This is a genomic window from Streptomyces sp. NPDC046465 (assembly GCF_040646035.1).
Taxonomy (GTDB): domain Bacteria; phylum Actinomycetota; class Actinomycetes; order Streptomycetales; family Streptomycetaceae; genus Streptomyces.
Map to the genome: position 1 here is coordinate 1 of NZ_JBEYZK010000032.1, position 56,100 is coordinate 56,100.

Annotated in this window: 49 protein-coding genes and 1 pseudogene (1 of these 50 only partly in view); 15 read left to right on the forward strand and 35 right to left on the reverse strand. The window is 70.7% G+C overall.

Annotation, left to right across the window (positions count from 1 at the left end):
* Positions 1-84 precede the first annotated feature (84 nt).
* Positions 85-1,269, forward strand: a complete 1,185-nt coding sequence (locus tag ABZ953_RS34945; protein ID WP_361732879.1) for an AMP-binding protein — start codon at positions 85-87, stop codon at positions 1,267-1,269.
* Between the two features lie 126 nt (positions 1,270-1,395).
* Here ABZ953_RS34945 and ABZ953_RS34950 read toward each other — a convergent pair whose 3' ends face one another.
* Genes ABZ953_RS34950 through ABZ953_RS34965 form a run of 4 tightly spaced genes read right to left on the reverse strand, consistent with a single transcriptional unit; the run spans position 1,396 to position 3,341 of the window.
* The gene (locus tag ABZ953_RS34950) at positions 1,396-1,941 is read right to left on the reverse strand and encodes an EF-hand domain-containing protein (RefSeq protein WP_361732759.1); all 546 of its coding nucleotides are present in this window, start codon (positions 1,939-1,941) and stop codon (positions 1,396-1,398) included.
* 36 nt (positions 1,942-1,977) lie between these two features.
* On the reverse strand, positions 1,978-2,247 hold the full coding sequence (locus ABZ953_RS34955) for a DUF397 domain-containing protein (protein WP_361732761.1): 270 nt from the start codon (positions 2,245-2,247) through the stop codon (positions 1,978-1,980).
* A complete protein-coding gene (locus tag ABZ953_RS34960; protein ID WP_361732763.1) occupies positions 2,244-2,480 on the reverse strand; it encodes a DUF397 domain-containing protein in 237 nt (78 codons plus the stop codon). Before ABZ953_RS34960 ends, ABZ953_RS34955 begins: the two co-directional genes overlap by 4 nt.
* 9 nt (positions 2,481-2,489) lie before the next feature.
* Positions 2,490-3,341: a helix-turn-helix transcriptional regulator gene (locus ABZ953_RS34965; protein ID WP_361732765.1), complete on the reverse strand. Its 852-nt coding sequence runs from the start codon at positions 3,339-3,341 to the stop codon at positions 2,490-2,492.
* 246 nt (positions 3,342-3,587) lie between these two features.
* Here ABZ953_RS34965 and ABZ953_RS34970 point away from each other — a divergent pair, with 246 nt between their 5' ends.
* Entirely contained in the window at positions 3,588-3,986 is a 399-nt protein-coding gene (locus ABZ953_RS34970) for an ATP-binding protein (protein ID WP_361732766.1), read from the forward strand.
* Between the two features lie 36 nt (positions 3,987-4,022).
* On the forward strand, positions 4,023-4,298 hold the full coding sequence (locus tag ABZ953_RS34975) for a hypothetical protein (protein WP_361732768.1): 276 nt from the start codon (positions 4,023-4,025) through the stop codon (positions 4,296-4,298).
* A 69-nt stretch (positions 4,299-4,367) separates the two neighbouring features.
* Here ABZ953_RS34975 and metG read toward each other — a convergent pair whose 3' ends face one another.
* The 5 genes from metG to ABZ953_RS35000 all read right to left on the reverse strand — a co-directional run bounded on the left by metG (position 4,368) and on the right by ABZ953_RS35000 (position 12,782).
* Positions 4,368-5,996 carry a methionine--tRNA ligase gene (gene metG, locus ABZ953_RS34980; protein ID WP_361732770.1) on the reverse strand — a complete coding sequence of 543 codons (1,629 nt, stop codon included), beginning with the start codon at positions 5,994-5,996 and terminating at the stop codon, positions 4,368-4,370.
* A 77-nt stretch (positions 5,997-6,073) separates the two neighbouring features.
* Positions 6,074-6,574: a DUF4913 domain-containing protein gene (locus tag ABZ953_RS34985; protein ID WP_361732772.1), complete on the reverse strand. Its 501-nt coding sequence runs from the start codon at positions 6,572-6,574 to the stop codon at positions 6,074-6,076.
* A complete protein-coding gene (locus tag ABZ953_RS34990; protein WP_361732774.1) occupies positions 6,571-10,968 on the reverse strand; it encodes a tetratricopeptide repeat protein in 4,398 nt (1,465 codons plus the stop codon). Before ABZ953_RS34990 ends, ABZ953_RS34985 begins: the two co-directional genes overlap by 4 nt.
* A gap of 6 nt (positions 10,969-10,974) precedes the next feature.
* Complete coding sequence (locus ABZ953_RS34995) at positions 10,975-11,286, reverse strand: trypco2 family protein (RefSeq protein WP_361732776.1); 312 nt, start codon at positions 11,284-11,286, stop codon at positions 10,975-10,977.
* 134 nt (positions 11,287-11,420) lie between these two features.
* Positions 11,421-12,782: a VWA domain-containing protein gene (locus ABZ953_RS35000; RefSeq protein ID WP_361732778.1), complete on the reverse strand. Its 1,362-nt coding sequence runs from the start codon at positions 12,780-12,782 to the stop codon at positions 11,421-11,423.
* A 292-nt stretch (positions 12,783-13,074) separates the two neighbouring features.
* On the opposite strand from ABZ953_RS35000, the gene ABZ953_RS35005 reads away from it, so the two are divergent.
* A complete protein-coding gene (locus ABZ953_RS35005) occupies positions 13,075-15,192 on the forward strand; it encodes a PhoX family protein (RefSeq protein WP_361732780.1) in 2,118 nt (705 codons plus the stop codon).
* A 95-nt stretch (positions 15,193-15,287) separates the two neighbouring features.
* Here the strand turns inward: ABZ953_RS35005 and ABZ953_RS35010 are convergent, their stop codons facing one another.
* Positions 15,288-16,283, reverse strand: a complete 996-nt coding sequence (locus ABZ953_RS35010; RefSeq protein ID WP_361732782.1) for a hypothetical protein — start codon at positions 16,281-16,283, stop codon at positions 15,288-15,290.
* Between the two features lie 194 nt (positions 16,284-16,477).
* Positions 16,478-17,452, reverse strand: coding sequence for a LysR family transcriptional regulator (locus ABZ953_RS35015; RefSeq protein WP_361732784.1), 975 nt, complete (start codon positions 17,450-17,452; stop codon positions 16,478-16,480).
* Positions 17,453-17,672: 220 nt separating this feature from the next.
* Between ABZ953_RS35015 and snpA the strand changes: the two genes are divergently transcribed.
* Positions 17,673-18,344, forward strand: coding sequence for a snapalysin (gene snpA, locus ABZ953_RS35020; protein ID WP_361732786.1), 672 nt, complete (start codon positions 17,673-17,675; stop codon positions 18,342-18,344).
* A 308-nt stretch (positions 18,345-18,652) separates the two neighbouring features.
* Here snpA and ABZ953_RS35025 read toward each other — a convergent pair whose 3' ends face one another.
* The 3 genes from ABZ953_RS35025 to ABZ953_RS35035 all read right to left on the reverse strand — a co-directional run bounded on the left by ABZ953_RS35025 (position 18,653) and on the right by ABZ953_RS35035 (position 22,828).
* On the reverse strand, positions 18,653-20,668 hold the full coding sequence (locus ABZ953_RS35025; RefSeq protein WP_361732788.1) for an FUSC family protein: 2,016 nt from the start codon (positions 20,666-20,668) through the stop codon (positions 18,653-18,655).
* Positions 20,669-20,712: 44 nt separating this feature from the next.
* Positions 20,713-21,702 carry an endonuclease/exonuclease/phosphatase family protein gene (locus ABZ953_RS35030; RefSeq protein ID WP_361732881.1) on the reverse strand — a complete coding sequence of 330 codons (990 nt, stop codon included), beginning with the start codon at positions 21,700-21,702 and terminating at the stop codon, positions 20,713-20,715.
* Between the two features lie 178 nt (positions 21,703-21,880).
* The gene (locus ABZ953_RS35035) at positions 21,881-22,828 is read right to left on the reverse strand and encodes a hypothetical protein (RefSeq protein WP_361732790.1); all 948 of its coding nucleotides are present in this window, start codon (positions 22,826-22,828) and stop codon (positions 21,881-21,883) included.
* A gap of 143 nt (positions 22,829-22,971) precedes the next feature.
* On the opposite strand from ABZ953_RS35035, the gene ABZ953_RS35040 reads away from it, so the two are divergent.
* A complete protein-coding gene (locus tag ABZ953_RS35040; protein WP_361732792.1) occupies positions 22,972-23,460 on the forward strand; it encodes an SH3 domain-containing protein in 489 nt (162 codons plus the stop codon).
* 44 nt (positions 23,461-23,504) lie between these two features.
* Complete coding sequence (locus ABZ953_RS35045) at positions 23,505-23,897, forward strand: hypothetical protein (RefSeq protein WP_361732793.1); 393 nt, start codon at positions 23,505-23,507, stop codon at positions 23,895-23,897.
* 40 nt (positions 23,898-23,937) lie between these two features.
* On the opposite strand, the gene ABZ953_RS35050 is transcribed toward ABZ953_RS35045, so the two are convergent.
* Positions 23,938-25,275, reverse strand: coding sequence for an SGNH/GDSL hydrolase family protein (locus tag ABZ953_RS35050; RefSeq protein ID WP_361732795.1), 1,338 nt, complete (start codon positions 25,273-25,275; stop codon positions 23,938-23,940).
* Positions 25,276-25,427: 152 nt separating this feature from the next.
* Here ABZ953_RS35050 and ABZ953_RS35055 point away from each other — a divergent pair, with 152 nt between their 5' ends.
* Positions 25,428-26,339: a LysR family transcriptional regulator gene (locus tag ABZ953_RS35055; RefSeq protein WP_361732797.1), complete on the forward strand. Its 912-nt coding sequence runs from the start codon at positions 25,428-25,430 to the stop codon at positions 26,337-26,339.
* 329 nt (positions 26,340-26,668) lie between these two features.
* Here ABZ953_RS35055 and ABZ953_RS35060 read toward each other — a convergent pair whose 3' ends face one another.
* Positions 26,669-27,025 carry a hypothetical protein gene (locus ABZ953_RS35060; protein ID WP_361732883.1) on the reverse strand — a complete coding sequence of 119 codons (357 nt, stop codon included), beginning with the start codon at positions 27,023-27,025 and terminating at the stop codon, positions 26,669-26,671.
* A gap of 226 nt (positions 27,026-27,251) precedes the next feature.
* Here ABZ953_RS35060 and ABZ953_RS35065 point away from each other — a divergent pair, with 226 nt between their 5' ends.
* Together ABZ953_RS35065 and ABZ953_RS35070 are read left to right on the forward strand one after the other, a co-directional pair.
* Positions 27,252-28,100 carry a helix-turn-helix transcriptional regulator gene (locus ABZ953_RS35065; RefSeq protein WP_361732799.1) on the forward strand — a complete coding sequence of 283 codons (849 nt, stop codon included), beginning with the start codon at positions 27,252-27,254 and terminating at the stop codon, positions 28,098-28,100.
* Positions 28,060-28,281: a DUF397 domain-containing protein gene (locus ABZ953_RS35070; RefSeq protein WP_361732801.1), complete on the forward strand. Its 222-nt coding sequence runs from the start codon at positions 28,060-28,062 to the stop codon at positions 28,279-28,281. The genes ABZ953_RS35065 and ABZ953_RS35070 overlap by 41 nt, the downstream gene beginning before the upstream one ends.
* Here ABZ953_RS35070 and ABZ953_RS35075 read toward each other — a convergent pair.
* From ABZ953_RS35075 to ABZ953_RS35100, 6 genes are all read right to left on the reverse strand, one after another.
* Positions 28,250-29,209 (reverse strand): SGNH/GDSL hydrolase family protein, encoded by a 960-nt coding sequence (locus tag ABZ953_RS35075; protein ID WP_361732885.1) that lies wholly within the window; start codon positions 29,207-29,209, stop codon positions 28,250-28,252. The genes ABZ953_RS35070 and ABZ953_RS35075 overlap by 32 nt on opposite strands.
* A 112-nt stretch (positions 29,210-29,321) precedes the next feature.
* On the reverse strand, positions 29,322-30,509 hold the full coding sequence (locus ABZ953_RS35080) for an abortive phage infection protein (RefSeq protein WP_361732887.1): 1,188 nt from the start codon (positions 30,507-30,509) through the stop codon (positions 29,322-29,324).
* Between the two features lie 214 nt (positions 30,510-30,723).
* Positions 30,724-31,320, reverse strand: a complete 597-nt coding sequence (locus ABZ953_RS35085) for a hypothetical protein (protein WP_361732803.1) — start codon at positions 31,318-31,320, stop codon at positions 30,724-30,726.
* Between the two features lie 48 nt (positions 31,321-31,368).
* Positions 31,369-32,205: an ANTAR domain-containing protein gene (locus ABZ953_RS35090; protein ID WP_361732805.1), complete on the reverse strand. Its 837-nt coding sequence runs from the start codon at positions 32,203-32,205 to the stop codon at positions 31,369-31,371.
* Between the two features lie 148 nt (positions 32,206-32,353).
* On the reverse strand, positions 32,354-32,719 hold the full coding sequence (locus ABZ953_RS35095; RefSeq protein WP_361732807.1) for a PH domain-containing protein: 366 nt from the start codon (positions 32,717-32,719) through the stop codon (positions 32,354-32,356).
* Between the two features lie 149 nt (positions 32,720-32,868).
* On the reverse strand, positions 32,869-36,429 hold the full coding sequence (locus ABZ953_RS35100; protein ID WP_361732809.1) for a BTAD domain-containing putative transcriptional regulator: 3,561 nt from the start codon (positions 36,427-36,429) through the stop codon (positions 32,869-32,871).
* A 128-nt stretch (positions 36,430-36,557) separates the two neighbouring features.
* Here ABZ953_RS35100 and ABZ953_RS35105 point away from each other — a divergent pair, with 128 nt between their 5' ends.
* The 3 genes from ABZ953_RS35105 to ABZ953_RS35115 all read left to right on the forward strand — a co-directional run bounded on the left by ABZ953_RS35105 (position 36,558) and on the right by ABZ953_RS35115 (position 38,622).
* Positions 36,558-37,001, forward strand: a complete 444-nt coding sequence (locus tag ABZ953_RS35105) for an SDR family NAD(P)-dependent oxidoreductase (RefSeq protein ID WP_361732811.1) — start codon at positions 36,558-36,560, stop codon at positions 36,999-37,001.
* Between the two features lie 97 nt (positions 37,002-37,098).
* The gene (locus tag ABZ953_RS35110) at positions 37,099-38,334 is read left to right on the forward strand and encodes an MFS transporter (RefSeq protein ID WP_361732813.1); all 1,236 of its coding nucleotides are present in this window, start codon (positions 37,099-37,101) and stop codon (positions 38,332-38,334) included.
* 63 nt (positions 38,335-38,397) lie between these two features.
* Entirely contained in the window at positions 38,398-38,622 is a 225-nt protein-coding gene (locus tag ABZ953_RS35115) for a hypothetical protein (protein WP_361732815.1), read from the forward strand.
* A 20-nt stretch (positions 38,623-38,642) separates the two neighbouring features.
* On the opposite strand, the gene ABZ953_RS35120 is transcribed toward ABZ953_RS35115, so the two are convergent.
* Positions 38,643-38,819 carry a hypothetical protein gene (locus tag ABZ953_RS35120; RefSeq protein ID WP_361732817.1) on the reverse strand — a complete coding sequence of 59 codons (177 nt, stop codon included), beginning with the start codon at positions 38,817-38,819 and terminating at the stop codon, positions 38,643-38,645.
* Between the two features lie 19 nt (positions 38,820-38,838).
* On the opposite strand from ABZ953_RS35120, the gene ABZ953_RS35125 reads away from it, so the two are divergent.
* The gene (locus ABZ953_RS35125) at positions 38,839-39,078 is read left to right on the forward strand and encodes a hypothetical protein (protein ID WP_361732819.1); all 240 of its coding nucleotides are present in this window, start codon (positions 38,839-38,841) and stop codon (positions 39,076-39,078) included.
* 3 nt (positions 39,079-39,081) lie between these two features.
* Here the strand turns inward: ABZ953_RS35125 and ABZ953_RS35130 are convergent, their stop codons facing one another.
* The 11 genes and pseudogenes from ABZ953_RS35130 to ABZ953_RS35180 form a co-directional block, all read right to left on the reverse strand.
* Complete coding sequence (locus tag ABZ953_RS35130) at positions 39,082-40,827, reverse strand: bifunctional metallophosphatase/5'-nucleotidase (RefSeq protein WP_361732821.1); 1,746 nt, start codon at positions 40,825-40,827, stop codon at positions 39,082-39,084.
* Between the two features lie 345 nt (positions 40,828-41,172).
* A complete protein-coding gene (locus ABZ953_RS35135) occupies positions 41,173-42,582 on the reverse strand; it encodes an alkaline phosphatase (RefSeq protein WP_361732823.1) in 1,410 nt (469 codons plus the stop codon).
* Between the two features lie 102 nt (positions 42,583-42,684).
* Positions 42,685-43,968, reverse strand: a complete 1,284-nt coding sequence (locus ABZ953_RS35140) for a PE-PGRS family protein (protein WP_361732825.1) — start codon at positions 43,966-43,968, stop codon at positions 42,685-42,687.
* Between the two features lie 35 nt (positions 43,969-44,003).
* Positions 44,004-46,244 (reverse strand): AAA family ATPase, encoded by a 2,241-nt coding sequence (locus tag ABZ953_RS35145; RefSeq protein WP_361732827.1) that lies wholly within the window; start codon positions 46,242-46,244, stop codon positions 44,004-44,006.
* 267 nt (positions 46,245-46,511) lie between these two features.
* Positions 46,512-47,552 (reverse strand): helix-turn-helix domain-containing protein, encoded by a 1,041-nt coding sequence (locus ABZ953_RS35150; protein WP_361732829.1) that lies wholly within the window; start codon positions 47,550-47,552, stop codon positions 46,512-46,514.
* Positions 47,553-47,997: 445 nt separating this feature from the next.
* Positions 47,998-48,549 (reverse strand): hypothetical protein, encoded by a 552-nt coding sequence (locus tag ABZ953_RS35155; protein ID WP_361732831.1) that lies wholly within the window; start codon positions 48,547-48,549, stop codon positions 47,998-48,000.
* A gap of 577 nt (positions 48,550-49,126) precedes the next feature.
* Complete coding sequence (locus ABZ953_RS35160; protein ID WP_361732833.1) at positions 49,127-49,507, reverse strand: VOC family protein; 381 nt, start codon at positions 49,505-49,507, stop codon at positions 49,127-49,129.
* A 252-nt stretch (positions 49,508-49,759) separates the two neighbouring features.
* Positions 49,760-50,077 (reverse strand): annotated as a pseudogene (locus tag ABZ953_RS35165) (MerR family transcriptional regulator); the annotation flags it as partial.
* 772 nt (positions 50,078-50,849) lie between these two features.
* Positions 50,850-51,149 (reverse strand): CBS domain-containing protein, encoded by a 300-nt coding sequence (locus tag ABZ953_RS35170; RefSeq protein ID WP_361732889.1) that lies wholly within the window; start codon positions 51,147-51,149, stop codon positions 50,850-50,852.
* 106 nt (positions 51,150-51,255) lie between these two features.
* Positions 51,256-52,746, reverse strand: coding sequence for a DEAD/DEAH box helicase (locus ABZ953_RS35175; RefSeq protein WP_361732835.1), 1,491 nt, complete (start codon positions 52,744-52,746; stop codon positions 51,256-51,258).
* Positions 52,747-53,179: 433 nt separating this feature from the next.
* Positions 53,180-53,383 (reverse strand): cold-shock protein, encoded by a 204-nt coding sequence (locus ABZ953_RS35180; RefSeq protein ID WP_003985808.1) that lies wholly within the window; start codon positions 53,381-53,383, stop codon positions 53,180-53,182.
* A gap of 456 nt (positions 53,384-53,839) precedes the next feature.
* Between ABZ953_RS35180 and ABZ953_RS35185 the strand changes: the two genes are divergently transcribed.
* A complete protein-coding gene (locus ABZ953_RS35185) occupies positions 53,840-54,808 on the forward strand; it encodes an alpha/beta fold hydrolase (RefSeq protein ID WP_361732837.1) in 969 nt (322 codons plus the stop codon).
* A 695-nt stretch (positions 54,809-55,503) separates the two neighbouring features.
* On the opposite strand, the gene ABZ953_RS35190 is transcribed toward ABZ953_RS35185, so the two are convergent.
* Positions 55,504-56,100: the 3' portion of a nucleotidyl transferase AbiEii/AbiGii toxin family protein gene (locus ABZ953_RS35190; RefSeq protein ID WP_361732839.1), read on the reverse strand. It continues 75 nt past the right edge of the window; 597 of the gene's 672 nt are visible here — the last part of the coding sequence; its start codon lies beyond the right edge, outside the window; the stop codon is at positions 55,504-55,506.

The window sequence follows — 56,100 nt, forward strand, 5'->3', positions numbered from 1 at the left end:
ACGCCCAGACCAGGTCGGGGTGGCTGGTGGCCGCCGCGATCCCCCTCCCCCTCCCCCTCCCCCTCCCCCTCCCCTTCAGGGCGACTGCCGCGGGTCTCACCGGAGGATCTCGCGGTGGTCCAGTTCACCTCGGGCAGCACCTCCGCCCCCAAGGGAGTGATGCTCTCGCACTCCACCGTCCTGGCCGGGCTGCGGGCCATCGCCACCTCCGCGGAGATGGGCCCTGACGACGTGATGGTGACCTGGGTGCCCCACTTCCACGACATGGGCCTGTTCGGCCCGTTGGCCGTCCTCTTCGCGGGCGGCAGCGTGCACGTGATTTCGCCGCTGGATTTCGTACGGCGGCCCGGCAAGGTCCTGCGGCTGCTCGCCGAGACCGGCGCCACCATGCTGACCGGGCCGGACTTCTCGTACCAGCGGCTCGCGGCCGCGGCCACGCCTGAGCTGACGGCGGAGCTGGACCTGTCGCGGTGGCGGCTCGCCTTCAACGGCGCCGAGCCGGTCCAGGCCGCCACCGTCGACTCCTTCACCACGCGGATGGCGGCTGCGGGCGTCGCCCCGTCGACGATGTACCCGGTGTACGGCATGGCTGAGGCCACCTTGGCCATCACCTTCCCCACCCCGGGCATCGCGCCGCGCCTCGTCCACCTGGACCGCCGGCGCCTGTCCGACGACGGGCTCGCCGTCGAAGTTCCTTCGGACCACCCGCTGGCGAAACCACTGGTCAGCGTCGGCCGACCGGTGCTCGGAATGCGGCTGCGGCTGGTGGACCCCGCCGGTGTGACATGCGGGCCGGGTCAGTTGGGCGAGATCCAGATCTCCGGCCCTGCGGTCACCACCGGCTACTACGGAGCCCCCGCCGCCACCGCCGAAGCTTTCGACGGGCCCTGGCTGCGCACCGGCGACCTCGGGCTCCAACTCGACGGTGACCTGTTCGTCACCGGCCGCCGCAAGGAAATGATCATTGTGAACGGGCAGAACCACTTCCCCGAGGACGCCGAGAGCCTCACCCGTGAACTGCCCGGCGTGCACCGGGGGCGGTGCGTCGCCTACGCGGACACCGCCGGTGAGCGCCTCACCGTCGCGGTGGAGATCGCCCCCGGCAGCGACTCCGACAGAGTGGCCGGGCAGGTACACCGGACGATCTGCGAACACCTGGGCACGGCGTCGGTGCACGTCCACCCCCTGCGCCCCGGCTGGCTGCCCCGTACCACCAGTGGCAAGTGGCAGCGCGGCCTGGTCCGCGAACTCCTGGCGGACAGGCCGTGAAGCACTGAGAGCCTGTGTCATAACCCCGGCCAGGCGGCGACCACCCGGCCGGGGTTATGACACAGGCTCTGAGGCCTGGGTGTGCTGCCTCCTTGAGCGGATGGCAGCACAGCCGGGCCCGGTGGGTCAGATCTTGCCGAACAGGTGGTTGCCCCCGGCGTTCGCGTCCTCGCTCAGGAAGAACTCCTCGATGGCCTTGGCCAGTTCGGCCTCGGTGACGTAGCCATCACCGTCGAGGTCGATGCGCGCCATGGCGGCCTCGTGGTCCGAGTCGCCCATGCCCAGGCCGTTGTGCGCCTTGGCCAGCTCCGCGCCGTCCAGTTTGCCGTCGCCGTTGGTGTCGCACAGGTCGATGATCGCCTTGGCCACCGGCTGGATGTGCTGCCGGTACCCGTCGCCGGTCGCGGCATCGGACCGCAGCCCGGTCACGTACTCCTCGCGGCTGACCGAACCGTCGCCATCGGTGTCGAGGGCCTGCCGCATGCCCTCCCACAGCGCCTGGTAAGCGTCCTTGAGCGCACGGTACTTGGGTGCTTCCGGAGCCTGGGCGAACTCCTGTCCCATGCGGGAGACGATCAGATCAAAGTCCTCCTGGCTGATCTTGCCGTCGCCGTTGGTGTCGATCAGGTCGAAGTGCCGGGTGATCTTGCGGGTCAAGAGGTCAGTGGCCATGAAGCGTTCTCCTTGCTGCGGGGAAGAAGCGAGTCATCACGCAGAGTACATGGATGAACGCGGAGCGGAGTTCGCTGTGGCCGCGCCGTCGGCGCCGGTCGGTGGGGTCCATCCCTCGCCGACGGCCTTGAGGGTGTGTATGAGGTTCGACAGGGTGGCAGATGTGGTGGTGAGTTCGGTGGTGGGTGCGTCGCTTTCGCGGAGATGTATGGCGCTGCCGCTGGTGGCCAGTTCCACGCAAGTGTTGCCGTCGCCTCCACCGGAGAAGGACGACTTCTGCCAGCGGGCGGCCTGGGTCATGCTCATGCCTCACGTTCGCGCAGCCGCGTGGGCCTGGTCCGTGGGGCTCCCCTCTCGCTTACGGCCTTGAGGGTGCGGAGGAGACCGATCAGTGCGGTGGGGGATGTCCGCACTTCCTCGGTGGGGGTGTCGCTCTCGCGGAGGTGGATGTGCGTTCCGGTGCTGGCCAGTTCCACGCAGTCGTTACCCACACCGCCGCCGGAGAAGGACGACTTCTGCCAGTTGGCGAGGGTGGTCATGACGTCACCTCATAGTTCCTTGGACATCCGGTGAATGAAGTCACGCGACTCTGTGGGGTCGAGTGACACTGCCTCCACTTTACGGAAGAGCGTTCGAAAGTGGTCCAGTTGGGCCGGGGCATCGATGAAGCCGGTTCCGTGCGGGGCGTCACGTACGACAGTGTCCAGTCGCGGTACCGGCCCGCCGACGTACACCATCGTGCTGCCGGCACCTGCGAAGCTGTCCAAGCTGAATGGGATGACCCGTACGGTCACGTGTTCTGCCTCGGACAGCTCGAGTACGCGGGCGAGTTGCTTTACCGATGCGGTTCGGTCGCCGACCCTGATGCGCAGCGCAGCCTCGTGGATCACGGCTTCGTACGCGATGGGGTTCGGCCTCTCGATGACTACTCGGCGCCTCATGCGATGGCTCACCATCAGCTGAAGTTCCGTTTCGGGGAGCTCTGGCGTCATGTAGGAGAACAGTTCGCGGGCGTAGGGCTCTGTCTGAAGGAGTCCCGGAATGTGGATCACCGCTGCGTCGCGCCGGAACGTCGCGTGGTGATCGAGTTCGGATAGATCCAGGAAGGGCGAAGGCAGTACGCCTCGGTACTCCTCCCACCACCCGCGTGTGCGATCGGTGGACATCGCCACCAACGCGTTGATCAGCCCATCGTCCCGGCAGGCGCAATGTGCCGCCAACCTGCGCAGTCGGTCCTCGCTGATGCCGGAGCTGCCTGCCTCGATCTGGCTCATGTGGGCCGAGCTGGAGCCGATCAGTCCCGCGACTTCCTTGGCCGACATGCCTGCGGCTTCGCGCAGTCGGCGCAGTTCCGTGCCCAGGCGTACCTGGCGGGCGGTGGGCTCGTGCCGCATCGTCATTCGGCCTGATCTCCTCAACAACTTTGATGCCAGGTGTGGTTGAGCCACCCCTTTCGGGTGTCAGATTACGCGACCGTCTTGCAGGGGTAGTAATTTCTACCCTACTGTCAGTGACGCGTCGCACACGCTGCGAGAATCGGGGCCCCGGAAGCGCATCACCCCGTCACGCCATGACGAGGGTGCCACTGCCACCGCCCAGACCCCGCCGCGCCCGGTAACTCCCCTTCCGCCTAAAGGAGTTCTCGCATGCCTGCAAGTGAACCCTGGGAGTACACCCTGTACATCCCCCACGACCTCCGCGCCGTCACGATCTGCCGCCGCGCCCTCCGCCTCATCCTCACGCTGCACTGTCTTCCGCAACTCGGCGACATGGCCGAGCTGTTGGCCACGGAGCTGGTCTCCAACGCCGTACGTCACACCAAGGGCCCCGCCGCCCTCCGCGTCCGGTACGCCGACGGGGTCCTCCGGGTCGGGGCGTGGGACGCCGACCCCACGCCACCGGCCCCGCCCCCATGCCCCGCCGACGAGAGCGCCGAGCAGGGCCGGGGCCTCGATCTCGTGCGGGCCTGCGCGGACGGGTGGGGGTGGCATCCCGAGACCACCGACGCCGGTAAGTACGTCTGGTGCGAACTCGGCGCCGCGTAGCTCGTTGATCAGCTGAAGGAGATCTGGGAGGAACTGATGACGGCGACCAAGTACTTCTTCGACCACCCGTTCGCGGAGAAGGAGCGGGAAGAGGGCCGGGTCGAGGGGCGAGAAGAGGGGCGAGAAGAGGGGCGGGCCGAGGAACGGGCCGAAGCGGTCCTGAACATTCTGTCCTGGCGGGGCATCGACGTGCCTCCTGCCGTCCGTGCGCGGGTCACCGCGTGCACCGACCTGGAGCAGCTCAAGGTCTGGTCGGAGCGGGCGGTCCACGCCGCAGGGGCGGACGATCTGTTCGACGGTGGCGGAGCCTGACGTACCGGGCCGGTCCCGGTGCCCGACCCCCTGAAAACAGGGGGCGGGACCGGGACCGCTGCGCGAGCGCTACGCCGCCGGCTTCTCCTCCAGGCGGGGGAAGAGCACCGCGCCCTTCGTCACCGTCGTGCCGACGGGGAGCGTGCCCCAGGTGGCCGCGGTGTGGAGCCGCTGGTCGGCGAGCGCGCCCAGGGACGCTTCCGCGCCGAGGGATTCCCAGAGCTTCTGAGAGGTCTCCGGCATGATCGGGTTCAGGAGGACCGCTACGGCGCGCAGCGACTCCGCGGCGGTGTAGAGGATCGTCGCGAGGCGGGCCTTGCCCGACTCCGAGTCGTCCTTCGCCACCTTCCACGGCTCCTGCTCCGTGATGTAGCCGTTGACCTGCTTCACGAAGTCGAAGATCGCCAGGATGCCGCCCTGGAAGTCCAGCTCCTCGCCGATCTTCCGGTCGGCCTCCGTGACGGCCTTGGCGAGGCCGTCCTTGACCGCCTGCTCGGCGTCGCCGGACGCCGTGGCCGCGGGCAGTTCGCCGCCGAAGTACTTGCCGACCATCGCGGCCAGGCGCGAGGCGAGGTTGCCGTAGTCGTTGGCGAGCTCGGAGGTGTAGCGCGCGGAGAAGTCCTCCCAGGAGAACGAGCCGTCGCTGCCGAACGCGATCGCCCGCAGGAAGTACCAGCGGTACGCGTCCACGCCGAAGTGGGAGGTCAGGTCCTGCGGCTTGATGCCCGTCAGGTTCGACTTCGACATCTTCTCGCCGCCGACCATCAGCCAGCCGTTCGCGGCCACGCGACCCGGCACCGGCAGGCCCTGCGCGAGCAGCATCGCGGGCCAGATCACCGCGTGGAAGCGGAGGATGTCCTTGCCGACGAGGTGCACGTTCGCGGGGAAGGTCGAGTCGAACTTCTCCTGGTTCGCGCCGTAGCCGACGGCCGTCGCGTAGTTCAGGAGCGCGTCGACCCACACGTAGATGACGTGCTTGTCGTCCCAGGGGACGGGGACGCCCCAGTCGAAGGTGGACCGCGAGATCGACAGGTCCTGCAGGCCCTGCTTGACGAAGTTCACGACCTCGTTGCGGGCCGACTCCGGCTGGATGAAGCCCGGGTTCGCCTCGTACAGGGCGAGGAGCTTGTCGCCGTACTCGCTCAGCTTGAAGAAGTAGTTCTCCTCCTGGAGGAGTTCCACCGGCTTCTTGTGGATCGGGCAGAGCTTCTGTCCGGAGAACTCGCCCTCGCCGTCGATCAGGTCGCCGGGGAGCTTGTACTCCTCGCAGCCCACGCAGTACGGGCCCTCGTATCCGCCCTTGTAGATCTCGCCCTTCTCGTAGAGATCCTGGACGAACTCCTGCACGCGGTCCGTGTGACGCTTCTCCGTGGTGCGGATGAAGTCGTCGTTCGCGATGTTCAGGTGCTCCCAGAGGGGCTTCCAGGCCTCGGTGACGAGCTTGTCGCACCACTCCTGGGGGGTGACGTCGTTCGCCTCGGCCGTGCGCATGATCTTCTGACCGTGCTCGTCCGTGCCGGTGAGGTACCACACCTTCTCGCCGCGCTGACGGTGCCAGCGCGTGAGCACGTCCCCTGCAACGGTCGTGTAGGCGTGGCCCAGGTGAGGAGCGTCGTTTACGTAGTAGATGGGGGTCGAGACGTAGAACGCCTTCGCGTTCTCGTCCGCTCCCTGCTTCTCGGATCCAGTGGCCGCCATGGTCGAAATCCTAACGGCCTGATGGAGATCGACTCACATCGGTTTACGGGGGTGCGGGGAGCGGTCCCGGGGGCGTCTCACGAGGTGGGCAGGTTCAGCGGGGTGTCGGGGAAGGGGTCGTCGTCGCGGAGCACGAAGGCCGGGTGGTCGAACGTGCCGGGAGGCGCCGGGTACACCGGGAGGGGGTGGGTGTTCTGGTGGCCGAGGTCCGATCCGCAGGCGTGGAAGGGGCCGTAGGGGCTGAGGAGGACGGCCAGGTGGGGGTCGGCGTGGTGCAGCCACCAGTTGGTCATGCCGAGCGCCGAGTCGCGGCTGAGGTACTCGAAGGCCCGCCAGAGGGCGGTGAGACGGGCGATGGCCTCGGCATGGGCCCACCAGGACGGGCACCAGACGTGGCTTCCGTCGTCGGTGCGGCGCTGGACGAGGTGGACGACGTACTCGGTCACGAAGGCCTCGACGGAGGGGAAGACGAGCGTGGCCCGTCTCTCGTCGTCCTTGATGGTCTGCTCGTCCGTGAGGTCCTGCTCGTCCGTGAGGTCCTGCTCGTCCGTCGCGGTTCGGTGGCCTTCCGAGGTCATACGGTGTCTCCCGTCGTCGATGGATGGTTCCGCGAGGCATGGTCCCGCCGCGGTGGTGGTGCCAGGCGGTTGCGTACGTCCGCCGCCTCCGCGCTGCGGCCCAGCGCGTCGAGCACGTCCGCGAGGCAGCGCGCGGAATCCCGCAGCTCCCACGCGTGGCCGTCGGGGTCGGCGGTCCACTTCCCGCGCACGACGGCCAGGGCCTCCCGGGCCGGGGCGAGCGCCGCGCGGGCGGCCCGCATGCTCCCGGTGCGGCGGGCGCACTCCAGGAGGGTCTCCGCCTGGCGCAGCAGCGTGGCGGTGATGTTGTCCGCAGGCTCCGCGGCGACCGCCTCACGGCGCGCCACCGCGACCCCCTCGGCCGCCAGCCGTTCGGCGTCCGCGTAACGGCCCGTATGGGAGTACGCGCGGGCGAGCTGCACGATCTCCGGTCCGAGCGGCGGCGCCGCGGCCGGGGTCGTCTCCTGCTCGTGGCGGACGAGGGGGACGACCCGCTCGGCGGTGCGCGCGGCCCCGGCGTACTCGTGGAGCTGGAACTGGGCCCCGCGCAGCCGCACCAGGTAGGCGCGCAGGCTCGCTACGGGAGCCTTTGGCCCGGCCTCCCGCGCGAGCGTCTCCTCCAGTGCGACCGCCTCTTCGAGGAGGGCCATGCCCCGGCGCCGGTACGTGGTGTCCTGGTAGGCCTCGCCCAGGTCCGCGAGGCAGGAGGCGAGGGCGGAGCGCCTGCCGGGTTCCTGGGCCGCGCGGCGGCGCAGCATGGGCAGGGCCGCGCGCAGGAGGACGCGCCGCGGCTCCGTGTGGCCTGCCTGCCGGTAGCAGCGGGCGAGGCCGTCGACGGAGACCCACAGGTCGTCGTCGTACGTCTCGGGGTCGGGCGAACCGGCCGCGGCCGTGCGGTACAGCGTCATGCTCTCCCGCAGCGCCGCCGTCGCGGCCGTCAGCGCGTCCTGCGCGTTCTGCGCGTTCTGCGCGTTCTGCGCGTTCTGCGCGGTGTCCGCGGTGTCCGCGGTGTCCGCGGTGTCCGCGGTGTCCGCGGTGGGGAAGGTGAGGGAGTGGAGTTCGTGGCACCGGCCGAGCAGCTCCAGGTCCCCGGCGAGCTCGGCATACGTCTCAGGCCCGGGTTCCGCTTCGAGCACCGTCCGCTGGGTCGCCACGGCCTCCTGGAGCGCCACGAGGGCTTCGGGAAGCGCGTCGTCGTTCATCAGCAGGCGGCCCAGCGAGTACGACGACGCCCTGACCGCCCGTGCGTGGCGGATCTCGGGCGAGCGGGAAAGGAGGCCCTTGCGGATGGCGGCGGCCTCCCGCAGGTGGCCGAGCGCCGCGGCCCGGTCGCCCTCGTCGTCCTCCATGAGCCCCAGATTGTGCAGGGCCTGGGCCAGCAGGCGCGCGTACATCTCGGGGTGGTCCGCCGCGCACGGGCGGTAGATCTCCACCGAACGGCGGCACAGGGCGACCGCCTCGGCCGTGCGGTCCGTGCTGTCGTAGTTGAGGGCCTGGGAGTGGAGGGCGGCGGCGTAGGCGGGCGCGTGGGCGTCGGGGTTGACGGCCATCTGCTCGCCGAGGAGGCGCAGGGATTCGTCGGTGATGCGGATGGCGTCGGGGAACCGTTTGGCGTGCCAGTGGTTGATGCTCTGGCTGTCCAGGATGTGGGCGAGCAGTCCCAGGTGGCGGCCCGGCTCGGAGGCTTCGAGGAGGCGGCCGATCGCGGCGGCCTCCTCGTCGAGACGGGCGGACTCCGCACGGTCGCCCGCGTACCACTGGATGTAGGAGGCGGTGCGCAGGCAGCGCACCAGCTGGAGGCGGTGCTGTTCCGGATCCTCGTGGTGGAGGCGGCGCTGGATGAGCAGGGCCCGGTCGATGCGGTGACGAGCCACGGTCATCTCCACCTGGGAGAGGGCCCGCGCGGACCGCTCGTAGCTCGCCGCGAGATCGGACTCGTACGTCTCCGCGTCCTGGCGCGCCAGGCTCCTGCGCAGGTTCAGTGCGGTCTCGGAGGCCTGCACGGCGCCCGCCCAGTGCGACGTGACCCGCAGATGGTGGGCGAGGTTGTGGAGATCACCGGCGCGCTCGGCATCGGTGGGCCCCCGCGCTCCGTGCGGGCCGTCCGCCGCTACGGGGCGTGCGTGCCGCTCCACGAGAGCCTCGGCCACCCGCAGGGCGAGCCGGGTCAGGACGTGCGAGTCGCTGGGCAGCGCCTCCGAGCAGGCGCGGAGCGCCGCGAGACCCACCGGTGCCGTGGCGATGTGGTCGAGGACGTCGTCCAGCAGGGCGAGGACGGCGCGGGCCGCGCCGGGGCGGGACTCGTTGGTGTGGGCGACGACCGCGCGGGTCAGCACGGTGAAGGCGTTGGTCCACTGCTCGTCGGAGGCGCCGTCGAGCAGCGCGGGCAGCAGTCCCGGGTCCTCGACGACCTCCGCGGACGCCTGGAACTCCGCCACCCGGTCGGGGTGCAGCGTGCCCCAGTGGCGGTCCCGTGCCGCCGGATAGAGCGTGCCGAGCCAGCGGTCGAGCTTGTCGACGGGGACCGGGCCCGGGTGGGGCAGCCGGGCGAGCGTCGCGCGGCCCTCCGCGCGGTCGACGGCCCCGCACAGGGTGGCGGCGGCGACCGCGCGGCGCAGCAGCCGGGCGTCGTCCACGTCGTGGTCGGCGTCGAAGCCGAGGGCGGCGGCGGTGCTCGACCAGTAGGACGCCTCGTGGTCGAGGAGGGCGGGCTCCACGGAGCTGCGGCTCGTGGTGCGCACGGGGTCGCCCGCCGCGTGGCCGAGCAGCGCTTCGAGGGCCCGCATCTGTAAGGAGAGCGGGGTCTCGCGGCCGTCGTTGAGGGGCGGGGTGGGGATGCGCGCGGCCAGTTCGGACCAGTTCACGTCACCGTGGCGGTGCGCGCCGGACGGCACCTGGCCAAGGACCTGCGCCAGGTCGGTCAGGGCGAAACGGAACGCCTTGGCGGCCGGGCCCGGCGCCGTGTAGAGGGGGCGAAGGACGAACTCCGGCGTGCTGTCCCGCATGCCGTACGCCAGAGCGGAACGGCCGAGCGCGGTGTCCACCCACGCGCCGACGGACCGGGCGAGCAGCAGGACGCGGAACCGGTCGCGGGCGCTGTCGGCGAGGCCGATCAGATGGCGGACGAGGTCGGGCCGGGTCTCGGCGTAGTCGACGATGATCAGCGTCGGGTGTACGACGCCGTGCAGCGGCCGCAGGACGTCGGCCGTGTCGGCCGCGGTGACGCCCCCGCCGCCCCGCACCGTCTCGTGCCGCAGCCGGCCCGCCACCCAGCCCTCGCCCCGCAGCCCGGCGGCCAGTTCGCGCGCGATACGGGACTTCCCCTGGCCGCCAGGGCCCACCAGCGTGGCCACCTGGTGCACGGAGTCGTCCGCCACGCACCAGCGCCGCAGCTCCCCCAACTCCTCCTCGCGCCCCCTGAACGCGACCGCCTCCACATCCGCGCGCAGCACCGTCAGCGGTGACTTCAGGTCGCGCTGGGCGGCTACGGGGGCGAGCAGGCCCGCGAGTTCCGCGGCCTCCGGTTCGGGTGGCAGGCCCGCGTTGTGTTCGCGGACGACGGCCCGGAACGTGGGGTCGGCGAGCAGGTCCTCGGTCCGGGTCACCGCGAGCCGTACGCCGGTCGCGGCGCCCCGGTCCGCGCGGACGACGCCCAGGAGCAGTTCGCCGGGGGAGAGTTCGCCGGGGGTGCGGGTGGGCTCCGCGGTGAAGACCGCGGCGCCCGACAGACCGGCCCAGGGCGAGTCCGCGTCGCGGGCGGCGCCGAACGGGCCGGTGGCGCCGGTCAGTTCGTACCGCCGGGCCGGGAAGCCGCTGAGCGGGTTGATGCGGGCGGAGAGCTGTTCGAGACGGGCGCCACCCCGTGCGTCGCCCCATGCGCCACCCCGTGCGCCGCCCCATGCGTCGCGCTGCACGCGGGCGAAGCCGTGGCAGCAGACGGGCTGGCCCATGGTGTCGGTGACCAGGCGGCCCCAGCGCTGCGGGCGGCGCCCTGCCCGGCCGAGGAAGGAAGCGGGTGGCTGCCAGGCCGGGTCGGTGATCTCCAGGAGGGCGGCGTCGGGGCCGCCGTCGAGCGGGCCGTTGGTGGGGGCGGTGGCGTGGGCGGTGGTGTGGGCGGTGGTCCAGCGCAGCGTTGTGGCGTACGGGGTCGGGGAGGCGTGCGGGGCACCGGCTGTGGCTACGTAGGGGGTGGCCGCACCGGTCGCACCGGCTGTGCCCTCTGGGACGAGGTGGGCGGCTGTGAGGACGAGGCGGGGGGCTATGAGGTAGCCGGTGCCTGAGGGGCCGGGGCGGGCGGGGGCGCCGGGGCTGAGGGGGCTGCGGGGGCTGCGGGGGCTGCCGAGGGTGGGCGTGGGCTCTCGCGGGACGATCCGTACGACGCGGTCGACGTCCACTCCCGGCTACTCCTCCCAGTCGCCGATGGCGACGTCCCCGGCGTTACGGCCGCGCGGTTTCAGGGTGAGGCTGACGCGCTGGGTGGTCCTGCGGGCACGCTCCCCGCGGCCTTCCGCCTGGACGACGGCGAAACGCAGGCCGCCGCCTGCGGAGCGGGTGCGGTGGAGCTCCAGCTCGAAGTCGACGGTGATCTCGCCGACGTCGAAGCGGATGTCCGCGGTGCGGGCGCGGCGCTGGGACTCGGCGACCTGGGTGCGGAGCAGGTCAAGGGCGGCGGCGAGGTCGAGCCAGTCCTCGGTATCCGATTCGTCCGTCATGGCGTTCCGTTCCCCCTGGTCGGCCTGTGTTGGAAGGTGTCAACACCATAGGTAGGGGGCGGTGGTTGGTGCTATGGGGATGCGGAAGCGGGCCGTGGAAATGTTCCACGGCCCGCTGTGCTCGGTCTCTGGGGTTACGGGCGCCAGTTCGCCAGGAGGCCCTCGTAGAGCTCCTTGTCCGTGAGCTCGCGGGGGGCCGGGCCCGCGTGGAAGAAGGCCGCGTTGTCCGCCTTCAGCTTGCGGAGGTAGTCGAAGGCCTTGTTCTCGTGCTCGCCGAACGCGATGAACTGGAAGAAGAGCGGGTGCGCGGCGGCTTCCGTCAGGGCCTGGGTCGCCGGGCCCTTCGCGTCGGGGGCGCCGTCCGTCTGGAAGATCACGAGGGCGGGCTCGCCCACGTGGTCCGACTTCTCGTAGTGCGCCACGACCTCTTCGATCGCGCGGTGGTAACTGGTGCGGCCCAGGCGGCCCGCCGCCGCGTGCAGCTCGTCGATGCGGCCCTCGTACTCGGGGAGCGTGAGCGTGCCGGTGCCGTCGATGTCCGTCGAGAAGAAGACGACGTGGACGGTGGCCTCGGGGTCCGTGTGCGCGGCGAGTGCGAGGACCTGCTCGCCGAGGCTCTGGGCGGAGCCGTCCTTGTAGTACGGGCGCATGGAGCCGGAGCGGTCGAGGACGAGGTAGACGGGGGCTCGGGTGCCGGTGAGGTCGTTCTTCTTCAAGGCGGTGGCGGCGGCCTTGTAGGCGTTTGCCAGCCCCGGGGCTTTGGACCGTACGCGGGTGCCGGGGACGGCGGGCCTCGCGGGGGCGGGGGCGGGGGCGGTGGGGGTGGTGGGGGTCTCCGTCTCCGCGACGTCAGCCTTCGGCTCGGGCTCGGCCTCCGGGCTGGGCTCAGCCTCCGGCTCGGGCTCGGGCTCGGCCTCCGGGGTCAGCTGAGCCTTCGGCTCGGGCTCGACCTCCGGGGTCAGCTCAGCCTTCGGCTCGGACTCAGGGACGCCGTCTTCATCGCTGCCCGGCACCGGGGGCTGTGCCCACCCGTCCCGCCCTGCGGGACGTTTGCCCACAGCGGTAGCGGCTTCGGCCTCGGCGTCGGCGGGAGCGGGAGCAGTCTGCTCGGCCTTCGGCTCGGCAGTGTCAGCGCTGGCGTCAGCCTTCGGCTCGGGCTCGGCCTCTAGGGTCTGCTCGGCCTTCGGCTCGGGCTCGGTCTCTGGGGTTTGCTCAGCCTTCGGCTCTGCGGATTGCGGCGGCACCGTGACGTTGTCGAAGGCCGCTGCCACCAAGTCGTCCACCGCTGAGGGCGACGGCTCCTGGCTGGGGGAGGGGACCGAGGCCTTGCGGGGCGGGTCCGGGATCGGCTCGGAGGAGGGGGACGGCAGTGTCACCGTCTCCGGCGGCGTCGCCTTCTGCTCCGGCGCAGTCGCACGCTCAGGCTCCCGAGCCTCCGGAACGCTCTCCTTGCGTGATCGTCCGAACGCGTTCCGCAGGCGGTTCAGAATGCCCATGTGCGCAACCCTTCGCGTGAGTTGATTCCCGATAATCCCTGGCCAGGGCGGACACGTAAGGTTAGCCGCCGCCGTACGTGATCTTGGGCAGGGTCGCCCTCCGTCACCCGCCCGCACCACCTGCCGGTCCCGGCCCACGTCCCGGCCCCGCGCCGCGGCCCCGCAACTCCCTCCCCGGCGCCACGGATTCACCGCCCGTTCACCCGCAGGCCGCCGCCCTGCCGGAACCCGCGCCTAGCCTCACGGCGGAATCAAGCCATGTCCACGAGCACGCCACAACGACGGAGGACCCGTGCGCACACTGCTGCCGATCATCACCTCGCATCAGGGGAGCGGCGGCCGTTCCGCCCTGACCTGCCGCTTCCGCTGTGGGGACGCGTGCTTCGGCGAGGTGCCCAACACCAGCGACAACGCGTACGTCGGCGACGTCATAGCCGGTGCCCTCAGCCGCCGTTCGATGCTGCGCGCCGCCGCAGTCGTCACGGTCGCCACCGCCGCGGGCGGTGCCGTCATGGCAGGTCCGGGCGCCCCGGAGGCTGTCGCCGCCGCACCCACGGACCGTACGGGTGGCCGCCCGGATGGCCGTCCGGGTGGCCGTCCGAGCAAGGGAGCGCGCGGGCTGAGGTTCGCGCCCGTCGCGCCCAACACCGCCGACGCCGTCACGGTCCCCGCCGGGTACGAGCAGAACGTCGTCATCCGCTGGGGCGAGCCCATCCTGCGCGGCGCGCCCGCCTTCGACGCGGCGAAGCAGAGCGCCGAGGCGCAGGCCGGGCAGTTCGGCTACAACAACGACTTCCTGAGCCTGCTGCCGCTCCGCCGTGAGCACGGCCGCCAGGTCCTCGTCGCCAACCACGAGTACACGGACGAGATCCTGATGTTCAAGGGGTACGACCCCGAGAACCCGACCCGCGAGCAGGTCGAGATCGCCTGGGCGGCCCACGGCCTCTCCGTCGTCGTGGTCGAGGGCGAGAGGCGGAGCGGCAAGCTCCGCGCCGTCTCCCGGCACCAGCTCAACCGGCGCCTCACCGCCACCAGCCGCCTCCGCCTCTCCGGGCCGGTGGCGGGCAGCCCCCTCGTCCGTACGAAGGCGGACCCGCGCGGCACCACCGTTCTCGGCACCCTCAACAACTGCTCGGGCGGCACCACCCCGTGGGGCACCACGCTGCACGGCGAGGAGAACTTCAACCAGTACTTCGGCAACGCGGAGAAGGTGACGGACCCGACGACCGCCGCCCGCCTCAAGCGCTACGGCGTGACCGGCGCCGCCTCCGAGCGCAAGTGGGAGCGGTTCGACCGGCGCTTCGACCTCGCCCAGGAGCCCAACGAGGCCAACCGGTTCGGCTGGGTCGTCGAACTCGACCCGTACGACCCGGAGTCCACCCCGCGCAAGCGCACCGCGCTCGGCCGCTTCAAGCACGAGGCGGCACAGCCGCGCCTCACGCACGACGGCCGTCCGGTGGTCTACATGGGCGACGACGAGAAGTTCGACTACTTCTACAAGTTCGTCAGCAGCAAGCGGGTCGCCAAGGGGACGTCGAGGGCCGCGCACGAGCACAACCTGAGCCTGCTCGACGAGGGGACCCTGTACGTCGCCAGGCTGAGCGGTGACTCCCCGGCCGACGAGATCGACGGCAAGGGAACGCTGCCGGAGGACGGCGAGTTCGACGGGAGCGGGCAGTGGATCCCGCTCGCCACCGCCGGGCCCGGCGGGAAAGCCGTCTCGCACGTCGAGGGCATGACGGCCGAAGAGGTGTACGTCTTCACGCGCCTCGCCGGTGACAAGGTCGGGGCGACCAAGATGGACCGGCCCGAGGACATCGAGCCGTCGCCGCACACCGGCAAGGTGTATGTCGCGCTGACGAACAACTCCGACCGAGGCAAGGCGGGCAAGGCCGGTGCCGACGAGGCGAACCCGCGCAACCTCAACAAGCACGGGCAGATCCTGGAGCTGACCGAGCGCCGCAACCGGGCCGAGGCGACCACCTTCGCCTGGTCGCTGTTCCTGGTCGCCGGTGACCCGAACGACCCCTCGACGTACTTCGCGGGCTTCCCCAAGGAGCGGGTCTCGCCGATCTCCTGCCCGGACAACGTCGCCTTCGATCCGCACGGGAACCTGTGGATATCCACCGACGGCAACCAACTCGGCTCGCACGACGGCCTGTTCGGCGTCGCCACGCGCGGAGACCGGCGCGGTGAGCTCAAGCAGTTCCTGACCATGCCGACGGGGGCGGAGACCTGCGGGCCGCTCGTACAGGACCGGCGGGTGCTCGTCTCCGTGCAGCACCCGGGCGAGGTCGACGGGGCGTCCGTGGAGAAGCCCGCGAGCGCCTGGCCGGACGGGCCCGGCAAGATCGTCCGGCCGTCGGTCGTCTCGGTGTGGCGCGAGGACGGCCGCGACATAGGCGTCTGAGCAGCGTACGTACGTGAGTAGGTACGTCCGTATATGAAGGGGCGCTCCGCTGTCCGCGGGGCGCCCCTTCACGTACTGCCGTCAGCCGTCAGCCGTCAGCCGTTCTGCTTGCGGCGGTACAGCGCGAAGCCAAGACCGGCCGCGCCGACGGCTGCCATGCCGCCGCCCGCGGCGATCAGCGGGGCGTCGTCGGAAGCGGGCTTGACGCCGTCGGCGCCGGCCTTGACGCCACCCCTCGGGACGGTCCGGTCCGAGCCGCGGTGCGTGTCGTGCGCGGGCTGGGGCTTCGGCTTCGGCTTCGGCTGCGGCTTCGGCTTCGGCGGGGTGGGCTTGGTTTGCATGGTGACGGCGCCGCTGGGCGTGAGGGTGAAGGTGTTGCCGTCGATCTTCGTGGTGGCGGACTTCTCGTATGCGGTGAGGGAGCCCTTGGCTTTGCCGTTCAGTGAGATGGCGGCCTTGGCGGTGCGGGCAGAGGCGTTGACGTCGACCTTGGCGGACCAGCCGTGGCCGAGGTTGGTGGTGCCCTTGGACTCCCAGCCACCGGGGACGGGCTTGTCCTTGTCCTTGTCCCTGTCCTTCTCCACGATCTTGGCAGTGACTGTGCCGTCGGGGGAGAGGGTGAAGGTGCTGCCGTCGATGCTGGTGGTGGCGGACTTCTCGTATGCGGTGAGGGAGCCCTTGGCCGCGCCGTCCTTGGTGATCGTCGCCTTGGCGGTACGGGCGGAGGCGTTGACGTCGACCTTGGCGGACCAGCCGTGGCCGAGGTTGGTGGTGCCCTTGGACTCCCAGCCACCGGGGACGGGCTTGTCCTTGTCCGCGTCGTTGTCCGCGTCCTTGTCTGTGTCCTTGGCCTTGGCCTTGTCCGTGGACTTGTCCTGACCGGTGTCGTCCTTCTTCCCGGTCTCGTCCGTGGACTTGTCCTGGCCCTGGTCCTGGTCCTGGTCCTTGCCCGGCTGGTCGTCCTGCGCGACCTGGCCCTGCGGCGTCGACGGCGCGTCCGCGGCGAACGCGGCCGTGGTCGGGACGGCCAGCGCGGCGATGGCTCCGGTGGCGATGGCGGCGGTACGGAAGGTACGGCGAGTGGCGCGCATGATGTGGCTTCTCTCGTGGCTACAGAGCTACAGATCGAGCTGTCCGTTTTTGTGCCCCTTTGCGGTGGCGACAGACATGAAGTTACGGGTGCGATGTGTGTGTCATCCGTCGGAAAGGTAACAAGTGGCCTCATGGCGGGACCCAGTACCGTAAAACAAGTAAAAGCGCAGGTCAGACGGGGTGCGGCCGAAGGTCACCGGCTGGCCGGGACCAACGTCCCGCCCGCGCTTCCCCGGGTGTCGCCCGCCCGCAGCAGCCACTCCGTGTAAGCGGTCGCCTGGCGCGCGGCCTCCCAGTACGCGGCCTCCAGCTCGCCGTAGACCGCGTCGAGCTCCTCCTCCGTGCGGGCCACCAGGATGAGGCGCACGCCGAGGGGGTCGCCGTGCAGGGGGCGTACGGCCATGTCGGTCCTGCCGCGCGAGGTCGGCTGGCAGAGCGCCACGACCTCGCCGGTGGCGACGAGGGACGCCGCGGTCAGGTAATCGCCGTGCAGGACGCGGGGGTTGAGACCGGCCGAGGTCAGGACGCGGCGCAGGCCGTCCCACTCGCCGTCGACCGTGGGGTCCACCATCCAGCGGTCGTCCGCCAGGTCGGAGAGGCGTACGACGGGCCGGTGCGCCGCGGGATGGTCCGCGGCGAGGGAGACGAACTGCGGCTCCCGGTCGAGCAGGACCCGTCTTCGCAGGGCCTCGGGCACGCGCAGCGGGCAACCCTCCACCTCGTGCACGAAGGCGATGTCGAGCTGGCCGGTCTCCACCATGCGAAGCAGCGCGTTCGCGGACACGTCCATCTGGAGCGACATCTCGGTCCCGGGCAGGCGCGACCGCAGCCTGCGCAGCCAGCCCGGTATGGCGCGGCTCGCGGTGGAGCCGATGCGCAACTGCGGTCCCTCGGCGGCGCGGGCGGCGGCCGCCTTGGTCTCCGCGACCAGCGCCCGCATCTCCGTGACGAGGGGGCGGGCGCGGCTGAGCACGACCCGGCCGAGCTGGGTGGGGCGGCAGCCGGTGCGCTCACGGGAGAAGAGCTGGCCGCCGAGCGCGTGCTCGATGCGGCGCAGCTGGGTCGTCAACGACGGCTGGCTCATGCCGAGCTGGCGCGCCGCCTTGTGCAGACTGCCGGTGTCGGCGATGGCGCACAGCGCGCGGAGGTGTCTGACCTCGAGCTCCATGGCCGTGAGCGTAGAGGCGGTACGGCCGTCGCACCAGACGCTCAAACCCCATGAGAACCGGCCGTTCTGGGCAGGCCGGGACCGGGTGATAGCCCCGTGCTATCGCGAGTTGCCATCATTCCCACGCGCCCCACGCTCCCCGACACTCACCGGTACCGAACCGTTCACCTTTCATCGATCGCCCCCACGCGGTCGTGGAACGAGTAGGAGCCCCCCACACATGAACAAGCGTTACCTGTCTGTCGCCGCCGTCCTCGGCCTCGCCGTCACCGGCCTCGGCGCGACCTCCGCCTCCGCGTCGACCGCCACGCACGACATGGCGTCGACCACGGCTGCCACGTCCTCGTACTCCCAGTACCAGGGCTCGGCCGCGGAGGCCAAGAACAACAAGGCGTTCTTCGAGGCCGTCGTGAAGGCGGTCGCCGAGAAGCGTGCGGCACACCCCGGCGCGAAGTCCGTGACCGTCGTCTACGACGCGTCCGGAGCCCCCACCTTCGCCCAGCAGATAGCCAGCTCCGCGTCCATCTGGAACGGCGCGGTCTCCAACGTCAAGCTCCAGGCGGGGACGTCGGGTGCGAGCTTCGAGTACCGCGAGGGCAATGACGCGCGCGGCTCGTACGCCAGCTCTGACGGGCACGGCAATGGTTATGTCTTCCTGGACTACGCGCAGAACAAGGAGTACGACTCGACTCGGGTCACGACGCATGAGACCGGGCATGTGCTCGGGCTTCCCGACACGTATGACGGGCCGTGCAGCCAGCTGATGTCCGGTGGCGGTCCCGGCCCCTCCTGCACCAACTCCCAGCCGGATTCGGCTGAGCGGGCGCAGGTCGAGCAGCTGTGGGCCAATGGGCTCGCCAAGGCGCTGCACAAGGTGGACGCGGGGCGCTAGCGCTGGCGCTAGCGCGTGCTGTGACGGGATTTACGGGTGCGGGGGCCTGCGGGCCGGCTGTGGCTGGTCGCGCAGTTCCCCGCGCCCCCTTTTTGCGCAGTTCCCCGCGCCCCTGAAGGATTGCGCAGTTCCCCGCGCCCCTAAAGATTGCGCGGTTCCTCGCACCCCTGAAGGATTGCGCCGTTCCCCGCGCCCCTGAAAGATTGCGCCGTTCCTCGCGCCCCTGAAAGATTGCGCAGTTCCCCGCGCCCCTGGAGGGCTGCGCCGTTCCTCGCGGCCCTGGAGGGCTGCGGTGTTTCCCGTGGTTTTTAGGGGGGCTCCGTGGGCGTGGATGTCAGGGATCTTGCCGCGTTGATTTCCTGGCGTAGGGGTTCCAGGACGCTGGTCTTGTTGTCGGTCCTGAAGTTTGTGTGGCCCTTTTCCAGGTGGACTGACGTGCGCAGGCGGGTCGCCAAGGCGTGGAGTTCGTACGCGACTTCGGCCACCTCCTCCCCCGCGGGAGCATCCGCGCCGTGCCGGATGCGGACTCTGGCCGCGGTCGTGGCGTCCAGGATGCGTTCCACGGCTACGACCAGGGGCCACCAGGCCGCCGCGCGCGTGCCGGTGGGCGGGGGCTCGGTCAGGGCGCGTTGGAACTCGGAGCGGATGACGGACAGGTCGCGGTAGAGGCCGCGGCGCATGCGGGCGCGGGCGGCGGGATCGCCGTCGGTGCCGAACGCGCACTCCACGTACCGCGCCGTGTCCGCGACCGCGTCGGCGAGGCGGTCGCCGATCCGCGTGCCCCAGCTCTCCGGCCAGAGCAGATAGCCCGCGACGAGCGCGATGCCGCAGCCGATGAGGCTGTCGACGAGACGCGGCACGACGAGGCCGAGGCCCTGGTGGTTGAGGATGTCGGAGAGCAGCAGGATGACGGGGGTGATGGCTGCGGTCTGGTAGCCGTAGCCGCGGGTGGTGAGGGCCGGGATGAGCGGGGCGAGCAGCATCATCACGGGGACGTCCCACCAGCCGTGCGGGACTTCGGCGAGGACCGCGGCGGCCACGACAAGACCCGCCGCGGTGCCGAGCGCGCGCAGGACCGCGCGGGAGAAGACCGAGCCGAAGTCGGGCTTGAGGACGAAGGTGACGGTGAGCGCCACCCAGTACGACCTGGGGACGTCGATGAGCGAGACCAGGGCCTGGGCGATGCCGATGCAGAGGGCGAGGCGCAGGCCGTAGCGCCAGGAGGTGCTGGAGAGGACGACGTTGCGGGCGGCGCGCCGGGCGCGGACGCGGAGGGCGGCGGGGCGGCCGAGGCGGTCCTCGGTCTCGATGACGCCGAGCGGGTCGGGGTCCGCCAGGGTCTCCGCGGCGTGCAGTACGGCGTGGTCGAGGGCGCGGGTGGCGTGGTCCTGGGGTTCGGGGATACGGGCGGCGGCGCGCACGGGCCCCCCGGCCGCGCCGCCGCCGGTATCCCCGAACCCCAGCTCGACCGCCTCGGCCAGCGCGCGGATCGCGTCCGGCACCTCAGCCGGTAGCCGTACGCAGGCGTGCCGGGCGGCCTGGTCGGCGGCGGGGGCCGCTTCGATGACCGGGGTGAGGGCGTTCAACTGGGCGACAAGGCGCACCAGTTCGGGGTTGCGGCCGTGGTCGCGGGTGCGCCGGGCGAGGACGAGGTCGTAGCTCTGGTTCAGGGCGGCCGTCACGGCGGTACGCGCCTCGCCGTACGCGTCCGTGCCCGCCGCGTCGAGCAGCGCGGCCACCGAGCGGTAGGAGGCGGCGACCGCGGCGCGCTCGGGGACGCCGGAGCGCAGCGGCCAGGCGAGCAGGGCGAGGGTGAGGACGAGGAGTCCGCCGCCGGTCATGAGGAGCGGGGCGAGCCACCACTGCCCCGGCATGGGCAGCCCCGCGCCGACCACGGAGTTGAGCAGGAGCAGGAGGCCCGACACGGAGGCGACGGCGCCGATCGTCGACATCATCCCGGAGACGAGCGCGACGAAGGTGACCGCGCCGACCGCGACCCAGCCGTGCCCGAAGACGAGCGAGCCGAGGGTGACGCCGAGGGCGCCGAAGAGCTGGGGCACGGCGATGTTGAAGATCCGCATCCGGTAGGCGTCGGCGGTGTCGCCGATGACTCCGGAGAGGGCGCCCATGGAGGCGAGCGCTCCGTAGGAGGGCTGTCCGGCGAGGATGCCGAGGGCGAGGGGGAGCGCCATCGCCACGGAGGCACGGGCCACGGCCGCCCAGGGGATGGGCGCGGACTGCGGTTTGAGGGACCTGACCAGCCAGTCGGGTGGGGTGAGCGGGCTCAGTGAGACCTGACGGGGCGGGCGGGGCTCTCGGGGCATGCGTCCATTATCGGCGCTTTACGTGACGTGCCCTGGCCGGAGGATCAACGCTCTGTTTCGGCTTCGGCTTCGGCTTCGGTTTCGGCTTCGGTTTCGGCTTTGTGGAGGATCAGAGTGACGGCGAGGGCCCGGTGGTCGGTGTTGCCGATGTCCAGGAAGCGGGCGTCACGGGCCGCGAAGTCCGGCGTGGCGAGGACATGGTCGATCTGCGCACCGAGCGGCGCGGGCGCGGCGGCGGGCCAGCTCGGGGCGCGCGGGGTCCCGGCGATCCTGGCGGCGTCGCGCAGCCCCGTGTCCAGGATCGAACGGAAGGCGGCGTGGTCCTGGGTGGCGTTGAAGTCCCCGGCGACGATGGTGGGCTCCCCGTCCCCGGCGGCGGCGTAGTCCCGCAGGTCCCGCATCTCGGAGCGCCACAGGCCGACCCCGCGGGGCACCGGCGGCATGGGGTGCGCCAGCTGGACGCGGACCGAGTGACCCCGTACGTCGGCGACGGCGCCCGGCATGCCGAGCGTGCCCTCGACGCCGGGCGCGCTCTTCAGCGGCACCTTGGCGAGGATGACCGAGCCCTCGGCACCGGTCGCCTCGACGGCCTCGCGGTAGGGGTAGTCGGCGTGCGGCAGCTCCTTGCGCAGGAGGGCGGAGCAGCCGAGGTCGCACTCCTCGACGAACAGGAGGTCGGGCCGCTCCTTGCGGACGGCCTTGAGCAGCCCCTCCGTACCCCCGCCGAATTCGACGTTCGACGTCAGGACGCGCAGCTCGGCCACGGCGGGCCCGTCCGGTGCGTCGGTGTTCCCGTAGGGGTCCGTGTACCAGGCGAGGAGACCGAGCACGACGACGCTCCACAGCATCCCGGTCCGCCACCGGCCGAGCACGGCGAGCAGCAGGGCGGCACCGGCGGGCGCGAGCAGCCAGGGCAGGAAGGCGAGCACCTGCGGGACGGGCGTGAACCCGTCGGAGTCAGCGATCCGGAACCCGAGAACGGCACTGACCCCGGCAAGGAGCAGCCCGGCGCCCCACGCGGCGACCCGGCGCACCCGCCGCCGCCCGCCCCTGCTCCCGCCCCGGCCCGCCTCATTCCCGCCGTCTCCGTCGTCCCCGTCGTCTGCGTGCTCGGCGTCACGGATGACGGTCGTGGTGTTCAAGGGACCGGCCTTTCGTCGTCGGGTCGTGCTGCGCGCGTCGCGTCCTCGTTCTTGCTGCGCGCATCCTCCCTCAGACAGGACGGGTGCCGGTGGGGTCCGGTTCACGGCCGCGCGGAAGACTGCGGCGCAGCCGGGGGAAGAGCCAGGTGACGAGGGCGATGACGAGGGTCGCCGCGACGATGATCCAGGCGGTGACCCGCAGGGTCTGGGTGAGGGCGTCGTAGACCGCGCCCGCCGCGTTCCGCGAGAGGTCGGACGGCAGGTCGTCGAGGGTGGCGGCGCGGCCGATCGCCACGGCGGCGAGCAGGGCGGCGGCCCCCAGCGCCATCCCGAGCGCGGTCGCGAGGAGTGCCCGGCGGCGGCGGGCGGCGAGCAGGACACCGGCGACGGCGAGTACGGCCGCCGCCACCGCGGGCCAGACACCGGCCACCTGCAGCGCGTGGAAGCTCCGCCACAGCCAGCCCAGGTCCTCCGACCGCAGGACCGTGACCTCGGTGTGCTTCACCGGGATCTTCGACGCGAACGGCACGCCGTCGTCCTGTAGTTGCTGCTTGATCTGCTGGGTGATGGGGGCGAGGTCGATGGTGACCTCGCCGTTGTCGTCGTGGTTCAGCTCGGACTGCACCGCGTCGTGCGCCGCGCGGTTCGCCGCGTTCCAGGCCGTCTTGAACGCCGCCGTCTCGGTGAACGACCGCACCGCGTCGCGTACGAACGACTCGACCGTGCCCTGCAGCGGGCCCACGTCGATCTCCTTCATCACCGAGCCGGTGACCTCGTCCGCCACCGCCGTGCGCACCGCGGGGTCGGAGGCCAGCGGCGCCATCGTGGCGACGTAGCTGTCCCGGTCGCCGATCTCGAACTTCGCCCACGCGGAGAGCGCGCTGACCGGGACGAGGAGGCAGGCGAGGACGAGGAGCACGGCGGAGAGCACTGCGGACAGTGCGGCGGGGAGCGCGGCGGGGAGCGGGGTTCGGGGGCGGGAGGACGTACGAGGGACACGGCGGACGCTGTTCGGCACGAGATCAAGGCAAGGCCCCGGCCCCTCGGCGCGCGACCGGGGCGACTGCATATGGGGCAACGGCGTCGGGCCGGGACGGCGGGTCCAAGTGGAGCGCTGGGCCGAACGGGTGTTTCCTGGATGAGGGGGCGAGGAGGTCGATCATGCGAATCGCTCTGAGCCTGGGGGCGGTGGCCGCCGCGGCCCTGCTGACGGCCGGAACCGCCACCGCAGCTACAGCGGCAACCACAGCCACAGCGGCAACCACAGCCACCGCAGCCACCGCAGCCACCGCAGCCACCGCAGCCACGCACAACGACGACGGCGTCATCTGGGGCACCGTCGTCTCCGGGCCCGACCTGAAGGTCAGGGACGAGCCGAGCACCCACGGCGAGATCCTCGCGAAGCTGCCCTACGGCAGCCAGGACCGCGTGAAATGCGCCGTCTCCGGTACCACCGTGCACGGCGACCCGCACTGGTACTGGCTGGAAGGCGTCCGCGGCTGGGTGAGCGCCGCCTACGTCGATACGGGCGGTCGCCACGTGCCCGCCTGCCCCTCCGCGGACCCGTGCCCGCAGTGGCGCGACCGGGACTGCCACCAGGACCCGTGCGACCACCAGAACCACAACCACAACCAGAACCACAACCACTGACGTAACGCAGCGTCCCCGAGGAAGCCCCTACGGAAGGACCCGTCATGGCACACGCCGCCCCCGTCTACACCGCCCCCGGCTCCCGGGCCACCGGCACGAGCGCCCTCTGGGCGGGCCTCCCCCTGCTCCTGGGCATCGTCTACGGCATCTGGACATCCGGCATCCGGCGCGACGGCGGACCGATCACCACCGGCAACGTCATGTTCGGCGTCGTCACCGGCCTCATCTTTGCCGCCGTCTTCTTCGTCCTGCACCGGGTGGCGCCCACGCTCCCCCGCGAGCTGCGCGCCCTGTCCTGGATGGCGTTCGCGGGGGTCGCGTTCGGCTTCCTCTACAGCCTCACGGGCGCCACCGTGCTGCGGTCGGTGGTGATGGCGCTCGTGGTGTCCGCCGCTGTGTTCGCGGTGACCTTCTACCGCTACTACACAACAGAGTGACTACGCACAGGAGAGTCGTGGTCCCCGACGCCGACGGCGCTCACAGCGTGCCCAGTTCGACCGCGTGGGCCATGGCGCGGTAGCCGGTGTCGTTCGGGTGCAGGTGGTCGCCGCTGTCGTACGCGGGGGCGAGGCGCTCCGGGTCCTTCGGGTCGGCGAGGGCCTTGTCGAAGTCGACGTACGCGTCGTACTCGCCGGACGTGCGCACCCAGTGGTTGAACGCGTCGCTTACGGCCGCCGCGTGCTTGCCGTAGTGGTCGGAGCCGCCGAGCGGGAGCAGTGTGGCGCCGACGACCTTGACGCCCTTGGCGCGGGCCTGCCGTATCAACTCCCGATGCCCGTTGATGAGTTCACGGGCGGAGACGACCGGGGCGGGCTTGTAGGTGGGCTGGTCCGTCTCGCTGAAGCCGATGTCGTTGAGGCCCTCGAGGACGACGACCGTACCGACGCCGGGCAGGTCGAGGGCGTCCCGCTCGAACCGGTTGGCGCTCTTCTCGCCGTACCAGGCCGAGTCATTGAGGACGAGGTTGCCGCCGATTCCGGCGTTGAGGACGGGGCGGCGGTCGCCGGACTCGGCGAGACGCTCGGCGAGGGCGTCGGACCAGCGGCGGTTGCGGTCGGTGGAGGAGGCGAAGCCGTCGGTGGTGGAGTCGCCGAAGAGGGCGATGCCGTCGCGCCGCCGGTCCTCCTTGCCGCCCACGTCCACGCCCGCCAGGTAGTACCAGGACTCCGTCGACTCGCCGAAGGCCCGGCCGCCGGTGTCGCCGGTGTGGTCGCCGTCCGCGCGGTAGCTGGTCGCGAAGGACTGGGCGTGGAAGGTGGCGGGCCCGGTGGTCCCCGCGAGGTGCAGGGTGACGGTGACGGACTCGAAGGCGTCGAGGTCCAACACGGCCGCGTCACTGGACAGTTGGCCGTGGGTGGGGATGGTGACGGCTCGCTTCCCACCAAAGGTGAGCCGCCGCACGGAGCCCATTTGAACGGAGGCTGACGCGCCCTTCGTTGTATGGGTCTTCGTATGGGTCTTTGTACGGGTCTCCGTACGGGCGACGGTGGCGCCCGCGATCCGTAGCGGCGAGGTCCCGTACGCGTTGGAGAGCCGGATGCGTGCTCTGTCGCCGCCTTCGGTGACGCGGACGACCTGGCGCAGGGTCTGGCCGTCGAAGCCCGCCTCCGACCAGTTGGGCTTGAACCCAGTGCTGGGGCGCTGCGGGGAGGCGGCCCAGGCCCCGGTCCAGTCGGCGGCGGCCGTCTTCCCGCCCCCGCGTTTACCGCCCTCATGGCGGTCGGGGGTGGCCTGGGCGCCGGTGACGGCGAGACCGGCGGTCAGGGCGAGGGCGGCGGCGGTGGCGACGAGGGAGGTGCGGGCACGCGACATCATCACGGGTTCCTGTTGGTTGAGAGGGGGCGTCCTGGCTCCTCAAAGATCCGCCGATCGCGACCGCCCATCAACGGCGATCCGTGAAACGATCGACGCGGTCGCGCTTATCGATGCAGGTCACAGTGGGTATGACAGGGAGTACCGGGGGGTATGTGGTGGAGCGGCAAGAGCTGGAGACCTTCTTGACCCTGGCCGAGGAGCTACATTTCGGCCGCACCGCCGAACGCCTGCTTCTCTCCCAGGCCCGGGTCAGTCAGACGCTGAAGAAGCTGGAGCGCAAGATCGGCGCCCCGCTCTTCGAGCGCACCAGCCGGGTAGTGCGGATGTCGCCGCTGGGGCGCCAGTTGTACGAGGATCTGGCGCCGCTGCACCAGGAGATGGACGCGGCGGTGGCCCGTGCGAAATCCGCTGCGCGGGGCGTGGAGGGGGAGTTGCACGTGGGGTTCCTCGGGTCCGGGGCGGGGACCCTCACTGGGCCGATCCTCGACGTGTTCCGGGAGCGGTGTCCTGGGGTGGAGGTGCGGATGCGGGAGACACAGTTCCGGGATCCGCTGGGCGCGTTGCGCTCAGGCGAGGTCGAGCTGCTCTTCACCTGCCTGCCGGTGGAGGAGCCGGACCTCACGGTGGGGCCCGTCGTGATCAACGAACAGCGGGTGCTCGCGGTGCCGTTGCGGCATCCGCTGGCCGGGCGGGTCTCCGTCTCCCTGGAGGAGCTGGCGGGGGAGACGTTCTTCGGTGTGGTGAACGGGGCGCCCGCGTACTGGTGGGACTTTCATGTGCCTCGGGTGACACCGTCGGGGCGGGAGATCGGGCGGGGGCGGGCGGTGGCGACGTTCCAGGAGCTGATGATGCTGGTGGGGACGGGGCAGGGGATCTCTCCGGTCGTCGCCTCGGTCGAGAAGTATTACGCCCGCCCGGACGTCACGTTCGTCCCTCTCCGGGATGTCCCTCCTGCGGAGGTGGCGGTGATCTGTCGATCGGGGGGCGTGAGTGAGCGCGCGGAATCGTTCGTCCGTGCGGTTCGCGAGGCGGTGACGTCAAACGGCGGCCCGGCCCCGTTCTGACCCGGGCCCCCCACGGCCCTGCCGCGCAGTTCCCCGCGCCCCTTAACCGGTCCCCTCACGTCTGTTCTCCGGTGCGGGTGGGTGGTGGCTTGTCGCGCAGTTCCCCGCGCCCCTGATGGGGCGTCCCCGGTGGGGCGCTTTTAGGGGCGCGGGGAACTGCGCGAAACCCCGTTGGGGTCGGGCTGAGCGGGGGAGGGGGGGCGTCGCGGGTAGGTGTTCAGGGGCGCGGGGAACTGCGCAGAGCCTCGGCGCCGCCGGCAGGGTCGGGACGATCCACGGAACCAGCGCGCGGGCCTGCGGCGGAAGGCTCGCGGCCCGGGCGACCTCGGTCAGGGTCCGGCCAGGTCGGAGCGGTCGTTGCACAGCGCCCAGATGACGAAGACGCCGATCGCGATCGAGATGAGCGCCCAGACCGGCGTGTACGGCAGCCACAGGAACTGCGCCACGATCGCCAGCGCCGCGAGCGCGACGCCACTGCCCTTCGCCCAGCTCGCACCCTTGAGGATGCCCCAGCCGACGACGGCCACGAGGATGCCGAGGATCAGGTGGATCCAGCCCCACGTGGTGAGGTTGAACTTGTAGACGTAGTCGCCGATCCGCTCGTAGACGTCGTCCTTCGCGATGCCCGCGATGCCCTCGAAGATGCCGAGGATTCCGTTCACCAGCATCAGCACACCGGCGAACATCGGCCCGCCGGACGCCCAGGGGCTGTCCGCCTTGGCCCCGTGATGATCCGGCTTCCCGTGGTCCGGCTTGCCGGGAGCTGCTGCGCTGCTCATGGCCACACCTCTTGTCTAGCGGTCAGGGATATACAGCGTCCGGCGGCGCTCGCGGGGCGGCGAGTGGGCGTGGGCCGAACGGGTTATGTGATTCAGGCCACCTGTGTGGAGTCGACTGGTTACGCTGGGCTACATGGTAAAAGCGCGGGATCTCGACCCCACTGCGTCGCCCCTCGACTACTACGGCTCCGAACTGCGCCGCCTGCGCGAGGCGGCGGGCCTGAGCCAGCCCCAGTTGGGCTCCTGTGTCTTCGTCACGGGCTCACTCATCGGCCAGATCGAGACGACGAAGAGGGTGCCGACGAGGGACTTCTCGGAACGGGTGGACGCGGCGCTGGGCACGGACGGGGCGTTCTCGCGGTTGGTGGGCCTGGTGTTGCGGAGCCAGTTGCCGACGTGGTTCCAGGCGTACGCGGAGATGGAGGCGCGGGCAACGTACATCTCCACGTTTCAGGCCCAGGTGGTGTACGGGTTGTTGCAGACGGAGGACTACGCCCGTGCCGTACTGAGCACCGGAGTGCCGGAAAGGCTCGACGACTTGGTGGCTGCCCGAATGGAGCGCCAACGAGTACTGGAACGGACGAACCCACCCTTGGCGTTGGTGATCCTCGACGAGGCCGTTCTGCACCGCCCGATCGGTGGGCGCAGCGTCATGCGGAAGCAACTGGGACACTTGCTGGACTTCATGGACAAGCGCTGGACGAGTGTTCAGGTACTGCCCAACTCAGTCGGGGCACATGCCAGTCTGGCCGGTTCGTTCAACCTCTTGCGCTTCGACAACGACCCTGAGCTCGTCTATACGGAGGACCTGATCTCCGGTCACATGACCGCGAACCCCGAAACTGTCCGTGAAGCCGCCCGCCGTTACGCTAACTTGCAGGCCGACGCCCTCTCGGAGGAGGAGTCGGCGGACCTGATCAGCTGCGTGATGGAGGAACGATATGGCGACCAGTCAAGATCTGCCCCACACGCGGTGGCGTAAGTCTTCGTACAGCGGCAACACCGGTGGCGACTGCATAGAGTTCGCCGCCCCCGGCAACGGAACCGTCGCCCTTCGCGACAGCAAGAACCCCGAAGGCCCCACCTTCACCGTCACGGAAGCCGCCTTCAGCCACTTCGTCGCCGCCACCGCTAACGGCGATCCGCACCGATCCTCTCGGTGATCGCCGAGGCCATCCTCCGGATACCCGGCGAACGGACCGGGCAGGGACGGGACTTGGCCGTGGTCGGCGCCAGACAGAAGTGCAGGTAGTCGTCCCCGCTCCGGTGCAACGCCGCCCGCCCCGTACGGCAGTACGCCGAGTGCGACCGTTCGTACGCCGTGCAGGGCAGCGACTCGACCCACGTATAGCGGTCGGACGCGGGAGCGACCGACCGCCCCGCGTCGGCGAGGAGGTCGCCGGACGACGACTTGGCCTGCGCCTCGTAGAGGTCATTCACGCCCCGTACGCGGTCCGGCGTGATCGGATCGGGCCCCTGCAGAACCCACACCACACGCGCCCCACCCGCACCGCCCGCCCCGTGAATCTGCGCCGCAAGCCGCCTCGCGTCGGCCGCGTACCGGTCGTAGTACTTCTCGCGCTGCTTGTCGTACGTGATGCCGTCCATGCAGGGCGTGTAGCCCCACGCGTTGCCCCAGAACTGTAGGACCACGTAGTCGGGGTGCTCGGCGCGTACGAGGGCGGCGGCCTTGTCCTTGTCGGGGACGAGGGAGTCCTCGCCGGTGCCTTCGAGGTAGTCGCAGAGGGTGGTGCCGGAGTAGGGGGCGCTGCGGTAGCGGGCGCCGAGGCGGTCGCGGAGGTGGGCGCCCAGGACGTCCTGATTCTCCATGGCGAGGGAGTCGCCGAGGTAGAGCACCTTGGGGGCGTCGCCCCGGGCGGCGTTCCCCGCGACGCGCTGCCGGGTCGTGGCGGACGGGTCGGGGCCGGAGGGGTCGGAGGGGGCGTCCGGCGCGGAGGGGTCGGGCGGCGCCGCACTGTGCGTAACGTCGTCCGGAAGGTCGGCCGGTGCCGCGTCCCCCGCGCCGGGGTCCCCGCAGGCGCCCAGTGTCAGCACCCCGACGAGTACCCCTACGCTCCACAGATTCCGCATCCGCATTGCGGCAACTCCCGCCCCAGACAGCCGAAATGGCCCCCAGGCAAGCACACCCGCGCGGACGACGGAAGACATCGGCCTGCCAAGTCGGTCCTCGCCGGTGGTGGGACTAGTGACGTGCCGAGGCCCGTCGGAATTGGCGGGCCAGCGCGTGGAAGGACTCCTTCGGCTCCCAGTGCCAGTCGGAAGCCGGGTCGCCGGGCCGTTTCTGGATCGCCTTGGTGATGCTGTAGCTGGCCATGTCGAGGTCGTGACGCGGGTCGTGGGGGCGGTGCGGGGCGTCCGGGGTGACGAACTGGTAGACGAGTGCGGCGTGCAGGTTCATGGACTCGAAGACATCGAAGACGTCCAGGAGATACGCGGCCTGCGTGCGCTCGCTGCGCTTGAGGCCACCGGTGATCTCCGGAGGGTCTTTCGTGTAGTCGACGGCTTCGTGCCAGCCCATACCGCCGTCCTGCGGCGCCCCGGCGTACGTGCAGGAGCCGCACTCGGTGATCGCCACCGGCTTACCGAACCGCTTGTAGGGCGTGAGCTCCCTGACGTACTCGGCCCGACTGCGGTGGTACGCGTAGTAGTTGACGCTGACGACGTCGAAGAGGGACCAGTCGACGTCGTCGTCCTGGGCGGCGCCGTAGGTGAGGGGGCCGTGGAAGGCGGAACGGCCGGTCTTCGCGGCGCGCTCGATGAAGTCGCGCAGCCGCCGGACCATCTTCTCCGGATCGAAGTTGCCCTTCAGGAGGTTCTCGACGCGCTCCACGGCGTTGGCTCCCGGCACGATCCCGGGGACGAACAGCACGAACTCGGCGCCCACGCTGAGGTGGACGTCCGCGCCGTGGCGCCGCATGCGCTCCGCGTGCCGCCCGGTCTCGGCGAGATGGTCGAGGATGTCGCGGTGCGGGACGTCGGCGAGGCGCGGCTGAAGCCAGACGCTCAGGCCGCGCTCGGCGGCCTCGGAGGCGGTAGCGGCGAGCCGGTCGACGCCCGTGCCGAATACGGAGACGGCGTTCGCGTGCAGGTCGTGCCGGATCGCGCGCATGTCACCGCGCATGCGGGCCGCGTCCCAGCCGGTTGTGGCCGACTCCCCGTCCACGACCTCGTAACCGACCCCTCGGTGGGCGACCCCTCGGTGCGCGAGCCCCCGGTGCGCGAGCCCCCGCCGGTCCCCTGCTCCGGCGGGAACCGCGCCCCCTGGGCGTCCCACGGCACCCGCAGCGCCCGCGAGCCCCAGAGCCCCCATGGCCCCTGCTCCCGCCCCCGCCAGGAACCCCGCCCTGCTGATGCCGCCGCCCTGCCGCATGCCGCCACCCTCCCGTCGGTCGCCGCCGGGCCACACGCCCCACGGCATGACCGTCAGCATCGTGCGGGGAGGGGTACGGGCTCATCGGCCTTTGGTCGAGGCGGCGGCGCCTTTGGTATGAACGGGCGCGCAGGCCGACCTACTTAGGTCGGTAGCGGGAGGGGCGGGGAGGGTTGGGGAGGGGCGGGGAGGGTGCGGAGAGAGTGCGGGGACGTCAGGGTCGCCACTCCTCGCACCACAGCTCGTGCAGCTCGTAGGGGAGGGCGAGGGCCTGGAGGTCCAGCAGGGCGGCCAGCTCGCTGAACGGCCAGCCAGGGGAATCGGGGTCGGCTTCCCGGACGGCGGCCTCATTGGCGTGGGCGAGGTCTCGGAGCGTCGAGATCTTCTGGTGCAGGCGGCGGGGGGCGAGGCAGCCGCACCGGACCGGGCCGGGGCCGACGGGCGCACGGCGCACCGCAGAGCAGTCGGCTTCATGGAAGAGGTGCGCGGAAGCCGCCTCCTCGTCCAGGCGGGCGTGCAGGAAGGCGGCCAGGGCCGCGAGGTCGACCGTCGGGGACGAGGTGTCGGGCCGGGGGGCGGCGGGCCGGGGGGCCGTGGGCCGGGCAGCCGCCTCGGGCACGGCCACGGGAGGCGGTGGGGCGGCGCTGCCGCGCCGCAGGTCGGCGCGGGTCTGCGCCGCGCGCAGTCGGATCTGCGCCGACTCGGACTGCATGCGACGAGCCTTGGCGACCGCGTCGGCCGCCGCACGGCGCAGCAGCTCGCATCGCTCGAAGGTGTTCGTGAATCCCCAGGTGTCAGCCGAAGTGAGCACCCTGTCTCCTTGAATCCTGTCTCCTTGCAAGGCCGGGCCCGTCCGCCCCTACTCGGCCGGTGTACCCCGGTGCGGGGGCCGGGCGGAGGTGGTCGGCCGGGGCAGTTCCGCCGTTTCGACCATGTGTTGGGCGACGGAGGCGAGCCGCAGGCTGTGCTGGCGTGCGTGGTGGCGCAGGATGTCGAAGGCCTCGGCGGGGGAGATGCCCTGGCGGGCGGCGAGGAATCCTTTGGCCTGTTCGATGAGGACCCGGCTGTGCAGGGCGTTCTGGAGCTGTTCGTTGACGGTGCCGACCTGCCGTACGGCGCGGGCGTGGAGGAGGCCGAGGGCAGCCGCGTCGGCGAACCCCTGCGCCAGGGCGAGGTCGGCGGCGGGCGGCGGGTGGTCGTCGGTACTGAGCAACAGCACGCTGCCGAGGGCCTCTTGGCGCGAGCGCAGGGGCACGGCGCCCGCGTAGGTGTAGCCACTGGCGTGGGCTCGGGCGGCGAAGTCGCGCCAGGCGACGGGAGCGCCGGCCAGGTGCACGGGGGCGACGGCGGCGCCGGTGCGGTGAGCGTCGGCGGCGGCGCCTTCGCGCACGGCCACGTCCAGCATCGCGGCCCTGGCGCCATCCGTGCCATCCGCGCCACCCGTGCCATCCGCGCCACCCGTGCCACCCACGCCATCCGTGCCGTCGGCTGCTGCCGGGCTGTACAGATCCGCTTCCGGGGAGGGCTGCTGGGAGGACGACGGTGGGCAGGACCGCAGGACGGCGGCATCCGTGATGTCGAGGAGGTCGACGCAGTGAGAGGCCAGCTGCCGCAGAAAGTCGACCTCGTCGAAGTCGTCGCCCAAGGTGTCGGCGAGCTGCACGAACGTCCGGGTGATCTGCTCTTGCCTGCTCATTACCGTCCCCCCCCCCGCTCGGTCGTGTGGTCAGCGGGTGTCGTCAGTGAGCACGCTTCATTCCGGCAGGGTACCCGCCAACCAACCGGAAGGGCCGGGTATCGCCGGGAACGCCCCCTCGACCGCGTCGGGCAGCCGATCAATACCTCTAGCGGGCGACGAACTGCGTGAGGATCGCCTGCACCTCGTAGATGTCGACGCCCTTGGTGAACGTCTTCTGCATCGGCGTCGGATTGCTGGAGATCCAGATCTTGAGCTCCGCGTCGAGATCGAAGTGCCCGGCCGTCTCCACCGCGAAGTGCGTGATGCTGCGGTACGGGATCGAGTGGTACTCGACCTTCTTGCCGGTGATGCCCTGCTTGTCGACCATGATCAGGCGGCGGTCGGTGAACAGCATGGTGTCGCGTATCAGCGTGTACGCGGCGTGCACCTGCTCGCCGTGCCCGAGCAGGCGTGCGTACTCGCTCTGTGCCTTCATCGGGTCGACGGTGTGGGCGTTGCCGAACAGTGCCATGTGGGTCCCCCAGCGGATGTAGTGGTGCAGTGAAAGAACTCCGCATGCGGTGAAATGCGGGTTCTTGCCACTGTATCGGGGCGGGGTGGAGTGGTCGAAGGTTTGTACGAGGGGTGGTGCGGCGCCGATCGGTCGACTCCCATACGGCCTTACGGCAACTGCCCCGGCGCCGACTTCGCCCCCCGCGCGAACTCCGCGTCGAAGGCCGCCTTACCCAGTGCCGCCCTCGCCGCCGCCGTGATCCGGTCGACGTCGCCGCGCTCGGCGGGCGGCAGCGGCGCCCCCACACCGCGCCGGGCCGCGTCCGCCGCGCCGAGCAGGAGAGCGGCCCGGTCAGCCGCCCCGGACACGGCCGCCGCGCCCGCCAGGCCCTCCAGGGAGAGGGCGACGGCGCGGGGCTCGTCGAGTACGCGGGCGGCGTCGAGGCCGAGGAGGTGGTGGGCCTCGGCGCCGGGCCCATCCCCGCGGAGCTCGGCGATGAAGCCCAGCTCGGCGTGGTGCAGATGGTCGCCCGCGGGCGAGGACACGTCGGCGTGGCGGTCGCGGATGCGCAGCAGATGCGTCTCGGCGGCGGCGAGGTCGCCGGAGCGGCGCGCGCCGAGGGCGAGGCCCATCTCCGCGTGGATCTCTCCGTAGCGGTATCCCTGCTGTGCCGCCAACCGCTGTGCGGTGGTGTGTAGTTCGGCCGCGCGCTCCCAGCTCCGGGTGAGCAGTGCGAGCCGCCCGAGCCCGGACAGGCGGGCGGCGACCTCGGCCTGGAGCCCGAGCTCGCGGGCGATGGCGAGGCCCGCCTCCTGACGGCGCGCGGCCTCGACGTAATCGCCCTTGATCTCGGCGAGCACGGCGAGCGGCGTCACGGTCTGCAACTCGCCCCATCGGTCGCCGAGCTCGGCGAAGATCCCGGCCGCGCGCGTCCCGTCGGCGCCGATCGTGTCGAGATCGCCCCGGAGCAGGGCGTGCATGGCGCGCAGGGCGAGCGCGGCGCCGACGCTCCACCGGTCACCGGACTCGGTCCCGGTCCCGGTCTCGGTGGCGAGGCCGAGTACGTGGGCGTTGACCTCTTCGCTGCCACGGGTGTCACCGGCAGCGAAGAGCCCGTAGGCGGTGAGCCAGAGGGTGCGGGGGTGGGCGGGGCCGCATCCGGGCAGGGGCGGTTCGTGCGGGGGCGGCTCGGGTCGTTCTCCGGTCAGCAGCGCGAAGGCGTAGCGCAGCGCGGGGAGCTCGGCCGCTCCGGCCAACGGGCCTGCGTCCGGGCCTGCGTCCGGGCTCGCGTCCGGGCTCGCGTCCGGGCTCGCGTCCGGGCTCGCGTCCGGGCCCGCGTCCGGAGCTGCGTTCGGCCCTCCGTTCGGTTCCGAGTCCGGCTCCGAGTCCGGCCCTCCGTTCGGCCCCGCGCCCAGGTCCGCGCCCAGGTCCGCGCCCAACGTCGCCGTCAGCGCGCGGTGGGCCTCCGTGAGGTGGCCTCGGAGCAGCCACCACCAGGACAGGGCCGTGGCCAGCCGGGTCGCCTCGGCGGGGAACGGGGCGCGCACCGCCTCGTCCAGCGCCCCGCGCAGGTTCGCCGCCTCGGCGTCCAGGCGGCCGAGCCATGTCGCCTGGCCGCCGTCACGCAGCCGGGGTTCGGCCCGTTCGGCGAGGTCCAGGTAGTGGCGCAGGTGGCGTTCGCGGACGCCGGTGAGGTCCTCCATCTCGCGCAGCCGCTCCATGGCGTACGCGGCCACGGACTCCAGGAGGCGGTAGCGCGGCGCGGTCCCCGTGCCCGCCGGGCCCGGCGCCATGACGACCAGGGAACGGTCGACGAGGCGGGTCACCAGGTCCAGGACCTCGTCGCGGGTCACCCCGTCACCCGCACACACCGCTTCCGCCGCCGCCAGCGTGCAGCCGTCGCGGTGCACGGCGAGGCGGCGCAGCACGATGCGCTCGGGCGCGCTCAGCAGTTCCCAGCTCCAGTCGATCATCGCCCGCAACGTCTGCTGACGCGCGGGCGCGCCCCGCTGCCCGGAGGTGAGCAGCCGGAAACGGTCTCCGAGTCGTTCAGCCAACTCCCGTACGCCCAGGGCCCGTACACGCGTAGCGGCGAGTTCCAGGGCGAGCGGGATGCCGTCGAGGCGGCGGCAGATCTCCGCGACGGCCGCCTCGTCCGCGGGGTCGCCGAGCGCGAAACCGGGCGCCGCGGCAGCCGCACGGGCGGCGAACAGGCTGACGGCGTCGGCCGCCGGAAGCGGCTCCACCAGGAACACCGCCTCACCTGTGAGCCCGAGCGGCTCCTGGCTGGTGGCGAGGACCCGTAGGCCGGGCGCGGCACGCAGCAACGCGTCCGTGAGCTCGGCGGCCTGCTCGACGACCTGCTCGCAGTTGTCGAGTACGAGGAGGGTGCGGTGGTCGCGCAGGGCCGCGGCGAGACGTTCGGCGGGGGCGAGGGGCCCGCCGGGGCGGGTCTGCCCCGCCGGGCCGGTGGGCGCGTCGTCCCGGAGCCCGAGTGCGGCGGCGACCGCCAGGGCGAGGTCGGCGACGCCGCTGCCGCCGGGCTGCCCGGCGAGCTCCACGAGCCGGACGCCGTCGGGGAAGGGGGTGGGTGCCTTGGCGGTGGGCGCCTCGGTGGTGGGTGCCTCCGTCTGCCGCGCCTCCGTCTGCCGCGCCGCCGCCTCCACGGCGAGCCGTGTCTTGCCCACACCGCCGGGACCCGTGAGCGTGACGAGGCGTGCGGTGCCGAGGAGGCCGCTGATCTCCGTGACGGCGTGCTCGCGCCCGACGAGGGGAGTGAGCTGGGCGGGGAGGTTGGTGCGGGGTTGAGCGGGGGCGGCGACCGCAGCCGAGGGGGCCGGGGAGGCGGGGACCGGAGAGGTGGAGACCGGGGCGGCGGGGGCCGGAGAGGTGGAGACCGGAGCGATGGGCACCGGGGCGGCGGCGAGGGGAGAGACGGAGGCCGGGGCGCCGGCGAGGGGAGAGGTGGAGGCCGGGGCGGCGGACAGCGTCGGGTCCTGTCGCAGGATCGCCTCCTGCAACGCCACCAGCTCCGGACCGGGGTCGATCCCCAACTCCTCCGCCAGCCGCGCGCGCAGCGCCCCGTACGAGGCGAGCGCCTCACTCGCCCGCCCCGCCCGATACAGCGCACGCAACTGCACGGCCCGCAGCCGTTCCCGCAGCGGATGCCGCGCGACCAGGTCCGCGAGCTCCCCGGTCAGCAAGGTGTGGTCGCCCGCGGCGAGCCGCGCCTCCGCCTGTTCCTCCAGGACGGCGAGCCGCTGCTCCGCGAGCCGGTCGGCCGCGGCCCGTACGAACTCCTCGTCGGCGAGGTCGGCGTAGGCGGGCCCCCGCCACAACGCAAGGGCCCGGGTGAGGAGTTCGGCCAGCTGCCGCGGGTCATTCGCCGCCTCCGCCCGCGCTCCGTCGACCAGCGCGCGGAAACGGTCCGCGTCCACCTCGTCGCCCGCCGCCGGGTCGAGGTGCAGCCGGTAGCCGGGCGCCTGACGCACGACGCGGTCACGGCCGAGTACCCGGCGCAGTTGGGAGACCTTGGCCTGGAGGGCGTTGGCGGGGTTGCCGGGCGGGGTCTCGCCCCAGAGGTCGTCGATGAGCCGGTCGGCGGAGACCGGCCGCCCCTCGTGCACCAGAAGGTCGGCGAGGAGCGCCCTGACCTTCGCCTCGGGAACTTTGACCGGCTCCCCCTCGCCGTCCCACACCGCCAGTGGACCCAGCACCCCGAAACGCATGCGGATCACCGTACACAGCGCCGTACCGGCGTGGCGGGGGCGGCCGTCAGCGGACCGTCAGCGATCCCGAAGCGCCCGCGAGCAGAGTCGTCCCCGTCAGCAGGAAACGCGGGACGGAGGAGGGGCCGATGCCCAAGTACGCAGGCACGAAAGCCGTCGTCATCGGTGGCGTCACCGGTCTCGGCCTGGCCGTCGCGAAGCGGCTCGTCGAGGGCGGCGCGGAGGTCCTGGTGACCGGCGGCCCCGGGGCGGACCTGGACGAGGCGGCGGCGGAGGTGGGCTCCCGCGCCCACGTGATCCGCACGGACTCCGCCGCCCCCGCGGCGCTGGCCTCCGCCGTCTGCGCCCGGCTCGGCAGTGTCGACCTGCTCGTCGTCCACGCGGACGACGGCCTGCCCGCGCTGCCCGCGCCGAGTCTCCTGAGCCTGTTACGGGAGGACGGCGCGGTCGTCCTCACCGGCCCGGCGGCCGACGACCCGGCGGTCAACGTCGCGGCCCCCGTGCTCCGTTGCCACGGTCCTGCCGACGAAACGGCCCGCAAGGTGCTGCGCCTGGCCACGTACGCGCCCTGACCCGCTCCCCCCCCGTAATCCCACGCACACCCGCACCCGCACCCGCACCCGTACTCGTACCCGTGCCCGTACCCGTACCGAAAAGGACCCGGCACCCATGCGCACACCAGCACCCGCACCCGTCCCCACACCCTCACCCACCCGGACAGGCGCCCCACCCAAGTCCCCCGAAAAGCTCCCCCTCCTGGCCCTCCTCGCCCTGGCCACCGCCGTCTTCATCACCAGCCTCACCGAGACGCTGCCCGCGGGTCTGCTGCCCGCGATGAGCGCCGACCTCGGAGTCAGCGAGTCGGCGGCCGGTCAGACCGTCACCGTCTACGCCATCGGCACCGCCCTCACCGCGATACCGCTGACCGCCGCGACAGCCCGCTGGCGGCGCAAGCGGCTGCTCCTCGCGGCGATGGCGGGCTTCGCCGCCGCCAACACCGTCACCGCGGTCTCCGACAACTACGCGCTGACGATGGCCGCACGTTTCGTCGCCGGTGTCGCCGCGGGGCTCGCCTGGGCATTGCTCGCCGGTTACGCCCGCCGCATGGCCCCGGCCCACCTCCAGGGCAAGGCGATCGCCATCGCGATGGCGGGCATCCCGGTCGCCCTGTCGCTCGGTGTCCCGGCCGGTACGTTCCTCGGCAAGGTGCTCAGCTGGCAGGTGGCGTTCCTGGTCATGACCGGCCTCACCGTGGGGCTGCTCGCCTGGATCGCCGCGCTCGTCCCCGACCACCCCGGGCAGGAGCCGGGCGGCGCGAAGACCCCGATGCTGCGCGTCCTGCGTGTGCCCGGCGTGACACCGGTCCTGCTCGTCACCCTGGTCTTCGTCCTGGCGCACACGGTGCTCTACACGTACATCGCGACCTACCTCGACGGGCTCGGCATGGGCGGCTCGACCGACCTCGTGCTCCTCGTCTTCGGCGCCGCGTCCCTGGTCAGCATCTGGGTCGTGGGCGCACTGATCCACCGCAGGCTGCGCGCGCTGACCTTGGCCAGCGTGCTCCTGGTCGGGGTGGCGGCGGCCGTCCTGGCCGTCTTCTCCGACACCCCGGCCCTCGTGTACGTCGCCGTGACGCTGTGGGGCCTTGGCTGGGGCGGTGCGCCCACGCTGCTCCAGACCGCGGCGGGTGACGCGAGTGGTGGCGGCGCGGCGGACGCGGCCCAAGCCATGCTCGTGACCCTGTGGAACGTCGCGATGGCGGGCGGCGGCGTCTTCGGCGGCGTCCTGCTCGGCCTGGTCGGCACCGCGTCCTTCCCCTGGACGATCCTGCTGCTTCTGGCGCCGGTGCTGCTGGTGGTGTTCGCGGCGCGCAGGCACGGCTTCCCGGCGGGGAACCGGCTCTGAGGAACCGGCAGGGAACCGGCTCCGTAGAAAACACCTCTCCTACGAGGAAGGAAGGGGAGGCCGATGATGATCGTGCTGCTCAGCATCGCGGTGCTGGTCGCGGCGGCGGGCCTGGGTGCGGTCGTCTGGGCGGCGCGGGGCGGCCCGCGCTGGGTCCGCGGTGTCGCGAAGGCGACGACCGTGACCGCGGAGGTCGTGGCGTCGGTGGCCAAGTCGAACAGGCGCCGCAACAGAGGCTTCGGCGGCAGCAGCAGTGGAAGCGACGGCGGCGGAGACTCCGGCAGCTGAGGCAGGCCCCCGCCCCGGCCTCACCCCCGCGGCACGGCGTGGAGCGCGAACCCCTCCGTACCCGGTGCCTCCACCCCCGGCAGCAGCCGCATGCCATGGTCGTAGTCGCCGCCGACGAGTGAACGGAACGGGACGGGCTCGTCGGTGAAGAGACGGTCGAGCCGGACCGCCAGGGTGGCCTCCTCCGACGCACCCATCACGTGGAGCCGCCTCGACGTGGTGGCCTGGAACGCCCTCGGCGCAGAACTCCTAGGCGCAGAACTCCTAGGCGCAGAACTCCTAGGCGCAGAACTCCTAGGCGCCGAACTCCTAGGCGCCGAACTCCTCGGCGCAGAACTCCTAGGCGCCGAGCTCCTCGGCGCCGAACTCCTCGGTGGCCTCGCCGACCCGCCCCGCCGCGACCGCAACAACGCCCGCTACCTCTTCCTCGACCCCGCCTCCCACGAGGCCCAGTAGGGCCTACTTGCCGCGGAAGGTGATCCGCCCGGGGGCAGGCGGGTCGACCGGGGAACCCGGCTTCGAGTGGTTCTCCAGGTACTGGACCAGCGCGTCGAGGTCGGTCAGCTCGCCGGTGTCACGGGCGGTCCCCTTCGTGAAGGTGCCGAATCCGTTGCCTCCGCTGGCGAGGAACTCGTTGACGGTCACGCGGTACTTCGCGGCGGCCCGTACCCGCTCGCCCTTCACCTCGACGGTGTCCGTCAGGAGCCGGGCGCCGCCGGTGCGGCTCATGTCGACGGAGTACCTGAGGGCCGAGGAGAGCTGCAGGAAGCGCGGGTCGTCGGCGTTGGCGCCGGTGAACTGCTCCTTCAGGACGGCGATCAGCTGCTCACCGGTGAGCGTCATCGTGGTCAGGGTGGTCGCGAAGGGCTGGGTGCGGTACGCGTCGGCGTAGGTGACCTTTCCGTCACCCTTGTGCACGAGGTCGGCGCGCATGCCTCCGGGGTTGAGGAGGGCCAGGTCGGCCCGGTGGCCGCGGGTGGCCTCCGTCTGCGCGTCGGTGAGCAGACTGCCGAGCGGCGTCTCCTTCTTCGTCGAACCGCGGCCCGGCAGATCGGCGGAGATGTAGCCGACGGTCCGGTCGGCGACCTCCGAGGAGCGCTCGCGCCAGGTCTCGACGAGTCGGTTCATCTCGTGCTCTTTCGGGGTGCTTACGGGTACGACGTGGTTCTTCGCGCGCACCGTCCGGCGGACCACGTCCCCGCCGCTGTCCAGGCGGAAACGCAGATCGGTGAAGGAACGGCCGAAGGAGTCGGCCTGCGTCACCGAGCGGGGTTGCCCGGCCGGATCGGTGACCGTGCACTCGTACGCGTCGTGCGAGTGGCCGCTGACGACGATGTCCACCGGGGCCGGAGCCTTCTCGGCGATGCCCTTGATGCGGCCGCGCAGCCGGGACGCGGGCCCGTCGGCGTCGCAGTCGCCCTTGCCCGCCACACCGTTGGCGGCCTCGCCCTCGTGGATGAGCAGCACCTGGGCGTCGACGCCCTGCCGCGTCAGCTCCTTCGAGTACCGCTTGATGGCGGGGAGTTCGTCGTGGAACTCCACATCGCGGACCTGCGAGGCGTTGATCGCCGCGGGCGCGTTCCTGGTGACGAGGCCGATGAACCCGATCCGCTGACCGCTGGGCAACCGCTGCACTACGTACGGCCGCAGCAGGGGCTCGGTGCTGCCCTTACGGGTCACATTGGCGGCGAGATACGGGAAGTCGGCACCGTCGTAGTCACCGCCGGGCGCGCAGCCGTCGTCGGGGTGGCAGCCTCCGCGGTCCATGCGCCGCAGCTCCTGCGGCCCCTCGTCGAACTCGTGGTTGCCGACCGAGCTGACGCCGAGCCCGAGCTGTTCGAGGGCCTCGACGGTCGGCTCGTCGTGGAAGAGCGCGGAGAGCAGCGGACTGCCGCCGATCATGTCGCCGGCCGCGACGGTGAGCGAGTTCTGCTCCCCGGCGCGGGCCTTCTGCACCAGGGTCGCCAGCTGAGGCACCCCACCCGCCTGCACCGCGCCCCCGCCGCCGCGCTGCACTCGCCCTGCGGGCCCTTCTACGGGGTCCAGATTGCCGTGCAGATCGTTGAGCGCGATCAGTTGCACGGGCACGTCGGCGGCCCCGCCCCTGGCCCGCGCCGCACCGGCGGCGCCGGGCGCACACAGCGCAAGCACCACGACAACGGCCGCGCAGCCGAGCGCGACACGCGCGAAGAGCGAGATCGGCATCGGCCGAGGGCCAGGGCCGGGGCCAGGGCCAGGGCCAGAGACAGAGGGATGAACGGAAGCCCGATGGGCGGGTGCAGTCACGCAAGGAAGTTATGCAGTAACGGTCCGTGCCCACCCTCGGACACGCCCACAAGATCGGATTGTCACTCCGGCGGCACCTGAGCGGCACCTGAGCGGCACCTGAGCGGCGCCTCGGCGGCGCCTCGGGGAGCGGCGTATTGCCGCCAGCGCCAAGGGCACCGGCCCCGAGGCGCGATCAGGGCTACCCTCCCGGGCTACCCTCCCCGACCCTGCCCCCACCCGAGGCGCGGGCGGAGGCGGAGAGCCGGGTGCCTGGCCAGGCGATCAGCGCAGCCGCAGCGCCTCCCGCACCGTCCTGAACAGGTCGGTCTGGTTGGTGACGCCCTGGACGCGGTACGCCTGCGGGCCCTGCGCCGCGATCCGTACCTGCGTGCCGGTGTGCTCCTGGGAGGCGCCCGGGGTGTTCGTCGAGTAGTTGACCTTCAGCTGCTGGCCCTCGTCGGTGACCAGCGTGGAGGACAGGCCGGGCGGCTGCGCGTCCAGGGGCACGATCTGGCTGGTGTGCGCGTGGTCGGCGGTGGTGACGACCAGGGTGTCGGGGTGCTTGGCGGCGTAATCGCGGGCGACCTTCACGGCGCGGTCGAACGCGGCGGTCTCACCGATCTGACCGCAGGGGTCGGCGGCGTGGTCCTGCTTGTCGATGGAGGCGCCCTCGACCTGCAAGAAGAACCCCTGCTTGCCGCCCTTGCCCCCCTTTCCGCCCTTGCCGCCCTTTCCGCTCCTCTGCTTCGCCTCGAGGAGCTTGATGGCCTTGGTGGCCTGGTCGTCGAGGGCGGGGGTACCGGCCGGGCGGCCCGGGTTGGAGGTGGTGCAGCGCTGCGGGTCCGTACCGCCCTTGGCGGCGGCCTTGCCGGTCCACTCGACGGGTACGTTGCCGGGCGCGAAGAGCCCGAGGACGGGCTTGCCCTTCGCGACGGACTTGACAGCCCGCAACTCCCGGTCGTTCGTGACGATTTGATACCCGAGCTTCTTCGCCTGCTCGGCGACGGTGAGGCCCTTGTACTTGCCGTCGGTGACCTTCTGGTCGAAGCGCTGCTTGCCGCCGCCGAGGAGGACGTCGACCTTGTGGTTCACGCTCTGCTCGGCGATGGAGCCGGGACCGCCCTTGGCGAGGGTGTCCGTCGGGCACTTGGCCATGTCCGCGGGCCCCTGGCAGCTGCGGTCGGTGGCGTGCGAGGCGAGGACGGCGGGGGTGGCGTCCGTGAGCTCGGCGGTGGTGACGGAGCCGGTCGCGTACCCCTTCTTCTGGGCGAGTTCGAGGATCGTGGGTACGGCCTTGTCGCTGCCCGGCGTCTTCGAGATGCGCCCGTTGACGGTCTTCACGCCGGTGGCCCAGCCGGAACCGCTGGCAGCGGAGTCGGTGACGTAGTCGGGGGAGCCGTCCTTGTGCACGGAGTACGTCGTATAGGCGCCGGTCAGCGGGAACTTGTCCATGTTGAGCCGACCGTTGGCGCCCACCGTGTAGTCCCGGGCGAGAGTGATCTCGGAGTCACCCATGCCGTCCCCGATGAGCAGGATGACGTTCTTCGCCTTCCCACCCTGGATCGCCCGCCGGGCCTGACCCTCGGTGTCGGATGCGCCGGCCGTGGCGGTGACGGTCACGGCCACGGCGGAGGCGGCGACCACGGCAGCGGTGGCAGTCAGGCGACGACGGGACAGACGCGGTCTGGCCATGCGGAACTCCTCAAAACGTCCTTGTACGGTGCAGCCACCTCACCAGCGCCACATGAACCGCACGGGACGTACCGATGCCTTCTTGATGTCGCGGGAGCGACGTCAAACAGGCTCGGGGGCAACACCGGCCGCGAACCGGGCGATCGCCTCCCGCAGCGGCCCGGCCGCGTCCTTCGGTGCGGCCCGGGTGTCCAGGCCCAGCACCTCGATGAGACCCAGGCACCCTCGCGGGCCCGCGATCCGCAGCAGACGCCGGGAGTGACCGTCCGGCGAGGGGTGGACCACCAAGGCGAGTGGAGCGTCCGGTTCGGTGTATCCGGCGATGTAGGTGAGGAGCTGATGCCGGTCGGCGGGGGAGACGTTCTTCTCCACGTACCCCTTGTACTTCGCGTCCACGACCAGGTAGCGCGTCGCGGCGGTCTCACCGGCTTCCGGCGGGAAGGCCAGCAGCACATCCGGCTTGAACGGCCGGGTCCTGTCGTTGATGCCACCGGAAGTCCTGATCGCCCCCTCGTTCAGCCACGCCCTTCTGCCGCCCAGGTCCGCGGCCGCTTCGACGGCCATCCGTCGGACGACGTTCTCCCACAGGACGTTGAGGTTGAGCAGCAGACTCTTCGCCCCGAAACCGTGCGGCTCCAGCAGGTCGGTCACCCCACCGCCGCCGAGCACCATGCGGGCCCAGGCGTGCGCGGCCCGGTAGTGGCTGTTGAGCCTGGTGTACTGGGCGCGTGTGAGGAGAGGGAGCGCGTCGAGCGGCCGCTGCAGGGGCGGGAAGTGTGCGGCGGCGTGGAGCAGTTGTTTGGTCTGCGTCACGTCCGTGCACTGCTGGGCGGCGACCGTCAGGGCGGCTCCGCACACCTGGTTCTCCCAGCCGCCGTCCTCGTACTCGAAGGTCTGGACATGGAGCCGGTCGACCGCGCCGTAACAGCGGGTCGCCTGCGCCTCGACGTCGAGGCGCCCCCGCAGGGCTGTGTCCACGCGGTTCCGGCGTACGTAATCCCTGCGCAGGCCGCGCCGCAGCAACAGGCGGCACTCATGCAGCAGGGCGGCGGGTACGAGTCCCGCATACCCATCCCGCCCGATGGGCCAGTTCCGCAGCGTCTCGTCTGGCTCGCGGCGGTCGTTGGCGTAACAGAGCCAGTCGATCAGCCGGGTGCCCTCGATCTGGAACTTGGGCTGCAACACCAGTCGTATCCGGTCGAGCTGCAACACGCCGGTGGTCGACATCGCCTTGAGGACGTAGCCGGTGCGGCCCTCGGTCAGAGTGATTATTTCGATCGTGCGGAGTCTGTCGAGGTCGTCCCCGTACAGCTTGGAGCGCGGGACGAGGACGGACTCGTGCTCCCTGAGGATCACTTCGTGACGCCCGGAGGCGTCGCGCCCCACTCGGCCCCTCCCCGACCCGGAAGCACCCGCCCGCGTCACCCGTGGACTCCGAAGTCCGCGCCCCCGGCCGCCGCGTCAGGTGCCACGAACTCGTCGGCCAGCATTTTGGGCAGATCTCGTGGGTTGGTCTGCACGACCCGTCCGGTGCGGTCGTTCACCAGCGTGCCCAGCACGTCCTTCAGCAGCTCGGATTGGCCCATACAGTAGTCAGCGATCAACGGCACGATCTCGTGGTGGAAAGCGTTGGAGAGCTGCTCGACAGTGACGAGGGGCCGGTCGCCGGCGAGCAGACAGGCCTGGCCGAGCAGATGGTCCGGTCCGAAGGCGTTGTCGAGCTTGGCATTGAGGCCCTGCAGGAAGTCGGCGAGCCCGAGCCCTTCCACCTCACCGTCGAGAACGTCCAGGTCCGGCGGTACGTCGACGAAGGCGAACCTGCGCCGGATTGCGGCATCGATGTGCCCCACGCTCCGGTCGGCGGAATTCATGGTGCCGATGATGCGGACGTTCGCCGGGACGGTCTGCTGCCGCCCACTGGTGGGCAGAGTGACGGATACGGCGTCCCGCTTGTCGAGTTCCAGCAGAGTGATCAATTCGCCGAGGATTCTGGGCAGATCACCTCGGTTGATCTCATCCACGACGATCAGGAAGACATCATCGGGGGCCTTCATGGCCGCTGCGCACACCCGGCGGAACAGCCCGTCCGTCATCTTCAGGTTGAGCCCGGCCCCGTCCGCCGCCGCGTCCGGCTTGAAGCCTTCCACGAAGTCTTCGTACCCGTAGGACGGATGGAAGGTCACCAGGGTGAGACGGGCCGCCGTGGCCCCCTCGGGGACCCTGGACAACCCGGCGAGGACCTGTGCGCGTTCCTCCGGTGGGGCCTCGATCCGGTCGCGCTGCCCAGCCATCGCGAGCGCGACGCTGAGCGCCAGCCGTGTCTTGCCGGTGCCGGGCGGCCCTTGCAGCACGACCTGCCCCTTGTGGTCGAGCAGGGCGCACACTTTGGCCACCAGGTCGGGGAGTTCGATGTCGGAGTCGACGAGGGCGCCGGTGCCGCCTGCCGCCTTACGGGGCTCGGCGGCTCCTGCGGTGCCCTGGGACTCGGCAACTCCGGCAGCGGCCTTGACGTCGGCGAGGATCGCTCCGCGTCCGTCCCGGATCTCCCGCCACAGGGCGGCAGGGACCTTGGCGAGCGTCTGCTGCCAGGCGTGCCGTGGTGCGTCCAGAGTCTGGGCGTACGAGGTGTCCCAGTCGACACTGACGGTGTGCTGGTATCCGTCCAGATCCAGCTCGTAGGAGTAGCCGTCGGCGACGGTGCCCACAGCCAGCACTTTGGACTTGCCCTGGTTGGCGACGATCAGGTCACCGGGCTCCAGATCACGGAAGGCGAGCAGCTGCCGGGCGAGCCGCAGGTTCCCGCCGGTGCTGCGCGGCCAGTGGTGGTCCAGTGCTTCTTTGAGCTCTTGGTCGCTCTCGTACTGGCCGAGGCTCTGGACCTCGTCCCAGGCGATCCGGATGCGCCGATTGGCAAGACAGTCTTCCCAGAGCGCGGCGCGCTCGCCGGGCGCGACCTTCCAGATCGCCCGGTCCCTCGGCCGCGGATCGTGGAAGGTGTACAGGAACTGCATGACCTCGTGCAGCTGCCATGACCTGAACTCCGGTACTTCCCGAATGAGTTCGAGCAGTTCCCGATTGGCTCGCCAGGTTCGCACGCCGGAGGAGTGCTGGTGTGGGCGGCCGCCCAGGAGCGCGGTGAAGTGACGCACGTGCGAGGCAGAGAAGATCGGCAGGAACTGTCCGGGACAGTAGATCGTCAGGGCCTTGGTGGTCAGTGCCTGACCGTACGAGAGCGAATCCAACTCATCGATGAGCCCGTACGACCTGTCAGCGGCTGCCTGGAAGGCGGTCACGAACTCGGCGCGTACTTCGGCCCAGGCCTCACGCACTCCGTACCCGCGCAGCGAGCTCGGCACGATCCGCCACTCGCCCGTCCGGTGCTGGTACACGATGTGCTTGGCAGCGCTGCCACCCCGGATACTGCCGATGGTGCTGGTGCCGTACTCCAGCAGACGGCAGAACGAGTAGTGGGATGCGCCATGGGATGCCGGCCCCAGCGCATACCGTTCCAGCGGCAGCTCGGCCCAGCTGTCCAGCGGGAATTGTGTCAGTACCCGTTGCCGTTCTGTCTCCGCCCGGACGGCGTCCCGCGCGGCCGTATCACGATCGAAGCTCGCTATACGCCCCGCGAGGCCGTCCCAGAAGTCCCCACCCTCAACCATGCGGGCATTGTTGCGTATGGGGCGCTGCGGGGCGTTCGGTCTGCGATTGCAGTGGCGGTATCCCCCTTGCGGCCTTAGCGCCTGGCCTGGCCTCGCCCTCGCCGCTGACCTTGGCCGCCGGGCGGCGTGCCGGGTCGGGCGTACCCCGGCACACCGCCCATCTGGCGTGCGCGCCCCGACGCCCTCCCCCGTTCGTTCTGGGGCGCAGTGGCGGACACTGGCGGCGGTCCCCCGACCGCGCCGCCGCATACGAGTGTTCCCGATGCCTCACCCGTCGTCCTTGACCATGAGCGCACTCCCGTTGACCGCCAGCGCACTCCCGTCGCCCAGCAGCGTGCGTGCGCGGGCCTCGCTGGGCGTGAGCCCGTACGCGGCGCGGAAGGCGCGGGTGAAGACGGCGGGCTGGCTGAAACCCCAGCGCGCGGCGATCGCGCCGACGGGCACGGTGGCCAGGTCCGGGTTGGCCAGCGCCCGGCGGCAGCGCTCCAGGCGCAGTTGCCGTATCCAGGAGGAGACCGTCAGGCCTTGCTCTTGGAAGAGCCGGTGCAGATAGCGGGTGGAGATGTGGTGCGCGGCGGCGATGCTGTCGGGACTCAGCGCGGGGTCGCCCAGATGCCGCCGGACGTGACTCTGCACCCGCAGCAGCAGAGTCCGGCTACGGCTCTCGGGAGGCAACTCCTGCTTCTGGTCGAGGCGTTGTGCGGCCATGTGCCCCACCAGGTCGACCAGCGTGTGGGAGAGCCGGTCCGAAGCGGCGCTCGTCCCCCCGAACTGCCCGACATCGTCCATCACTTGCCGCATGAAGTGGGCGAGCAGGCCCCCGAACCCCTCGCTGCCGGACAGCGGCACGGCGACGAGGGAGGCGAGCCGGTCGGGCGGGAACGGCAGCAGACGCAGGGGCAGCGTGGCCACGATGCTCCGGGTGGCGGCGCCGCTGTCGTCTCCCCGCCGCATCCACCCCTCGAAGGGCGACGACGAGTCGTACAGGAGGATGTTGCCCGCCCCGAACCGCACGTTCCGCCCGGCTTGTTCGAAGCCGCTGAGCCCCTGCAACGTGAGGGAGACCTGCAGACTGCCGGGATCGCCCTTACGAATGTGCCGGGCCGTGCGGCGCACTTCGGATGACGGATACGACATGGTGGTCAACGTCGCCGCGCCCAGGTCCACGTGGTCGACCGCCACGGGAAAATCTTCGGTGTAGTCGCTGCGCAGCGTGGTCGCGATCGGCGAGACGGACTTCAGCCCGTGCCACCAGTCGAACCGTTCCTCCGGGGGTACGGCCTCGCTGGACAGGCTCGCTCGGATCATCCTGACCCCTCTTCTTCACCCGCTCGTACGTCCCCCCTCGCTGAGTGACGCTAGCGGAGATCGGCCAGGTGTTCGGAGGCGTCCGACGACTCTCGGATACGTGGTGGGGCGGGTGGGCGCCGGTGGACACGATGGGTCACTGGGAATGGGGGGCGGGGGTTGCGCTACGGGGGCACAGTGCGTACGTACTGGCTCCCATTGGGCCCCCGTTGAGCCACCGTCAGGCGCCCGTTCAGCATGAGCAACACGCACCGTATTGGCTGGAACTGTGCGGTGCTGCGCGCCTGTTACCGGCTGATGGGGTCCACCGTGACGGTCGTTGAGGGAGACCGGCAGAGTCTTGGAGTGGGTCTCGTTGGGCGGGGTGACGACGAGGGTGGTGATCTTCAGGCCGGAGCCGCCGGTGTCGTTGCGCGGGTAGTGCAGGGTGAAGCGCAGCTTGCGGCTAGCGGCTTCCGGCACGGTCGTTCGCGATGTTGCGAATCTTCCGTCTGCTGCCTGACTCGGCGAGCAGGGCGAGCACCGCCGGGGACGTCGACACCCTGGCGAGGAGGCGTTGCATCCAGTCCGTGACCTCTGCCAACTCGACCGGTGTCGGCACGTGACCGTCCTCGATGGACAGATAGAACAGCCAGTCGTGGATACGTCGGCGGATGAACTCGCGGTACCCCTCCGTCGTGAGCTGGACGATCTCCGGCAGGAGCCCGGCCGACCACTGCCGGAACTCGGCAGGACCGGTCGCCTTCATCGCGACCGCGTCCACGAGAGCTACCACCGCCGTCTTGGACCCCATCTCGTGGGGGTCCCGCAGGATCGTGGCCACGATCGCGCGGTCCCGGTCCCGGTCGCGGTCGCGGATCGGCGAAGCAGCGGTCACCGCGATGACACGTTGGTACGCGGCCCCTCGAACGTGCTCGTCCGCAACGGCTTCATCGACATCCACGTCGAGGATGCCAGACCCCGCCAGCAATGCGGCCACGTCGGAATGCAAAGTCATCGCGTCATCTCTTCTCACAGGGCAGCTCTATGTCATCGAGGTAGGTCTCCTTGAAGAGGCTGGGCTTCTTCCCGAAGGCGGCCCACGGCGCACCGGACGCATCCTTGGAGGAGACCTCGATACCGACGCGCGACGACCCACAGCCCGCAGCCCGAAGAAGAGCCCGGCGGCCACGAAGCAGAGGCAGGCGATCTACACGGAAGGCCCTAGTAGCGGGTGTCGCCGTCGCCGTCGCCGACAGGCACCAGCGACAGCCGAAGGGCGTCCACAGCCGCTAGGGCGAACGGCCTCCCAGGCCGGGGCCCCAGTGAGTGGGGCGTGCGCTTGCATGAGCCGCCAAGACGGATTGGTCATCAGTCTTCTTATGGATACGGATACGGATACGGAGCGATGCGCCTCCAGGGCGACGCGTGCGGCGTACGCCGCGAGCGGCCCGGGCAGCGGTCGCGAAGTCTGCCGTGTCCGACACCTCGGCCATGACCGAGACTCCTACCGTGCCTAACACCTCCGCCGAGCCCGAGGACCCGGCTCCTCCACCGGCGCCGGAGGGCACCTGACCGGAGCGGGCGCCGAACCGTCAGAGCGGGTTGAGCCGCGCCTTCAGCAGGCAGAACTCATTGCCCTCGGGGTCGACGAGGACGTGCCACTGCTCCTCACCGGTCTGACCGATGTCGGCCGGCCGGGCCCCGAGCGCCAGGAGGCGTTCGAGCTCGGCGTCCTGATCGCGGTCGGTGGGGTTGACGTCGATGTGCAGCCGGGTCTTGCCCGGCTCCGGCTTGTCCCGGCGGCTGAGGATGATCGTCGGCTGAGCGCCGCCGAACCCTTCGCGCGGCCCGATCTCGAAGCAGTCGTCCCCTTCGCGATCGAGCACCACGAAGTCCAGGACCTCGCACCAGAACCGCGCAAGCACCTCGGGTTCGCGGCAACCGAGCACGAGCTCACTGATACGACACGCCATTGACGAGACCTACTCTCAGCCGGAGAACTGCCAGGAACTGCCGGAAATGCCGGGGCGCCCGCGCACGGAGCCGCAGGGCCGCCCGCAGCGCGAACACGCCCGCGACCGTACCGGGCGGCCCGCACAGACGCGAAAGGTTATTCGGCCCCAGGCCCCAGGCCCCAGACCTCAGTCGGTGGTCGTCGGCTCGGCGTCCTCGGCGTCCTCGGCGTCCTTGACGTCCTCGGCGTCCTTGACGTCCTCGGCGTCCTCGGCGTTCTCTGCGGCGCGGCGATACTTCGCGTTGATCTGCTGCGCTTCCTCGAGCTGGTCTTCGAGGATGACGATCCGGCAGGCGGCCTCGACCGGGGTGCCCTGGTCGACGAGCTCACGTGCGCGGGCCGCGATCCTCAGTTGGTAGCGGGAGTAGCGGCGGTGGCCGCCCTCGGAGCGCAGGGGTGTGATCAACCGCGCTTCGCCGATGGCGCGCAGAAATCCGGGAGTGGCGCCGATCATCTCTGCGGCTCGGCCCATCGTGTACGCGGGGTAGTCGTCGTCGTCGAGACGGCCCGGCAGATCGTCTGCTGTCATCTCACCTCTCTGTGGAACGCGTTGGGGGCACAGCATGGAGGGGCCCTGGTGCCGTACGGCACCAGGGCCCCGAAGGAACTGCAACCATCTGCCGACCCTAATACTGCGTCGGCCTTCTGTGTCCGCACGACCGTCCTCTGTACCGACGGGAGTGCGCGGATCGCGGATGCGTGACCGGAGACCACCTCGCTATCGATGTCCTGCGGTACCCGGGCTCAGTGTTTACGCCCGGGCGATCCTGATGGCGCTCGATTCCTCCGTTCTTCCCTCTGAGCACGTGGCTCGCTTACAGAATTTCCTACTGCACTGCTTGGTACTGCCTACTTGTACTGCCTACTTGTACTGCTCTGTACTGCTCGATACCGCGTACTACTCGTGGCGGCCCCTGATCACTGCGGGCCACCCGGTCCGGCGGTCAGCCCCGTCGCCGTCACACAACAACTCTGGCTTCGACACTCCACCGCCGCACCGTTGTGCGGGTACTGCTGCCCGGCAGTTCGTGTCTACCGGGCCCTGCTCGATCTCCGTACAACAGAAACCATAGCCACGCGGGGCGCGTATGTCTACTCCGGTGAAGACAGATTTTCGCGCGCTGGTCGATGAGGTATTCGACCGCGCTGGTCTAGGGATGTCCGCGAAGCACCAGAACGCCCCTCGATCGGCAGGTGGGCCCCGGGTACGCAAAGAGGGCCCGACCGGCAAACACCGGTCGGGCCCTCATGGCTGTTCTGTTCCGGGATCGGCTCACGCCTGCCCCGTGGATCTGCTGCCCTCAGTGGACGAGCGCGAGCCCTTCTGACTGCTCGCTGCTGCTGCCGCCGCTGCCGCAGCTACCGTTGCTGCCGCCGCCACCGTCGCTGATGTCCCGCAGGCGGATCCGGTCCGTGTACACGGAGCTGTCACGAACGGCGCTGAGCCGGTTCCAGGTGACCAGGTCGGTGCGCTTGCCGTCCTCGTTGCAGACGAGCAGGTGATCGACGCGGGCACCGGCCATGACGCACAGGGCGACCTCGACCGTCATGTCGGCCCAGACCTGCGGCCCGGATTCCACCAGGGTGTCGTCCGGCGCCATGGGCGCGGGGCCGGTGCTCGTCGAGCGGACCGGTATCGGAACCAGCGTCAAAGGTGCCTCCTGCAGAGATGGGTCAGCTTCCTGATCAGGCGTGATCGCGAAAGCCCTAGGCCGCCGTGCCCGAAGAGAACTGCTGCGGTGCCGACGCGCGCCGCGTCGCGGAGGCGGGGCGGCGACGGCCGCGCGAAGTGCCACCGCGCTTGGGGCGTTCGACCACCGGCGCGGTAATGACGACCGGGACCCCCGAGGGAGCCTGGGCGCCGGTGATGCGGTGCAGCTCCGGCTCGCCGGAGCGGACCTGCGTGATCTGCGGGCGGATCCCGGCGTCCGACATGAGGCGGACCATGCCGCGACGCTGGCTCGGGGTGACCAGCGTGACGACGCTCCCGGACTCACCGGCGCGGGCGGTACGGCCGCCGCGGTGCAGGTAGTCCTTGTGGTCGGTCGGCGGGTCGACGTTGACGACGAGGTCGAGGTTGTCCACGTGGATGCCGCGGGCGGCGACATTCGTGGCGACGAGCACGGTGACGTGCCCGGACTTGAACTGCGTCAGGGTGCGGTTGCGCTGGGGCTGGGACTTCCCGCCGTGCAGCGCGGCGGCCCGCACTCCGCTGTTGAGCAGGTCCTGGGTGAGCCGGTCGACGGCGTGCTTGGTGTCCAGGAACATGATCACGCGGCCGTCGCGGGCGGCGATCTCGGTGGTGGCCGTGTGCTTGTCGGCGCCGTGGACGTGCAGCACGTGGTGCTCCATCGTCGTGACCGCGCCGGCCGAGGGATCGACCGAGTGGACGACGGGGTCCGTCAGGTAGCGGCGCACCAGCAGGTCGACGTTGCGGTCCAGGGTGGCGGAGAAGAGCATCCGCTGCCCCTCGGGCCGCACCTGGTCGAGGAGCGCGGTGACCTGCGGCATGAACCCCATGTCCGCCATCTGGTCGGCCTCGTCCAGGACGGTGATGCCCACCTGGTTCAGGCGGCAGTCGCCGCGGTCGATGAGGTCCTTGAGCCGGCCGGGGGTCGCGACGACGACCTCGGCCCCGCCGCGCAGCGCGTTGGCCTGTCGGCCGATCGACATGCCGCCCACGACCGTGGTCAGGCGAAGGCGCACGGAACGGGCGTACGGGGTGAGTGCGTCGGTCACCTGCTGCGCGAGCTCGCGCGTGGGGACGAGGATCAGACCCAGCGGCTGGCGGGGCTCGGCGCGCTGCCCGGCCGTCCGGGAGAGCAGGGCGAGACCGAAGGCGAGCGTCTTGCCGGAGCCGGTCCGCCCGCGGCCGAGGACGTCACGGCCCGCGAGGGAGTTCGGCAGCGTCGCGCCCTGGATCGGGAAGGGAACGGCCACACCCTGCCTGCCGAGCTCGGTGAGGAGCGGCGTCGGCATGCCGAGGTCGGCGAAGTCCTCCACGGCGGGAAGAGCCGGGGTGACGGTCTTGGGGAGGGCGAACTCCCCCTGCGGAGCAGCGGGTCGACGGCCGGAACCACCGGAACCACCGGAACGGCGCGGTGCCGACGACCCGAAACGGCCACCGCCACTCCGCCCGGCGTCGGCGTTGCCACTGCGGGTGCGGGCGTAACGGTCGTTCGTACGTGTGCGGTTCATGCGGGAACCTTCCTCGATACGGCACATATCAAGGAATTCCCGCAGCGGCGAGCGCGCAGAGAATCACGAGAATGGACCGAAGCTGAAAAATAAAGCGAAAACAAAACCAAAACCAGAAACAAAACCAGAAGAGAAAACAAAGGCGCAAGTGAAAGGGTGCGCGAGGGCGTCGAATCCGGAGCGTCGACGGCGGAGCTCATCCGAGTCACCCGCACCGCAGCTGAATGCACTCCGAAATCACTCCGAAATCACTCCGGAATCACTCCGGAATCACTCCGGAATCACTCCGGAATCACTCCGGAATCACTCCGAAATCACTCCGGAATCGGCATCAGCCGGAATCACTCCAGGATCACTGCGAGAAATGCATATGCATGCAGCTGGGGCCCGCACCCCGAAGGATGCGGGCCCCAGCTGCAAGTGCGCGTGAGCGTCAGGCGGGAACGATGTTCTCGGCCGTCGGGCCCTTCTGGCCCTGCGCGATGTCGAAGTTGACCTTCTGGCCTTCGAGCAGCTCACGGAAGCCCTGGGCGGCGATGTTCGAGTAGTGGGCGAACACGTCGGGGCCGCCACCGTCCTGCTCGATGAAGCCGAAGCCCTTTTCCGAGTTGAACCACTTCACGGTGCCTGTAGCCATGTCTATCTCCTCTGGGGCAGTACATCGGCATCCGCACTGTGCGGACACCGTGTCGCCGCGATGATCACCCCGCCGGAAATGACCGGTAATGCAAAAAGTGCGCCCGTCACCACATTCGATCGGGGGCACTTGAAGTTTCGGGAACCACAACTGCAACTGTGAACACAGTAACACGTCAAGGTCGGCCGCGTATCGCCAATAATTCCACTCCGCCCGTTACGCCAAAAAGCCTTCCCGCTCGGCTCGCTAAACTCTCTCTTCGCGAACGCAGAAAAATTATCACTGCCGAACGACGCGTCTCGCTGCGGTGCTTCAGGACGGAACCTGTCCGCATCGCGTTCTACGGTCGCTACCGGGTCGCTGATGGGGCGGCCTACCGGAACGATGACAGCAGGTAGCCGCTCCTTACCGTGGCCTACCTGCCGTACATGCAAGGAGAAGGAGGAGGAGTACACCATGGGCATGTCCGAGGCCGCCGAACGCGCCGACAGCTTCGTCCCGCATCGCTTCACCGAGCGGCTGGTGGACCTGGGCGAGATCCGCATGAACTACGTGGCCGAGGGCGACCGGGACGCCCCGGCGCTGCTGCTGGTCCCCGCGCAGGGCGAGTCCTGGTGGGGCTACGAGGAAGCGATCGGCCTGCTCAGTGCGGAGTTCCGGGTATTCGCGATCGACCTGCGCGGCCAGGGCCGCTCCACCTGGACCCCGGGCCGCTACAACCTCAATACCTGGGGCGCCGACGTCGAACGCTTCATCGACCTGGTCATCCAGCGCCCCACCGTCGTGGCCGGGAACTCCTCCGGCGGTCTCATCACCGCCTACGTGGCCGCGTATGCCAAGCCCGGCCTGGTGCGCGGCGCGATCCTGGAGGATCCGCCGCTGTTCTCCTCCCAGTCCGCCCCGCCGTACGGGCCGGGCATGATGCAGACCCTCGGCCCGATCTTCGCGCTCTGGGCCAAGTGGCTCGGCCCGCAGTGGTCCATCGGCGACTGGACGGGCATGGTCGAGGCCGCGCCTCATGAGCTTCCGGCCTTCCTGCACCCGGGGATCGGCTTCATGATGGGCGAGGGCGACCCCGAAGCCGGTGCCTCTCCCACACCGGTGCAGCACTTGAGGGAGTACGACCCGGAGTGGGCTCAGGCATGGGTCACCGGCACCGCCAACGCCGACGTCGACCACGCCACGATGCTCGCCCAGATCAAGGCCCCGGTGCTGCTCACCCACCACTTCCACATGACCGACCCGGACACGGGCCAACTCATGGGAGCGATGACCGACATCCAGGCCGGCCAGGCCCGCCGCCTGCTGGAGTCCACCGAGCAGCCGGTGACCTTCACCCCACTGGACGCCCCGCACACCATGCACGAGCCGATGCCACAGCAGTACGCCGACGTCATCACCGCCTGGACCAAAACCCTGCCCTGACCACGACGAGCGTCCCGCCGACGACCCAACTCCCCGCCAGGAACGGCACAGAGCACAAAGCAAAAGGCCCAGGTCGTCCGACCTGGGCCTCAACTATGAAGAGCTATGAACGGGTGACGAGAATCGGACCGCACTCTCAGCTTGGGAAGCTACGGGGCTTGGGTGGCCTCGTGCCCTCTGACCTGCGCCGATTCATTGTGCTTGCTGCAGATATAGCGGTCCGATGAAACCGCTATTTACCGTGGTTGTGTGCCCAAAGGGCATGCTGTGGCACGAAAACGGCCAACAGGGTGCTGTGGATTCGGGGACAGCATCAGCCGCCGAGCACTCACTGGATGCAAGATCGGCCACCGTGGTTTGCGGGTCGTGCCGCGGTGCTCCTGGTTGCCCGGCAGCAAGCGGGATCGTGCTCTCTCCAGTCCAGCACCGGGACCGCTTCCAAGTGGCAGTCGCGATATCTGTCCCGTTCTCGGCGGAGCGTGGTCGGGCACATTCGCCCCATGGCGGGGTGGCAGATGCGATGACCTGTGCGCGTGCACTGAGCCCGACCATAACGTGACCGTCTGTGCCGCACTGGTGTTGAGGTGGAGCGTCATCCGCCACGCAGGCGACCACCAGTCTGGCGGGGGCGCGACCGGGCCGTGAGCCGAAGGCTGCAAAGCGCGTCTCCATCGTCGGCGGCGCTCTTGAGGTCTTCAGTCCTCGGGCGGAGCCTCAAGCTCCTGGAGTCGTTCACCGATGTCGTCGGCCCATGATTGTGCCCACCGGCGCAGTTCAGTGATCGCCGGCTCGTCAAGCCCGTAGGCGGCAAATTCCGTGTCGTCGATCCAGTCGGCTCCGCCCAACCGTGCTTGAAGCTCGCGCAGGTCGAAGGAGTCGCGTGCGTGGCGACGTCCGAGCTCTTCCAGCCCGATGCGGCTCCAGCGGTCCGCTGCGGCCTGCACGTCGACCAGATCTCTAGCGAGTCCCCGGTCGGCCAGCGCCCGGACTTTGGTGCCGACGACATCCTCCAGGGACAGCGCCAGCCCGTGCTCGGTGTGTACAGGGGGCCGCCAAAGTGTCTCTTTGAGGACGTCGACCTCGCACTCCTCACTGCTGGCGGGGTCGGTGACGATGAGTCGCGCCGAGAGCGGATCGGTCTCCAGTGCTCTCACGCGCCATCCACGCTCTTCCAAGCCACTGCGCAGGGCAGTGGCAATATCCTCCATGCGCTCCGGGTTCTCGGTCGCGACATCAAGATCCTGGCTGAGCCGGTTGACCAACCCATGTGCTTGGACCGCATAGCCCCCGGT

What these genes read in the sequence shown, in the direction of transcription:
- ABZ953_RS34950 (WP_361732759.1), bottom strand. Translation starts at nt 1,941, where the DNA reads ATGGCCACTGACCTCTTGACCCGCAAGATCACCCGGCACTTCGACCTG.
- ABZ953_RS34955 (WP_361732761.1), bottom strand. Translation starts at nt 2,247, where the DNA reads ATGAGCATGACCCAGGCCGCCCGCTGGCAGAAGTCGTCCTTCTCCGGT.
- ABZ953_RS34960 (WP_361732763.1), bottom strand. Translation starts at nt 2,480, where the DNA reads ATGACCACCCTCGCCAACTGGCAGAAGTCGTCCTTCTCCGGCGGCGGT.
- ABZ953_RS34965 (WP_361732765.1), bottom strand. Translation starts at nt 3,341, where the DNA reads ATGACGATGCGGCACGAGCCCACCGCCCGCCAGGTACGCCTGGGCACG.
- ABZ953_RS34970 (WP_361732766.1), top strand. Translation starts at nt 3,588, where the DNA reads ATGCCTGCAAGTGAACCCTGGGAGTACACCCTGTACATCCCCCACGAC.
- ABZ953_RS34975 (WP_361732768.1), top strand. Translation starts at nt 4,023, where the DNA reads ATGACGGCGACCAAGTACTTCTTCGACCACCCGTTCGCGGAGAAGGAG.
- metG (WP_361732770.1), bottom strand. Translation starts at nt 5,996, where the DNA reads ATGGCGGCCACTGGATCCGAGAAGCAGGGAGCGGACGAGAACGCGAAG.
- ABZ953_RS34985 (WP_361732772.1), bottom strand. Translation starts at nt 6,574, where the DNA reads ATGACCTCGGAAGGCCACCGAACCGCGACGGACGAGCAGGACCTCACG.
- ABZ953_RS34995 (WP_361732776.1), bottom strand. Translation starts at nt 11,286, where the DNA reads ATGACGGACGAATCGGATACCGAGGACTGGCTCGACCTCGCCGCCGCC.
- ABZ953_RS35000 (WP_361732778.1), bottom strand. Translation starts at nt 12,782, where the DNA reads ATGGGCATTCTGAACCGCCTGCGGAACGCGTTCGGACGATCACGCAAG.
- ABZ953_RS35010 (WP_361732782.1), bottom strand. Translation starts at nt 16,283, where the DNA reads ATGCGCGCCACTCGCCGTACCTTCCGTACCGCCGCCATCGCCACCGGA.
- ABZ953_RS35015 (WP_361732784.1), bottom strand. Translation starts at nt 17,452, where the DNA reads ATGGAGCTCGAGGTCAGACACCTCCGCGCGCTGTGCGCCATCGCCGAC.
- snpA (WP_361732786.1), top strand. Translation starts at nt 17,673, where the DNA reads ATGAACAAGCGTTACCTGTCTGTCGCCGCCGTCCTCGGCCTCGCCGTC.
- ABZ953_RS35025 (WP_361732788.1), bottom strand. Translation starts at nt 20,668, where the DNA reads ATGCCCCGAGAGCCCCGCCCGCCCCGTCAGGTCTCACTGAGCCCGCTC.
- ABZ953_RS35040 (WP_361732792.1), top strand. Translation starts at nt 22,972, where the DNA reads ATGCGAATCGCTCTGAGCCTGGGGGCGGTGGCCGCCGCGGCCCTGCTG.
- ABZ953_RS35045 (WP_361732793.1), top strand. Translation starts at nt 23,505, where the DNA reads ATGGCACACGCCGCCCCCGTCTACACCGCCCCCGGCTCCCGGGCCACC.
- ABZ953_RS35050 (WP_361732795.1), bottom strand. Translation starts at nt 25,275, where the DNA reads ATGATGTCGCGTGCCCGCACCTCCCTCGTCGCCACCGCCGCCGCCCTC.
- ABZ953_RS35060 (WP_361732883.1), bottom strand. Translation starts at nt 27,025, where the DNA reads ATGTTCGCCGGTGTGCTGATGCTGGTGAACGGAATCCTCGGCATCTTC.
- ABZ953_RS35065 (WP_361732799.1), top strand. Translation starts at nt 27,252, where the DNA reads ATGGTAAAAGCGCGGGATCTCGACCCCACTGCGTCGCCCCTCGACTAC.
- ABZ953_RS35070 (WP_361732801.1), top strand. Translation starts at nt 28,060, where the DNA reads ATGGCGACCAGTCAAGATCTGCCCCACACGCGGTGGCGTAAGTCTTCG.
- ABZ953_RS35075 (WP_361732885.1), bottom strand. Translation starts at nt 29,209, where the DNA reads ATGCGGAATCTGTGGAGCGTAGGGGTACTCGTCGGGGTGCTGACACTG.
- ABZ953_RS35080 (WP_361732887.1), bottom strand. Translation starts at nt 30,509, where the DNA reads ATGCGGCAGGGCGGCGGCATCAGCAGGGCGGGGTTCCTGGCGGGGGCG.
- ABZ953_RS35090 (WP_361732805.1), bottom strand. Translation starts at nt 32,205, where the DNA reads ATGAGCAGGCAAGAGCAGATCACCCGGACGTTCGTGCAGCTCGCCGAC.
- ABZ953_RS35095 (WP_361732807.1), bottom strand. Translation starts at nt 32,719, where the DNA reads ATGGCACTGTTCGGCAACGCCCACACCGTCGACCCGATGAAGGCACAG.
- ABZ953_RS35100 (WP_361732809.1), bottom strand. Translation starts at nt 36,429, where the DNA reads ATGCGTTTCGGGGTGCTGGGTCCACTGGCGGTGTGGGACGGCGAGGGG.
- ABZ953_RS35105 (WP_361732811.1), top strand. Translation starts at nt 36,558, where the DNA reads ATGCCCAAGTACGCAGGCACGAAAGCCGTCGTCATCGGTGGCGTCACC.
- ABZ953_RS35110 (WP_361732813.1), top strand. Translation starts at nt 37,099, where the DNA reads ATGCGCACACCAGCACCCGCACCCGTCCCCACACCCTCACCCACCCGG.
- ABZ953_RS35115 (WP_361732815.1), top strand. Translation starts at nt 38,398, where the DNA reads ATGATGATCGTGCTGCTCAGCATCGCGGTGCTGGTCGCGGCGGCGGGC.
- ABZ953_RS35120 (WP_361732817.1), bottom strand. Translation starts at nt 38,819, where the DNA reads ATGGGTGCGTCGGAGGAGGCCACCCTGGCGGTCCGGCTCGACCGTCTC.
- ABZ953_RS35130 (WP_361732821.1), bottom strand. Translation starts at nt 40,827, where the DNA reads ATGCCGATCTCGCTCTTCGCGCGTGTCGCGCTCGGCTGCGCGGCCGTT.
- ABZ953_RS35135 (WP_361732823.1), bottom strand. Translation starts at nt 42,582, where the DNA reads ATGGCCAGACCGCGTCTGTCCCGTCGTCGCCTGACTGCCACCGCTGCC.
- ABZ953_RS35145 (WP_361732827.1), bottom strand. Translation starts at nt 46,244, where the DNA reads ATGGTTGAGGGTGGGGACTTCTGGGACGGCCTCGCGGGGCGTATAGCG.
- ABZ953_RS35150 (WP_361732829.1), bottom strand. Translation starts at nt 47,552, where the DNA reads ATGATCCGAGCGAGCCTGTCCAGCGAGGCCGTACCCCCGGAGGAACGG.
- ABZ953_RS35155 (WP_361732831.1), bottom strand. Translation starts at nt 48,549, where the DNA reads ATGACTTTGCATTCCGACGTGGCCGCATTGCTGGCGGGGTCTGGCATC.
- ABZ953_RS35160 (WP_361732833.1), bottom strand. Translation starts at nt 49,507, where the DNA reads ATGGCGTGTCGTATCAGTGAGCTCGTGCTCGGTTGCCGCGAACCCGAG.
- ABZ953_RS35170 (WP_361732889.1), bottom strand. Translation starts at nt 51,149, where the DNA reads ATGGCGCCGGACGACACCCTGGTGGAATCCGGGCCGCAGGTCTGGGCC.
- ABZ953_RS35175 (WP_361732835.1), bottom strand. Translation starts at nt 52,746, where the DNA reads ATGAACCGCACACGTACGAACGACCGTTACGCCCGCACCCGCAGTGGC.
- ABZ953_RS35180 (WP_003985808.1), bottom strand. Translation starts at nt 53,383, where the DNA reads ATGGCTACAGGCACCGTGAAGTGGTTCAACTCGGAAAAGGGCTTCGGC.
- ABZ953_RS35185 (WP_361732837.1), top strand. Translation starts at nt 53,840, where the DNA reads ATGGGCATGTCCGAGGCCGCCGAACGCGCCGACAGCTTCGTCCCGCAT.